At 61.2% G+C, this 55529-nt stretch carries 58 protein-coding genes and 1 tRNA gene; 30 read left to right on the forward strand and 29 right to left on the reverse strand.

Features of this window, described 5'->3' with window-relative positions:
• Window positions 1-136: 136 nt before the first annotated feature.
• From cysQ to cysD, 3 genes are read right to left on the reverse strand one after another with little or no spacing between them, the layout of a single operon-like run.
• Window positions 137-916, reverse strand: a complete 780-nt coding sequence (gene cysQ / locus M2360_RS25170; protein ID WP_280778140.1) for a 3'(2'),5'-bisphosphate nucleotidase CysQ — start codon at window positions 914-916, stop codon at window positions 137-139.
• A 2-nt stretch (window positions 917-918) separates the two neighbouring features.
• Window positions 919-2811: a sulfate adenylyltransferase subunit CysN gene (gene cysN, locus M2360_RS25175; RefSeq protein WP_280778141.1), complete on the reverse strand. Its 1893-nt coding sequence runs from the start codon at window positions 2809-2811 to the stop codon at window positions 919-921.
• On the reverse strand, window positions 2811-3779 hold the full coding sequence (gene cysD / locus M2360_RS25180; protein ID WP_280778142.1) for a sulfate adenylyltransferase subunit CysD: 969 nt from the start codon (window positions 3777-3779) through the stop codon (window positions 2811-2813). Before cysD ends, cysN begins: the two co-directional genes overlap by 1 nt.
• A 242-nt stretch (window positions 3780-4021) precedes the next feature.
• Between cysD and M2360_RS25185 the strand changes: the two genes are divergently transcribed.
• Genes M2360_RS25185 through M2360_RS25200 form a run of 4 tightly spaced genes read left to right on the forward strand, consistent with a single transcriptional unit; the run spans window position 4022 to window position 9058 of the window.
• Window positions 4022-5272 (forward strand): sarcosine oxidase subunit beta family protein, encoded by a 1251-nt coding sequence (locus tag M2360_RS25185; protein ID WP_280778143.1) that lies wholly within the window; start codon window positions 4022-4024, stop codon window positions 5270-5272.
• Between the two features lie 12 nt (window positions 5273-5284).
• Window positions 5285-5563: a sarcosine oxidase subunit delta gene (locus tag M2360_RS25190; RefSeq protein ID WP_280778144.1), complete on the forward strand. Its 279-nt coding sequence runs from the start codon at window positions 5285-5287 to the stop codon at window positions 5561-5563.
• A complete protein-coding gene (locus M2360_RS25195; protein ID WP_280778145.1) occupies window positions 5560-8520 on the forward strand; it encodes a sarcosine oxidase subunit alpha family protein in 2961 nt (986 codons plus the stop codon). Before M2360_RS25190 ends, M2360_RS25195 begins: the two co-directional genes overlap by 4 nt.
• Window positions 8521-8530: 10 nt before the next feature.
• Window positions 8531-9058 (forward strand): sarcosine oxidase subunit gamma family protein, encoded by a 528-nt coding sequence (locus M2360_RS25200; RefSeq protein ID WP_280778146.1) that lies wholly within the window; start codon window positions 8531-8533, stop codon window positions 9056-9058.
• 75 nt (window positions 9059-9133) lie between these two features.
• Here M2360_RS25200 and M2360_RS25205 read toward each other — a convergent pair whose 3' ends face one another.
• Window positions 9134-10336, reverse strand: a complete 1203-nt coding sequence (locus tag M2360_RS25205; protein WP_280778147.1) for a multidrug effflux MFS transporter — start codon at window positions 10334-10336, stop codon at window positions 9134-9136.
• Window positions 10337-10455: 119 nt separating this feature from the next.
• Between M2360_RS25205 and M2360_RS25210 the strand changes: the two genes are divergently transcribed.
• From M2360_RS25210 to M2360_RS25245, 8 genes are all read left to right on the forward strand, one after another.
• On the forward strand, window positions 10456-11088 hold the full coding sequence (locus tag M2360_RS25210; RefSeq protein WP_280778148.1) for a TetR/AcrR family transcriptional regulator: 633 nt from the start codon (window positions 10456-10458) through the stop codon (window positions 11086-11088).
• 207 nt (window positions 11089-11295) lie between these two features.
• Window positions 11296-13722: an FAD-dependent oxidoreductase gene (locus tag M2360_RS25215; protein ID WP_280778149.1), complete on the forward strand. Its 2427-nt coding sequence runs from the start codon at window positions 11296-11298 to the stop codon at window positions 13720-13722.
• Window positions 13723-14128: 406 nt separating this feature from the next.
• On the forward strand, window positions 14129-15031 hold the full coding sequence (locus M2360_RS25220) for a branched-chain amino acid ABC transporter permease LivH (RefSeq protein ID WP_280778150.1): 903 nt from the start codon (window positions 14129-14131) through the stop codon (window positions 15029-15031).
• A 5-nt stretch (window positions 15032-15036) separates the two neighbouring features.
• Window positions 15037-16593 (forward strand): high-affinity branched-chain amino acid ABC transporter permease LivM, encoded by a 1557-nt coding sequence (gene livM, locus M2360_RS25225; RefSeq protein WP_280778151.1) that lies wholly within the window; start codon window positions 15037-15039, stop codon window positions 16591-16593.
• 16 nt (window positions 16594-16609) lie between these two features.
• Window positions 16610-17446, forward strand: a complete 837-nt coding sequence (locus tag M2360_RS25230; protein WP_280778152.1) for an ABC transporter ATP-binding protein — start codon at window positions 16610-16612, stop codon at window positions 17444-17446.
• Entirely contained in the window at window positions 17446-18171 is a 726-nt protein-coding gene (locus M2360_RS25235) for an ABC transporter ATP-binding protein (protein ID WP_280778153.1), read from the forward strand. The genes M2360_RS25230 and M2360_RS25235 overlap by 1 nt, the downstream gene beginning before the upstream one ends.
• 72 nt (window positions 18172-18243) lie before the next feature.
• Window positions 18244-18597 (forward strand): DUF6867 family protein, encoded by a 354-nt coding sequence (locus tag M2360_RS25240; RefSeq protein WP_280778154.1) that lies wholly within the window; start codon window positions 18244-18246, stop codon window positions 18595-18597.
• Between the two features lie 113 nt (window positions 18598-18710).
• Window positions 18711-19829 carry a branched-chain amino acid ABC transporter substrate-binding protein gene (locus tag M2360_RS25245; protein ID WP_280778155.1) on the forward strand — a complete coding sequence of 373 codons (1119 nt, stop codon included), beginning with the start codon at window positions 18711-18713 and terminating at the stop codon, window positions 19827-19829.
• Window positions 19830-19969: 140 nt separating this feature from the next.
• Here M2360_RS25245 and M2360_RS25250 read toward each other — a convergent pair whose 3' ends face one another.
• From M2360_RS25250 to M2360_RS25270, 5 genes are read right to left on the reverse strand one after another with little or no spacing between them, the layout of a single operon-like run.
• On the reverse strand, window positions 19970-20962 hold the full coding sequence (locus M2360_RS25250; RefSeq protein WP_280778156.1) for an ABC transporter substrate-binding protein: 993 nt from the start codon (window positions 20960-20962) through the stop codon (window positions 19970-19972).
• A gap of 22 nt (window positions 20963-20984) precedes the next feature.
• A complete protein-coding gene (locus tag M2360_RS25255; RefSeq protein ID WP_280778157.1) occupies window positions 20985-21854 on the reverse strand; it encodes an ABC transporter permease in 870 nt (289 codons plus the stop codon).
• Window positions 21854-22741, reverse strand: a complete 888-nt coding sequence (locus tag M2360_RS25260) for an ABC transporter permease (protein ID WP_280778158.1) — start codon at window positions 22739-22741, stop codon at window positions 21854-21856. Before M2360_RS25260 ends, M2360_RS25255 begins: the two co-directional genes overlap by 1 nt.
• Entirely contained in the window at window positions 22738-23076 is a 339-nt protein-coding gene (locus M2360_RS25265; RefSeq protein WP_280778159.1) for a hypothetical protein, read from the reverse strand. The genes M2360_RS25260 and M2360_RS25265 overlap by 4 nt, the downstream gene beginning before the upstream one ends.
• Window positions 23077-23109: 33 nt before the next feature.
• Window positions 23110-23901, reverse strand: a complete 792-nt coding sequence (locus M2360_RS25270) for an ABC transporter ATP-binding protein (protein WP_280778160.1) — start codon at window positions 23899-23901, stop codon at window positions 23110-23112.
• Window positions 23902-23975: 74 nt separating this feature from the next.
• On the opposite strand from M2360_RS25270, the gene M2360_RS25275 reads away from it, so the two are divergent.
• On the forward strand, window positions 23976-24389 hold the full coding sequence (locus M2360_RS25275) for a cupin domain-containing protein (RefSeq protein ID WP_280778161.1): 414 nt from the start codon (window positions 23976-23978) through the stop codon (window positions 24387-24389).
• 80 nt (window positions 24390-24469) lie between these two features.
• On the opposite strand, the gene M2360_RS25280 is transcribed toward M2360_RS25275, so the two are convergent.
• From M2360_RS25280 to M2360_RS25300, 5 genes are all read right to left on the reverse strand, one after another.
• Window positions 24470-24841: a DUF559 domain-containing protein gene (locus tag M2360_RS25280; RefSeq protein ID WP_280778162.1), complete on the reverse strand. Its 372-nt coding sequence runs from the start codon at window positions 24839-24841 to the stop codon at window positions 24470-24472.
• A 111-nt stretch (window positions 24842-24952) separates the two neighbouring features.
• A complete protein-coding gene (gene hydA / locus M2360_RS25285; protein ID WP_280778163.1) occupies window positions 24953-26410 on the reverse strand; it encodes a dihydropyrimidinase in 1458 nt (485 codons plus the stop codon).
• Window positions 26407-26745 carry a hypothetical protein gene (locus tag M2360_RS25290; protein ID WP_280778164.1) on the reverse strand — a complete coding sequence of 113 codons (339 nt, stop codon included), beginning with the start codon at window positions 26743-26745 and terminating at the stop codon, window positions 26407-26409. Before M2360_RS25290 ends, hydA begins: the two co-directional genes overlap by 4 nt.
• Before the next feature lie 72 nt (window positions 26746-26817).
• Window positions 26818-27042, reverse strand: a complete 225-nt coding sequence (locus M2360_RS25295; protein WP_280778165.1) for a hypothetical protein — start codon at window positions 27040-27042, stop codon at window positions 26818-26820.
• Between the two features lie 49 nt (window positions 27043-27091).
• Complete coding sequence (locus M2360_RS25300) at window positions 27092-28342, reverse strand: Zn-dependent hydrolase (protein WP_280778166.1); 1251 nt, start codon at window positions 28340-28342, stop codon at window positions 27092-27094.
• Window positions 28343-28637: 295 nt separating this feature from the next.
• On the opposite strand from M2360_RS25300, the gene M2360_RS25305 reads away from it, so the two are divergent.
• A complete protein-coding gene (locus tag M2360_RS25305; RefSeq protein ID WP_280778167.1) occupies window positions 28638-29279 on the forward strand; it encodes a TetR family transcriptional regulator C-terminal domain-containing protein in 642 nt (213 codons plus the stop codon).
• Between the two features lie 4 nt (window positions 29280-29283).
• On the opposite strand, the gene M2360_RS25310 is transcribed toward M2360_RS25305, so the two are convergent.
• From M2360_RS25310 to M2360_RS25330, 5 genes are all read right to left on the reverse strand, one after another.
• Window positions 29284-29538, reverse strand: coding sequence for a Txe/YoeB family addiction module toxin (locus tag M2360_RS25310; protein ID WP_280778168.1), 255 nt, complete (start codon window positions 29536-29538; stop codon window positions 29284-29286).
• Window positions 29535-29789 carry a type II toxin-antitoxin system prevent-host-death family antitoxin gene (locus M2360_RS25315; RefSeq protein ID WP_137154810.1) on the reverse strand — a complete coding sequence of 85 codons (255 nt, stop codon included), beginning with the start codon at window positions 29787-29789 and terminating at the stop codon, window positions 29535-29537. Before M2360_RS25315 ends, M2360_RS25310 begins: the two co-directional genes overlap by 4 nt.
• A gap of 37 nt (window positions 29790-29826) precedes the next feature.
• Window positions 29827-30759 carry a DMT family transporter gene (locus M2360_RS25320; RefSeq protein ID WP_280778169.1) on the reverse strand — a complete coding sequence of 311 codons (933 nt, stop codon included), beginning with the start codon at window positions 30757-30759 and terminating at the stop codon, window positions 29827-29829.
• Between the two features lie 123 nt (window positions 30760-30882).
• Complete coding sequence (locus tag M2360_RS25325; protein WP_280778170.1) at window positions 30883-33174, reverse strand: methyl-accepting chemotaxis protein; 2292 nt, start codon at window positions 33172-33174, stop codon at window positions 30883-30885.
• 194 nt (window positions 33175-33368) lie between these two features.
• A complete protein-coding gene (locus tag M2360_RS25330) occupies window positions 33369-33698 on the reverse strand; it encodes an SMR family transporter (RefSeq protein WP_280778171.1) in 330 nt (109 codons plus the stop codon).
• Window positions 33699-33824: 126 nt separating this feature from the next.
• Between M2360_RS25330 and M2360_RS25335 the strand changes: the two genes are divergently transcribed.
• The 6 genes from M2360_RS25335 (at window position 33825) to M2360_RS25360 (ending at window position 39893) form a co-directional block, all read left to right on the forward strand.
• Window positions 33825-34592, forward strand: a complete 768-nt coding sequence (locus M2360_RS25335; protein WP_280778172.1) for an ion channel — start codon at window positions 33825-33827, stop codon at window positions 34590-34592.
• A gap of 326 nt (window positions 34593-34918) precedes the next feature.
• Window positions 34919-35674 carry a sulfite exporter TauE/SafE family protein gene (locus M2360_RS25340; RefSeq protein WP_280778173.1) on the forward strand — a complete coding sequence of 252 codons (756 nt, stop codon included), beginning with the start codon at window positions 34919-34921 and terminating at the stop codon, window positions 35672-35674.
• 22 nt (window positions 35675-35696) lie between these two features.
• Entirely contained in the window at window positions 35697-36485 is a 789-nt protein-coding gene (locus M2360_RS25345) for an AraC family transcriptional regulator (RefSeq protein WP_280778174.1), read from the forward strand.
• A gap of 68 nt (window positions 36486-36553) precedes the next feature.
• Window positions 36554-37165 (forward strand): LysE family transporter, encoded by a 612-nt coding sequence (locus M2360_RS25350; protein ID WP_280778175.1) that lies wholly within the window; start codon window positions 36554-36556, stop codon window positions 37163-37165.
• A gap of 98 nt (window positions 37166-37263) precedes the next feature.
• A complete protein-coding gene (locus M2360_RS25355) occupies window positions 37264-38274 on the forward strand; it encodes a ligase-associated DNA damage response exonuclease (RefSeq protein WP_280778176.1) in 1011 nt (336 codons plus the stop codon).
• Window positions 38274-39893, forward strand: a complete 1620-nt coding sequence (locus tag M2360_RS25360; RefSeq protein WP_280778177.1) for a cisplatin damage response ATP-dependent DNA ligase — start codon at window positions 38274-38276, stop codon at window positions 39891-39893. Before M2360_RS25355 ends, M2360_RS25360 begins: the two co-directional genes overlap by 1 nt.
• A gap of 3 nt (window positions 39894-39896) precedes the next feature.
• Here the strand turns inward: M2360_RS25360 and M2360_RS25365 are convergent, their stop codons facing one another.
• Window positions 39897-40499 (reverse strand): dimethylsulfonioproprionate lyase family protein, encoded by a 603-nt coding sequence (locus M2360_RS25365; RefSeq protein ID WP_280778178.1) that lies wholly within the window; start codon window positions 40497-40499, stop codon window positions 39897-39899.
• Window positions 40500-40592: 93 nt separating this feature from the next.
• Here M2360_RS25365 and M2360_RS25370 point away from each other — a divergent pair, with 93 nt between their 5' ends.
• Entirely contained in the window at window positions 40593-41414 is an 822-nt protein-coding gene (locus M2360_RS25370; protein ID WP_280778179.1) for a mechanosensitive ion channel domain-containing protein, read from the forward strand.
• 3 nt (window positions 41415-41417) lie between these two features.
• On the opposite strand, the gene M2360_RS25375 is transcribed toward M2360_RS25370, so the two are convergent.
• The 5 genes from M2360_RS25375 to M2360_RS25395 all read right to left on the reverse strand — a co-directional run bounded on the left by M2360_RS25375 (window position 41418) and on the right by M2360_RS25395 (window position 45988).
• A complete protein-coding gene (locus M2360_RS25375; RefSeq protein ID WP_280778180.1) occupies window positions 41418-41747 on the reverse strand; it encodes a type II toxin-antitoxin system RelE/ParE family toxin in 330 nt (109 codons plus the stop codon).
• The gene (locus tag M2360_RS25380; protein ID WP_263823934.1) at window positions 41734-42024 is read right to left on the reverse strand and encodes a type II toxin-antitoxin system ParD family antitoxin; all 291 of its coding nucleotides are present in this window, start codon (window positions 42022-42024) and stop codon (window positions 41734-41736) included. The genes M2360_RS25375 and M2360_RS25380 overlap by 14 nt, the downstream gene beginning before the upstream one ends.
• A 118-nt stretch (window positions 42025-42142) precedes the next feature.
• A complete protein-coding gene (preA, locus tag M2360_RS25385; protein ID WP_280778181.1) occupies window positions 42143-43456 on the reverse strand; it encodes an NAD-dependent dihydropyrimidine dehydrogenase subunit PreA in 1314 nt (437 codons plus the stop codon).
• Window positions 43457-43473: 17 nt separating this feature from the next.
• The gene (locus M2360_RS25390; protein WP_280778182.1) at window positions 43474-44805 is read right to left on the reverse strand and encodes an NAD(P)-dependent oxidoreductase; all 1332 of its coding nucleotides are present in this window, start codon (window positions 44803-44805) and stop codon (window positions 43474-43476) included.
• Window positions 44806-45082: 277 nt separating this feature from the next.
• A complete protein-coding gene (locus M2360_RS25395) occupies window positions 45083-45988 on the reverse strand; it encodes a helix-turn-helix domain-containing protein (RefSeq protein ID WP_280778183.1) in 906 nt (301 codons plus the stop codon).
• A gap of 161 nt (window positions 45989-46149) precedes the next feature.
• Between M2360_RS25395 and pobA the strand changes: the two genes are divergently transcribed.
• From pobA to M2360_RS25420, 5 genes are all read left to right on the forward strand, one after another.
• Window positions 46150-47319: a 4-hydroxybenzoate 3-monooxygenase gene (pobA, locus tag M2360_RS25400; RefSeq protein ID WP_280778184.1), complete on the forward strand. Its 1170-nt coding sequence runs from the start codon at window positions 46150-46152 to the stop codon at window positions 47317-47319.
• A gap of 193 nt (window positions 47320-47512) precedes the next feature.
• Complete coding sequence (locus M2360_RS25405; protein ID WP_280778185.1) at window positions 47513-47914, forward strand: DUF2325 domain-containing protein; 402 nt, start codon at window positions 47513-47515, stop codon at window positions 47912-47914.
• A 20-nt stretch (window positions 47915-47934) separates the two neighbouring features.
• Window positions 47935-48162, forward strand: coding sequence for a hypothetical protein (locus M2360_RS25410; RefSeq protein WP_280778186.1), 228 nt, complete (start codon window positions 47935-47937; stop codon window positions 48160-48162).
• Between the two features lies 1 nt (window position 48163).
• Window positions 48164-48484, forward strand: coding sequence for an antibiotic biosynthesis monooxygenase (locus M2360_RS25415; RefSeq protein WP_280778187.1), 321 nt, complete (start codon window positions 48164-48166; stop codon window positions 48482-48484).
• The gene (locus tag M2360_RS25420; protein WP_280778188.1) at window positions 48484-48864 is read left to right on the forward strand and encodes a VOC family protein; all 381 of its coding nucleotides are present in this window, start codon (window positions 48484-48486) and stop codon (window positions 48862-48864) included. Before M2360_RS25415 ends, M2360_RS25420 begins: the two co-directional genes overlap by 1 nt.
• Here M2360_RS25420 and M2360_RS25425 read toward each other — a convergent pair.
• The 4 genes from M2360_RS25425 to M2360_RS25440 all read right to left on the reverse strand — a co-directional run bounded on the left by M2360_RS25425 (window position 48861) and on the right by M2360_RS25440 (window position 51422).
• Window positions 48861-50129, reverse strand: a complete 1269-nt coding sequence (locus M2360_RS25425; protein WP_280778189.1) for a sigma-70 family RNA polymerase sigma factor — start codon at window positions 50127-50129, stop codon at window positions 48861-48863. The two genes, M2360_RS25420 and M2360_RS25425, sit on opposite strands and share 4 nt — an antisense overlap.
• 3 nt (window positions 50130-50132) lie before the next feature.
• The gene (locus tag M2360_RS25430) at window positions 50133-50555 is read right to left on the reverse strand and encodes a YciI family protein (RefSeq protein ID WP_280778190.1); all 423 of its coding nucleotides are present in this window, start codon (window positions 50553-50555) and stop codon (window positions 50133-50135) included.
• A gap of 97 nt (window positions 50556-50652) precedes the next feature.
• Window positions 50653-51018, reverse strand: coding sequence for a DUF423 domain-containing protein (locus M2360_RS25435; RefSeq protein ID WP_280778191.1), 366 nt, complete (start codon window positions 51016-51018; stop codon window positions 50653-50655).
• Complete coding sequence (locus M2360_RS25440; protein ID WP_280778192.1) at window positions 51015-51422, reverse strand: group II truncated hemoglobin; 408 nt, start codon at window positions 51420-51422, stop codon at window positions 51015-51017. Before M2360_RS25440 ends, M2360_RS25435 begins: the two co-directional genes overlap by 4 nt.
• Window positions 51423-51639: 217 nt before the next feature.
• Between M2360_RS25440 and M2360_RS25445 the strand changes: the two genes are divergently transcribed.
• The 4 genes from M2360_RS25445 (at window position 51640) to M2360_RS25460 (ending at window position 55334) form a co-directional block, all read left to right on the forward strand.
• On the forward strand, window positions 51640-52428 hold the full coding sequence (locus M2360_RS25445) for a ThuA domain-containing protein (RefSeq protein WP_280778193.1): 789 nt from the start codon (window positions 51640-51642) through the stop codon (window positions 52426-52428).
• A gap of 18 nt (window positions 52429-52446) precedes the next feature.
• Window positions 52447-53493, forward strand: coding sequence for a Gfo/Idh/MocA family oxidoreductase (locus M2360_RS25450; RefSeq protein ID WP_280778194.1), 1047 nt, complete (start codon window positions 52447-52449; stop codon window positions 53491-53493).
• A 142-nt stretch (window positions 53494-53635) separates the two neighbouring features.
• A tRNA-Arg gene (locus M2360_RS25455) sits at window positions 53636-53712 on the forward strand.
• Window positions 53713-53915: 203 nt separating this feature from the next.
• Window positions 53916-55334 (forward strand): site-specific integrase, encoded by a 1419-nt coding sequence (locus tag M2360_RS25460; RefSeq protein WP_280778195.1) that lies wholly within the window; start codon window positions 53916-53918, stop codon window positions 55332-55334.
• Window positions 55335-55529: the final 195 nt, after the last annotated feature.

Here is a 55529-nt window from a genome sequence, read left to right on the forward strand (position 1 = left end):
TCTCGAGAGCCGTTTGTTCGGGAGCGGGTTTCTTCAACATGTCCCAGTGAATCACAAACCCCTGGATGTGGCCAGGGGTTTGTCAGCAGTCTGAAAGCCGCCCGAGAGGGCGGCTTTTTAAATGATTTCAGTTGTTTCAGGCCTTGCGGCCCCAGGCGATGAAATGGCCGTTGGCGAAATCGCTGTCGAAAGCCTGTTTGGTTTTGCCATAGCGGAAAGGCGCGCCGTCGATATCGAGCGTGATGCCGCCAGCGGCGCGCAGCACGGCGTCGCCGGCCGCAGTGTCCCATTCCATGGTGCGACCGAAGCGCGGATAGACGTCGGCCTCGCCTTCGGCGAGCAGACAGAATTTGAGCGACGAGCCTACCGATGTCGTCGACGCCACGCCCGTTTCCGCCAGAAACGCTTCTGTTTCCGGCGAGTTGTGCGACCGGCTGGCCACAGCGGTCAAATCGCTCGAGCGGACGCGGCAGGCGATCTTCTCACGACCGGTGATCGTCACCTGCTCGGAAATGGAGAGCTTGCTCGCTTCATTGGCCGCGCCCGTATAGGCGACGCCTTTGGCCGGCGCGTAGACGATGCCCACGGTGGGACTGCCGTTTTCGATCAGCGCGATGTTCACCGTGAAATCGTCGCGGCGGTTGATGAATTCCTTCGTACCGTCGAGCGGATCGACGAGAAAGAAGCTGCGCCCTTCGACATTCGGTATCTGGCCTGCGGCCGCGGCTTCTTCCGCCACGACCGGGATATCCGGAAAAGCGTTGGCGAGACCGGCAAGGATGATGGCTTCAGCACGCTCGTCCGCTTCGGTGACAGGCGAACTGTCAGTCTTGTACGCAACACTCGGACCCGCCTTGTACACGTCGAGAATGGCGCGTCCGGCCTCCAGTGCGATTGTTTCAAGGATCTGTAGCATAGTCACCGCTTGTTCAGGAATGCTTCGATTTGCAATGCAAGTTCGGCGGGTTCGTGACCCAGCGTATGCAGATGCACTTCCGGATTCATCGGCGGCTCGTAATCAGAGGTGATGCCGGTGAAGTTGGAAATCTCGCCCGACTGAGCCTTTTTATAAAGACCCTTGGGATCGCGACGCATGCATTCTTCAAGCGGCGTGTCGATGAACACTTCGATAAATTCACCCGTGGCGAACAGATCGCGCGCCATCTGTCGTTCCGACCGGAACGGCGAGATGAAGGACACGATCACGATAAGGCCCGCATCGGTCATCAGCTTCGCCACTTCCGAGACACGGCGAATGTTTTCGACGCGGTCGTCATCGGTGAAACCGAGGTCACGGTTCAGGCCGTGGCGGATATTGTCGCCGTCCAGCATGAACGTATGTTTGCCCTGGGCATGCAGGAGCTTTTCGAGCGTGTTGGCGATGGTCGACTTGCCCGAGCCGGAATAACCGGTGAACCAGATGGCCGCCGGCTTCTGGCTCTTGATTTCCGCGCGCGCCTCCTTGTTCACGTCGGTCGCCTGCCAGTGTACATTCGAGGCGCGGCGAAGCGCGTGGTCGATCATGCCTGCGCCGACCGTGGAATTGGTGAAGCGGTCGATCAGCACGAAATTGCCGGTGACGCGGTTGGTCTTGTAGGGGTCGAACGCAATCGGCGCTTGCGTGGAGATATTGCAGGAGCCGACCTCGTTCATATTGAGATGCTTGGCGGCTTCATGCGCAAAGGTGTTGATGTTCACCTGGTGCTTGAGGGTCGTGATCGTGGCGCTAACGCTATCGACCTCGGTGCGCAGGATGTAGCTGCGGCCCGGAATCATCGGCTGGGCGTCGAACCAGATGACATGCGCTTGAAACTGGTCGGCGACCTGAGGGCGATTGGACGGGTCCACCAGCATGTCGCCACGGGAGATGTCGATCTGGTCTTCGAGAACGATCGTGACAGCCTGGCCTTCGACGGCGGTCTCCAGATTGCCGTCCTGGGTGATGATCTCCTTGATCGTCGATTCCTGGCCGGATTTGGCGACTGTGATCTTGTCTCCGGGCGCGACGCGACCCGAAGCGACCTGACCGGCAAAGCCGCGGAAGTCGAGATTCGGACGCACCACATGCTGCACCGGAAAGCGGAAAGCCTTGTTGACGCCGTCGTCTTCGATGGCGACGGTCTCAAGATGCTCAAGCAGGGCAGGGCCCTGATACCAAGGCATCTTGGCCGACTTGGTGGTGACATTGTCGCCATAACGCGCGGACATCGGGATCGGCTGGATCGACTTGAAGCCGAGATTGGCGGCGAACGACATATAGTCCGCCACGATCTTGTCGAAGACCTCCTGGGAATGATCCATCAGGTCGATCTTGTTGACGGCGAGCACGATGTTTCGGATGCCGAGCAGCGAGGCGATGAAAGAGTGACGGCGTGTCTGGCGCAGGATGCCCTGGCGCGAATCCACCAGCACGATGGCGAGATCGGCGGTCGAAGCGCCGGTGGCCATGTTGCGGGTGTATTGTTCATGGCCGGGCGTGTCGGCGACGATGAACTTGCGCTTGTCGGTGGCGAAAAAGCGATAGGCGACGTCGATGGTGATGCCCTGCTCGCGCTCGGCCTCAAGGCCGTCGACCAGCAGCGCGAAATCAATGTTGTCGCCGTCGGTGCCATGCTTGACGCTGTCGCGCTCGAGTGTGGCGAGCTGGTCTTCGAAGATCAGCTTGGTGTCGTACAGCAGACGACCGATCAGCGTGGATTTACCGTCATCCACCGAGCCGCAGGTCAGGAAGCGCAGCAGGGACTTCTTTTCCTGTTCGCGCAGATATTCGATCATGTCGCCGGAAACGTCGGCCGGGTTCACAACAGTCATCAGAAATAACCCTCGCGCTTCTTCTTTTCCATCGAGCCGGCTTCATCCTTGTCAATCAGGCGACCCTGACGTTCGGAGGTGCGCGCCGTCAGCATTTCGCGGACGATGTCCTGGAGGTTGGCGGCGTCGGAGTCGATCGCGCCGGTCAGCGGATAACAGCCGAGCGTCCGGAAGCGGACGAGGCGATCTTCCACCACGTCATCGGGGCCGATCGGCATGCGCTCGTCGTCCACCATGATCAACATGCCGTCGCGCTCCACCACCGGGCGCTTGGCCGCGTAATAAAGCGGCACGATCGGAATGTTTTCCTTCATGATATACTGCCAGATGTCGAGTTCGGTCCAGTTCGACAGCGGAAAGACGCGGATGGATTCGCCTGCGCCAACGCGGGTATTGTAGGTCTTCCACATTTCCGGGCGTTGGTTCTTCGGGTCCCAGGTGTGCTGAGCGTTGCGGAAGGAGAAGATTCGCTCCTTGGCGCGCGACTTTTCCTCGTCGCGACGCGCGCCGCCAAAGGCGGCGTCGAAGCCGTATTTGTCGAGCGCCTGGCGCAGGGCCACGGTCTTCATCAAATGCGTGTGGGTGTTGGAGCCATGCGTGAAAGGCCCGACGCCCTGATCGACGCCGTCCTGATTGACGTGAACCAGGAGATCGATGCCGAGATCCTTGGCCATCTTGTCGCGAAACGCCGTCATCTCCTTGAATTTCCAGGTCGTATCGACATGAAGGAAGGGGAAGGGCGGTTTGGCGGGATAAAAGGCCTTCATCGCCAGATGCAGCATCACCGATGAATCCTTGCCGATCGAATACAGCATCACCGGATTGGAAAAGGTGGCCGCCACCTCACGGAAGATATGGATGGATTCAGCTTCGAGACGCTGAAGATGGGTGAGTGACATGCGCTTGGTCGCTCCGCTCTTGGTCTTTTGAGTTTGAGAGCGTTTATTGACTTTGGCCGGCCAAGGCAACCGCTAATAACCGGCTTGCCCTTTCAAAACTGGAGGAGTTGCAGGGGTTGTGAATTGTTGCAACAGCATGACGCCTCTCCCCGGAGCCGATCACGGAAACGTCCGGAATGCGCCAGACGACGTCGACATGTCTTAAAACGCCGTGATTATGTCCGTCCCGGTATAGAGTTTTTCGCTGCGGCGCGGCATTGTAAGGTCACCACGGCGCAGGCTGCCTGCGCCCGCATCCAGGACGGATTTGCATGCGATTTTCTGCTCTATCGATCTTTCGCGAAGCCCTGAAGAAAAACACCGGCTGGGCGCCTGTCTGGCGTCAGCCGGAGCCCAAGCGTCATTACGATGTCATCATCGTCGGTGGCGGCGGGCACGGGCTCGCCACCGCTTTTTACCTCGCCAAGGAATTCGGCGTCACCAATGTGGCGGTGCTGGAGAAGTCCTGGCTGGGCTCGGGCAATATCGGCCGTAACACCACGATTATCCGCTCCAACTACATGTTGCCCGGCAACGAGCCGTTCTATGAGCTGTCCATGAAGCTCTGGGAAGGAATGGAGCAGGATTTCAACTATAACGCCATGGTGTCGCAGCGCGGCGTGCTCAATCTCTTCCATACCGACGGCCAGCGCGACGCCTATGCGCGACGCGGCAACGCCATGCATCTTGAAGGGGCGGGAGGCGAGCTTCTTGATCGCGAGCAGGTGCGGCAATTCGCGCCCTATCTCAATTTCGATCATCACCGTTTCCCGATCCTCGGCGGTCTATTCCAGCGTCGCGGCGGCACAGCCCGGCATGACGCCGTCGCCTGGGGCTATGCGCGCGGCGCCGACATGCGCGGCGTCGACCTGATCCAGAATTGTGAAGTCACCGGCATCACCCGCGAAAACGGCATGATCACCGGCGTCGAGACCAGTCGCGGCTTTATCGGCTGCAACAAGCTCGCGCTCGCCACCGCCGGTCATTCCACCGTCACCGCCTCGATGGCCGGTTTGCGCCTGCCGATCGAAAGCCATGTGCTGCAGGCCTTTGTCAGCGAAGGGCTCAAGCCGGTGGTCGACAGCGTCATCACCTTTGGTATGGGACACTTCTATGTGTCGCAGTCCGACAAGGGCGGGCTGGTGTTCGGCGGCGATATCGACGGCTTCAATTCCTATGCGCGGCGCGGCGGACTCGCCACCATCGAGCATGTGTTCGAGATCGGCGTCTCGATGATCCCTGGCCTCTCTCGCTCCAAGGTGCTGCGCACCTGGGGCGGGGTGATGGATATGAGCATGGATGGCTCGCCGATCATCGACAAGACGCCAGTCCCCAATCTCTATCTGAATACCGGATGGAATTACGGGGGCTTCAAGGCGACGCCGGCTTCGGGTTTCACCTTCGCCCATCTCATCGCCAAGAACGAGCCGCATGCCGTGACGCGCGAAATGCGCCTCGACCGCTTCGAGCGCGGCTATCACATCGACGAGGGCGGCAAAGGTCCTCAACCGAACCTGCATTAAGAGCGCATCTCCATGGCAAGCCTCATCACCTGCCCGCATTGCGGGGTCCGACCCAAGGAAGAATTCACCATCAAGGGCGACGCCGCCCCGGTTCGCCCGGCAGCGAGCGCGTCCGACAAGGAATGGCATGACTATGTCTATCTGCGCGACAATCCGATGGGCCGCTATCGCGAACTCTGGCACCATCTCAACGGTTGCCGCCGCTTCCTCGTCGTGGAGCGCGACACCGTGAGCCATGAGGTCTACACAGTTCAGGACGCCGCGGCGTTTCGTCAGGGAGGCGCCGAATGACCGCTTATCGTCTCTCCTCCGGGGGGCTCGTCGATCGCTCTAAATCCGTCGGCTTTCGCTTCGATGGCGTGGCCTATAAGGGCTTTGAAGGCGATACGATCGCCTCGGCCATGATGGCCAATGACCAATTGCTGCTTGCCCGCAGCTTCAAATATCACCGTCCACGCGGCGTGGTGACGGCGGGCGTGTCCGAACCGAATGCGCTGGTGACCATCGGCGAGGGCGGGCGAATGGAGCCCAATGTCCGCGCCACCGTCGCTGAGCTTTACGAAGGCCTGTCCGCTGTCAGCCAGAACCGCTGGCCGTCGCTGAAATTCGACGTGGGCAGCGTCAATTCTCTGCTCTCGCCCTTCCTGTCGGCCGGCTTCTACTACAAGACCTTCATGTGGCCGAAGAGCTTCTGGGAAAAGGTCTATGAGCCTTTTATCCGCAAGGCCGCCGGCCTCGGCAAATTGTCGATCGGAGAACGTGACCCTGATAGCTACGAGAAGAGCTGGGCCTTCTGCGACCTGTTGGTGATCGGCGCGGGACCGACGGGCCTGATGGCGGCGCTGGCCGCCGGTCGCGCCGGTCTGAAGGTTTTGATCGCTGACGAAGGCGCCCGTCTGGGCGGCTCGCTTCTCGCGTCGCGCCAATCCATCGGCGGCGAAAGCGCTGGTGATTACGCCCAGACGGTGGCGGCTGAGCTCGCCAATATGCCGAATGTGACCGTTCTGCCGCGCGCCACCGTGTTCGGCTGGTTCGACGATATGGTGTTCGGCGCGGTCGAGCGGGTGCAGAAGCACGTCGCCCAGCCGCATGCCGACCGCGCCGTCGAACGCGTCTGGCGCATTGCGGCCAAGCGCGCGGTGCTCGCCTCGGGCGCCGAAGAGCGGCCGCTGGTGTTCGGCGGCAATGATCTGCCGGGCGTCATGACGGCGTCGGCTATGCGCACTTACGCCAACCGCTACGGCGTGGCTGCCGGCCGCAAGGTCGCGGTCTTCGCCAATGGCGCTTCGGGCTATGAAACCGCGCGCGATCTGGCCGACAAGGGCGTGGAAATCGCCGCCATCATCGACAGCCGCGTCGGCGCCGCCGACATTGCCCCGGCAGGCGCCCGCGTCATCGCCGGCGCGCAGGTGGTCGACACCGAAGGCAAGCTTCGCATCAAGGGCGCGACGGTGGAGCGCTCCGGTTATGTCGAATCCATCGCCTGCGACGCGTTGGCCATGTCTGGCGGCTGGAGCCCGATCATTCATCTGATGTGCCATCGCGGCCAGCGGCCGGTCTGGTCGGAAGAGAAGGCGGCGTTTCTTGCGCCGTCGCTCGTGGAGCCCTTCTTCGCGGCTGGCGGCGCATTGGCTCTCGAAGGCCTCGGAGCCTGCCTCGCCGACGGCTGGAAAGCCGGAGCCGAAGCGGCCGCCGCATTCGGGTTGTCCGCTCCCGCCTATGCGCAGCCCGATGTCGAGGGCGAGACGGGAGAAGGCTTCACACCGCTCTGGTATGTGACCGGATCCAAGTCCAAGGCTTTCGTTGATTTCCAGAACGACGTGCATGTCGCTGATCTCGGCCTGGCGCTGCGCGAAGGCTATGGCCATGTCGAGCACGCCAAACGCTATACGACCAACGGCATGGCCACCGATCAGGGCAAGCTGTCGGGCGTCAACGCCGCCGCCATCATTGCCGGCATGCAGGGGGTGACGCCTGCCCAGACGGGCACGACGACCTTCCGGCCGTTCTACACTCCGGTGACCTTCGGGGCGCTTGCGGGCGCGGCGCGCTTCGAGCACGCCCAGCCGATCCGCACCTCGCCCTTGCATGGCTGGGCCAAGAAGAACGGCGCTAAGTTGGTCGAGGCTGGCCTCTGGTATCGCTCCGCCTGGTTCCCGCGCGAAGGTGAAACGAGCTGGCGGCAGAGCTGCGACCGCGAAGTCACGACCGTGCGCGAAAAAGCTGGCGTCTGCGACGTCTCCACCCTCGGCAAGATCGAGGTGATGGGTCCAGATGCGGCGGAATTCCTCAACCGCATCTATTCCAACGCCATGCTGAAGCTGCCGGTCGGCAAGGCGCGCTACGGCATCATGTTGCGCGAAGACGGCATGGTCTATGACGACGGCACCGTCAGCCGTTTTGGAGAGAACCACTTCTTCATCACCACCACCACCGCTTATGCCGGCGAGGTGCTGACGCATATGGAGTTCTTCCACCAGACGGTCTGGCCGGAGCTCGACGTCCGCTTCGTGACGGTCACCGACCAATGGGCGCAGATGTCTGTGGTCGGGCCGAAATCCCGCGAGATCCTGCAGGAACTGATCGTCGACGATCTGTCGGATGCAGCCTTCCCCTTCATGACCGCGCGCATGGTCAAGATGGTCGATGGCCCCGAGGCGCGGCTCTACCGCATCTCCTTTTCGGGCGAACTCGCCTATGAACTGGGCGTGCCAGCCGGTTACGGCGAGGCGGTCGCCGACGCAGTCATGGCGGCCGGCGCCAAGCACGGCATCTGCGCCTATGGCGTGGAGGCGCTCAATGTCATGCGCATCGAGAAGGGCCATGTCACCCATGCCGAACTCGATGGCCGCGTAACGGCTGATGATGTCGGCCTGGGCAAGCTCGTCTCGGCGCAGAAGCCCGATTTCGTCGGCAAGCGCCTGCTCGATCGCTACGGCATGAAGGCGGCGGACCGCCACCAGCTGGTCGGTCTCATGCCGGTCGATCCCAAGGTCGAGTTCAAGTCGGGCGCCCATATCCTGAAGGTTGGCGCAACGCCGTCGACGGTCGCCGATCAGGGCTGGGTGTCGTCGGTCTGCTATTCGCCGGCGCTCGGCCATATGATTGGGCTCGCCTTCGTCAAATCCGGACGGGAACGGATGGGCGAGAAAGTCGTGGTCTGGGACAAGCTCCGCGGTCAGGAGACCGAGGCGGTGATCAGCTCGACCGTCTTCTTCGATCCTGAAAACAAGAAACTGCACGCCTGAGGAGGATCTCATGACCTATCAATATCGTCATCCCCTGTCCGACGGCGCCGTGCATGGCATCGAGATGCCGAACGCCAATCATCTGGAGCTGGTCGAAGCCTGCGGCGTCTTCTCCGTCCTCGCCTTCAAGGGGCAGGCGGATGCGGTGGAAGCCGCATTGAATGCGCTCTCCGGCGTCAGCCTCCGCAAGGTCGGACCGGGTGAGTGGCTGGTGGTGACGGCGGAGCGTGGGACCGGTCTCGGCGACATCGCCGGCGCGATGGTTGTGGACCAGAGCCATGGCCGCTCGCTTTTCCGGCTCAAGGGCCCGCAAGCGGTGCGCATTCTGATGAAGGGCGTCGGCGTCGATCTGCCGGGCGGCTTCCCGATCGGTACATCGGCGATGATGGCGTTCCAGCACCTGACGGTCAATCTAGCCCGCACCGGCGATGACGCCTTCGAGCTGATCGTGCTGCGCAGCTTCGCCGAAAGTCTCCATCATGATCTCAGACTCGCGGGCCGGGAGTTCTCGCTGTCCTTTGCCGTCGCCGATCGCTGAAAGAACCGGTTCAAAAAGAAAGGCCAGCGGAGAAGCGCCTCCGCTGGCCTTTTTCGTGTCCGCGCTCCAATGGGGTCAAGCGCCGGCTACGGCCAGGGCGCGGCGTTCGCCGAAGCTGGTCCAGGCGACCAGCGTGGCCAGGCAGGAGGCAAAAGCGACGGTTTCATAGAGCGGCATGGCCGTGCCGTCCGCAAGCGCTCCCACCAGGAACATGCCGAGCGCGCCGGCGCCGAAACCGAGGGCTCCCATCAGCGCCGCCGCCGTGCCGGCGATTGCGCCATGCGCTTCCATCGCCATGGTGTTGGTTGACGGCATGATGCCGCCCATGGACGCCACCAGCACGAAGAACAGCGCGCAGACGACGGCGACATGATGAAGACCCATGGCCTGCGTCGCCACCAGTCCCACCGCAGCGGCCAGATTGATCAGCACAGACGCCTTGACGATGGCGCGCGGGCCGAAGCGCTTGAGCAAACGCACTGAAATCTGGCTGCCGATGCCCAGGCCGATCGCATTGGCGGCGAAGGCGATGGAATAAGCCAGGGGCGACAGGCCGTAAATATTCATGAGCACGAAGGACGAGCCGCCAATATAGGCGAAAAAGCCGCCTTGTGAGAGCGCGAGCACGCCGGCATAGGGAATGAAGGCGCGGCTTTTCAACAGCCGCAGATACCAGCTTACCGCCTGAGAGGGCTTGGACTGGGCCCGCAACTCCTTCATGCGCGTCTCCTTGAGCACGAAAATGGTCAGGACGGCCGCCAGAACCGAAAAGCCTGCAAGCACGGCGAAGATCAGTCGCCAGCTGGCCGCCTGCAAGATAAGGCTGCCGACCAGCGGCGCGAGAATGGGCGCGAGCCCCATGACCATGACGACCACGCTCATCAGTTTGGCGGCTTCATGACCGGTATAGAGATCGCGGATGATCGCCGCGCAGATCACCATGCCGATGGAGCCGCCCAGGCCCTGCACGAAACGCAGCGCGATCAGTTGCTCGTTGGTCTGTGCCAAGGCGCAGCCGATCGAGCCGATGAGGAAAATGGCCAGCGCCACGAAGATCACCGGCTTGCGTCCGACCCTGTCGGAGATGGGGCCGTAGAACATCTGGCCGATGGTGAAGCCCGAAAAAAAGCTCATCATCGTCATTTGCAGGCTGGCGGTGGTGGAGCCGAGATCCGTCGCCATGGTCGGAAGAGCGCCGAGATACATGTCGGTGCCGAGTGGACCAAGCGCGCTGAGGGCGGCCAAGGCGAAGGCTATGGGGAGGGTTGCGGATTTCATATCATTCGTCCTGCGCCTTGAAGCGCTTGCCAATCTTTCCAGGAAACACTATCGTTTCCTTATGCGGATAGGAAACGCAATCGTTTCCATTTGTCAAGCATTTTCGACGGGAGGCGAGGATGGCGACGGTATTAAAAGCGACGAAACCTCAGATGATGCCGGACGGCGAGCGGGTGCAGATGATCCTCGCCGCCGCCGAACGGGTCTTCGGCGCGTTCGGCTATGGCGACGCGACCATGGAGGAGGTGGCCCGCGACTGCGGCATGGCCAAGAAGACGGTCTATCGCTTCTTTCCCGACAAAGTCGCCTTGTTCACGGCCCTCATCGCCAGTCATGAACATCCCGACATACATGGATCCTGCGGCGAGGATGCAGGTGGAAGGGCGGCGCCGGTCGTGCTGCGCACGGCGCTTCTGGCAATCGCCCGCTTCGTGCTGCATCCGAGACAGTTGCTGATGACGCGGTTGGTCATCGCCGACGGCGGCCTGCATCCGGAACTTTCGGAGCAATTCTATCGAGACTGTATTCTCAAGACGCATGATGATCTGGCAAGGCTGCTGGCGCCCCATCTGCCGCAGGATGTCGATCCGATTGAGATCGCCGACATCCTGATCGGCATGTCTCTGGGAGGCCTGCATCTCCGAGCCTTGATGACGGGATGTCCAGCTGTCGACATGGAGGAGCGTCTTCAGGCAAGGGTTTCGCTTGCGGTGGACGCGATCCTCGCGCTGGTCGCCGGCAAAACTCGTTGAGCGTCGCGCATTTTGGCGCAAATAGACAAATTGTTTTCGCCTGAGCGACAAGAAATGCGCGTCTTGGGAAATAGAGTTTTGACTGTGAACTGAAGGCGGTTCCGGGCGGTGGCCGGCGGGCGGCGCATTTATGGAAAGCCTTTTCCAATCAATCAGTTATCTATAGCCGGGAGAGCTGTCAGCTCTTTCTGGGAGCGGAGCTATGCCATGAAGAGCCATGCCAGGGTCGTCGTAATCGGCGGCGGCGTCGTCGGATGTTCGGTCCTCTTTCACCTCACCAAATTCGGCTGGACCGATGTCGTCCTGCTGGAGCGGTCTGAACTGACCTCGGGCTCCACCTGGCACGCCGCCGGCGGCATGCACACGATCAATGGCGACCCGAATGTCGCCAAGCTGCAGAAATACACGGTCGAGCTCTATAAGGAGATCGAGGAATATTCCGGCCAGGACGTTGGCCTGCACATGACCTCGGGCCTCATGCTGGCCGCCACCAAGGACCGTTTCGACTGGCTGAAGACCATTCAGGCCAAGGGTCGCTACGGCGGGCTGGATACGGAACTGCTCACGCCGCGCGAGGCGATGGAATTCATGCCGTTGATGGATCCCGACCAGTTTGTCGGCGCGCTCTACGATCCGGTCGAAGGCCATCTTGATCCCTATGGCACCACGCATGCCTATGCCAAGTCGGCCAAGAAGAATGGCGCCGAGATCTATCTGCACACCAAGGTCGAGGATCTCGTGCAGCGCGAAGACGGTTGCTGGCGGGTGATCACCGACAAGGGCGAGATCATCGCCGAGCATGTCGTCAACGCCGCCGGTCTCTGGGCGCGCGAAGTCGGCCGCATGGTGGGGCTCGAACTGCCCGTGCTCGCCATGGAGCATATGTATCTCATCACCGAGGATATGCCCGAAGTGGCCGCGTTCAACGCCGCCACCGGCAAGGAGATCGTCCACTGCGTCGATTTCGACGGCGAGATCTATATCCGCCAGGAGCGCGGCGGCATGCTGATGGGCACCTATGAAAAGGACTGCCGTCCCTGGTCGCCGATCACCACGCCGTGGAATTTCGGCCATGAACTGCTGGGCGAAGATCTCGACCGCATCACCGGCGAGCTTGAAGTCGGCTTCCGCCACTTCCCGGCCTTCAACAATGCCGGCATCCGCAAGGTCATCAACGGTCCCTTCACCTTCTCGCCCGACGCCAATCCGCTGGTCGGCCCGATCCGCGGCCTGAGGAATTTCTGGTCGGCCTGCGCCGTCATGGCCGGCTTCAGCCAGGGCGGCGGCGTCGGCCTCGCGCTGGCCAACTGGATCATGAACGGCGATCCCGGCTTCGACGTCTTTGCGATGGACGTGTCGCGCTATGGCGACTACGCCACGATGGCCTATACCAACGTCAAGGTGCGCGAAGGCTATTCCCGCCGCTTCTCGATCCGCTTCCCCAATGAGGAGCTGCCGGCCGGTCGTCCCCTGCAGACCACGCCGATCTATGACCGGCTCAAGGGCATGGGCGCGGTATTCGGCCAGTATTACGGCTTGGAACAGCCGCTTTGGTTTGCGCCCGAAGGCGTCGAAGACACGTTCTCCTGGCGTCGCTCTACCGATTTCGAGCATGTCGCCCGCGAGGTGAAGACTGTGCGCGACGGCGTCGGCATGATGGAGACTTCAGGCTTCGCCAAATACAAGATCACCGGCAAGGGCGCGCGCGCCTATCTCGACCGTCTGCTCGCCTGCCGCATCCCGGCGCTCGGCAAGATGACGCTCGCGCCGATGCTGAAGCATGACGGCAAGCTGATCGGCGACTTTACGCTGGCGACGATGGGCGAGGACGATTTCCTGCTGATCGGCTCGGGCGTGGCCGAGAACTATCACATGCGCTGGTTCGAGAGCCATCTGCCGGAGGATGGTTCTGTGCGCTTCGAGGCGATCGGCCTTGGCCTCACGGGCCTCGCCATCGCCGGGCCGAAGTCGCGCGAGCTCATCGCCAAGCTCACCCATCTCGATATGTCCACCGACGCCTTCCCGTTCATGGCGATTCGCAAGATGGATATCGGAATGGCGCCGGCGATCGTCGGCCGCGTCTCCTATACCGGCGATCTCGGCTACGAGATCTGGATGAAGCCCGAATATCAGCGCGCCATCTTCGAGAAGATCCTCGAAGCCGGCGAAGAATTCGGTATCGGTCTCTTCGGGCTGCGCGCGCTCAATTCGCTCCGGCTTGAGAAGGCCTATGGCAGCTGGTCGCGTGAGTACCGTCCGCTCTATGGTCCCTATGAGGCCGAACTCGGACGCTTCATCGCGCTGAAAAAGGACGCCGACTTCATCGGCAAGGCCGCGGCCGCGAAAGAGAAGGAAGAGGGCGGCGCGCTGCGGCTTCGCACCTTCATCATCGAAGCCAAGGACGCCGACGTGGTTGGCGACGAGCCGATCTGGCACAAGGGCGAAGTCAAGGGCTGGGTGACCTCAGGCGGTTATGCTCATGGCCCGGGCCTGTCGGTCGCGGTCGGCTATGTGCCCAAGGAGATCGCCGAGGACGTCGAGGGATGGCAGATCGAACTGCTGGGCGACATGCTGCCGGCGAAGCTTCAACCAGCGGCGCTTTTCGATCCCGATGGCGCGATCATGCGCGGCTGAATCCTGCCCATTTCCTGTAACGATCTGTCCCATTTTCTCGCCCGGCGGTTAACCCCGCCGGGCGATTCGCGTTTTGTTTGGAATTTAGCGCTCCGGCGCAACCTTGAATTTTGTTAAATTCGGCTGACCCTTACAATTTCTTGCGCGCCAATGCCGCATTTGGCGGTGAAAGCCCGATTGGGCATCGCTTACTACGGTTGCAAAATGCGCCCAAAAAAACCGCAATATGCATAAATTGTGGTCAAATTCCGAATTTGAATGTCTGAGTTGCTGAAAACCGCACTTTGAGTCTTCACATTTCAAGCGAAAACGCTATGGGTTTTTGGAAAGGCCGTTCCACTCGCGGCCTTTCCTAAGAACAGAAGCAGCAGCGATCTAACGACTGCATGCGGGGGAAAAGAGACGGATGGAATATTTTATCCAGCAGCTCCTAAACGGGCTGACGCTTGGCTCTATCTATGGCCTGATCGCTATCGGCTACACCATGGTTTACGGCATTATCGGCATGGTCAATTTTGCCCATGGCGATATTTTCATGCTCGGCGGCTTCGTCGCGCTGATCGTTTTCCTGGTGCTGACCGGCGCGATCGCCGGCGTGCCGGTGGCGGTGGCCCTTCTCATCATGATCATCGTCGCCATGGCTGTGACCAGCCTGTGGAACTGGACGATTGAAAAGATCGCCTATCGTCCGCTGCGCGGCTCGTTCCGGCTCGCGCCGCTGATCACCGCGATCGGCATGTCGATCCTGATCTCGAACTTTGTTCAGGTCACCCAGGGCCCGCGCAACAAGGCGATCCCAGGCATGATCACCGATGTCTACACCTTCGGCGGCGTGTCGTTGTCGCTCAAGCAGATCGTCATTGTCATCCTGACGGCGGTGCTGTTGACCGGCTTCTGGTATCTGGTCAATCACACGTCTCTCGGCCGCGCCCAGCGCGCCACCGAACAGGACCGCAAGATGGCCGCGCTGCTCGGCATCAATGTCGACCGGACGATTTCCATCACCTTCGTGATGGGCGCGGCGCTCGCAGCGGTCGCCGGCGCGATGTATCTGATGTATTACGGCGTCATTTCCTTCGCCGACGGCTTCATTCCGGGCGTCAAGGCTTTCACGGCTGCAGTTCTCGGCGGCATCGGCTCGCTTCCGGGCGCCGTGCTGGGCGGGTTGTTGATCGGTCTCATCGAATCCCTGTGGTCGGCCTATTTCAGCATCGACTACAAGGACGTCGCGACCTTCTCGATCCTCGCCATCGTGCTCATCTTCAAGCCTTCTGGCCTGATGGGTCGTCCTGAAGTCGAAAAGGTCTGACATCCATGCAAAACCTCTCAACAAACAATCAGGCGGCCGGAGCATCTCTGACTGCCCGAGCCCTGCGCGAATCCATTTTCGCCGGCGTGGTGGCTTTCGGCCTCTTCCTGCTGTTCATCGGGCTCGAATCCACCCAGAACATCCACAACGAACTGATCATCGTCACCCATTGGGTGAAGCTCGCCTTCACCGTGGGTCTGGTAATGGTGGTCCGGTTCGCGATGATCATGTATGTTCGTCCGTGGCTTGAACGCCAGAAGGTGCTCAAGGATGCACCTAGCTTTGTGCCGGGCGCTGCCGCAGCAAAATTCTTCCAAGTGAAGAATGCTCTTGCAGTCGGATTTTTTGGCGGTCTGGTTCATCTCTACGGCGACCTCTTTGGTCCTCCGCTCGTCTCCTTGATCGCGATTTTGAAGGTCGTGACGGTCGTTTATATGATCGCTTGGGCCTTCAATCAGTTTCGTGGTTTCTTCGGGAAATACGGGTCGCATGTCGCGATCTTGGCTGTTGCGATCTACCCCTTGATTTCGATATCTCTGGTTGGTTTGCAGCCTTCGCTAAAATTCATCGACAACTTCGGCATCCAGATCCTGATCTATGTGATGCTCGGCTGGGGCCTCAATATCGTCGTCGGTCTCGCCGGTCTGCTCGATCTGGGCTATGTCGCCTTCTATGCTGTCGGCGCATACTCCTATGCGCTGCTGTCGCAGCATTTTGGCTTCTCCTTCTGGATCCTGCTGCCGCTGGCCGGTATTCTCGCCGCTTTCTGGGGCGTCATTCTCGGCTTCCCGGTTCTGCGTCTCAAGGGCGACTATCTCGCCATCGTCACGCTGGCCTTCGGGGAAATCATTCGCCTCGTGCTGATCAACTGGAAGGAAGTGACCAACGGATCTGCGGGCATTTCCGGCATTCCCAAGGCGTCGATCTTCGGCATCTGGTCTTTCGATGTGGGCGCGGCCAACAATTTCGCCAAGTCGTTCGAACTGCCGATGTCGTCGGTCTACTACAAGATCTTCCTGTTCTATCTCATCCTGGCGCTTTGCCTGGTCACGGCCTATGTGACCATCCGCCTGCGCCGCATGCCGATCGGTCGCGCTTGGGAAGCGCTGCGCGAAGATGAAATCGCCTGCCGCTCACTCGGCATCAACACCACCAACACCAAGCTGACGGCGTTCGCCATCGGCGCGATGTTTGGCGGCTTCGCCGGATCGTTCTTCGCGGTTCGTCAGGGCTTCGTGTCGCCCGAATCCTTCGTCTTCCTCGAATCCGCGATCATTCTCGCCATCGTGGTTCTCGGCGGCATGGGTTCGCTGGTCGGCATCGCGGTCGCTGCGGTCGCCATGGTCGGCGGCACAGAGCTTCTGCGCAACATGGAGTTCCTGAAGCTGATCTTCGGCCCTGAATTCACTCCCGAACTCTATCGCATGCTGATCTTCGGTCTGGCGATGGTGGTGATCATGGTGTGGAAGCCGCGCGGCTTCGTGGGCAGCCGCGAGCCGACCGCCTTCCTGTTCGAGCGCAAGAATGTCTCGGGCAGTTTCACCAAGGAAGGCCATGGCTGAGGCGGGAGCGATGACAATGGAAAAGACACCCCTGCTCGAAGTAGAGCACCTTTCGATGAAATTCGGCGGCCTGATGGCCATCAACGACCTGTCGTTCAACTGCTATGCAGGCGACATCACCGCGTTGATCGGTCCCAACGGCGCCGGCAAGACCACCGTGTTCAACTGCATCACCGGCTTCTACAAGCCGACGATGGGCATGATCCGGCTCAATCACGGCCAGGGCAAGACGTTCCAGCTGGAGCAGATGCCAGATTTCCGCATCACCGCGAAAGCCAAGGTTGCCCGCACTTTTCAGAATATCCGGCTCTTCTCGGGTCTGACGGTGCTGGAGAACCTGCTGGTAGCCCAGCACAACAAGCTGATGAAGGCTTCGGGCTTCACCATTCTCGGCCTGCTGGGCCTGGGTGGTTACAAGGAGGCCTCCAAGGAATCGATCGAGCTTGCCCGCTACTGGCTGGACAAGGCCGATCTCACCGAGCGGGCCGACGATCCTGCGGGCGATCTGCCCTACGGCGCCCAGCGTCGCCTGGAAATCGCCCGCGCCATGTGCACGGGTCCCAAGCTTCTCTGCCTCGACGAGCCGGCAGCCGGGCTCAACCCCAAGGAATCGCTGGCGCTGAACACGCTTCTGCGCTCCATCCGCAAGGAGAGCGAGACGTCAATCCTGCTCATCGAGCATGACATGTCAGTGGTTATGGAAATTTCCGACCATGTCGTGGTGCTTGAATATGGTCGCAAGATCTCCGACGGCACGCCTGATCACGTGAAGTCCGATCCAAAGGTCATCGCCGCATATCTGGGCGTCGATGATGAAGAAGAAGCCGCCAAGATCGCCGGAGGCGTAATTTGATGTCCCAGCCTCTGCTCCAGGTCGAGAATGTCGAGACCTATTATGGAAACATCCGCGCGCTCGGCGGCGTCACCGTCACGGTCAATCATGGTGAAATCGTGACGCTGATTGGCGCGAACGGCGCTGGCAAGTCGACGCTGATGATGACGGTCTGCGGCAGTCCGCAGGCCCGCAGCGGTCGCGTCGTCTTTGACGGTCGCGACATCACCCGCATGCAGACCCATGAAATCGCCCGGCTGCGCATCGCGCAGTCGCCGGAGGGACGGCGCATCTTCCCGCGCATGACCGTGTTCGAAAATCTGCAGATGGGCGCGTCCCTCGACAATCAGAAATATTTCGACGAGGACGTGAAGCGGATCTTTGCGCTGTTTCCGCGTCTTGAGGAGCGTCAGTATCAACGCGGCGGCACGCTTTCGGGCGGCGAGCAGCAGATGCTGTCCATCGGACGCGCGCTGATGGCGCGGCCGAAGCTCCTGCTTCTGGACGAGCCGTCGCTCGGCCTCGCGCCCTTGATCTCCAAACAGATCTTCGAGGCGATCGGCAAGCTGAACAAGACCGAAGGCCTCACCGTCTTCCTCGTCGAGCAGAACGCGTTCGCAGCGCTTCGCCTCGCCCATCGCGGCTACGTGATGGTCAACGGCCAGGTGACGATGAGCGGTTCCGGTCAAGAACTCCTCGCCAATCCTGAAGTGCGCGCCGCCTATCTCGAAGGCGGTCATCATTAAGTAGAACAGGGCGGAGGGTATCTTGCGCGCCGCGCGCAATCGGATACTCTCACGCTCGAGGGAGCTTTGAAAATGCAAGGTATTCTCTACGAGGAACCGATCGTCTGGGAGTTCTTCCTGGTGACAATCCTGCTCGGCGGCTGGACTGCCTGGCGCACGGGCAAAAGCGTGGCCGACAACTGGGGTGAAATCTGGCCGCAGGTGGTGGTTTACACACTGCTTCTCGGCGTCGCTGTTCGCTTCATCCATCACGCGCTTTATGACGGCACGATGTTCACCCTGCAATATTACGTGGTGGACACGGTCTATCTGATGGTGGTGGCCGTTCTCGGTTTTCGCCACACCCGCGCCGGCCAGATGGCGACCAAATACTATTGGCTCTATGAAAAATCCGGACCGTTCGGCTGGAAGAAAAAGAGCGTTTGACAAGTTTCCATCCGCTGTGAACAGATAGCGGAATGGGGAAAAAAACCCTTGGCGCGAAAGGCGGGCGACGAGGGCAAACAGGAACCAACCGCCTCAAATATTGGGAGTTAAAGATGAAGAAGATGCTTCTCTCCGCCGTGGCCCTGACAGCCATGGTGGCCTTCGGCGGCAACGCCTGGGCCGACCTGCTGGTCGGCGTGGCTGGCCCGCTCACCGGACCGAACGCTGCTTTCGGCGCTCAGCTCCAGAAGGGCGCTGAACAGGCGGCGGCCGACATCAATGCGGCCGGCGGCATCAATGGCGAGCAGATCAAGATCGTGCTCGGCGACGACGTTTCCGACCCGAAGCAGGGCATTTCCGTCGCCAACAAGTTCGTCGGTGACGGCGTGAAATTCGTGATCGGCCACTTCAACTCGGGCGTTTCCATCCCGGCTTCCGAAGTCTATGCCGAAAACGGCATCATGCAGATCACTCCGGCTTCCACCAACCCGAAGTTCACCGAGCGCGGCCTGTGGAACACCTTCCGCACCTGCGGCCGTGACGACCAGCAGGGCGCTGTGGCCGGCAAGTACATCTCCGACCACTTCAAGGACGCCAAGGTCGCTGTCGTTCACGACAAGACCCCGTATGGCCAGGGCCTTGCGGACGAAACCAAGAAGGCGATGAACGGCCTCGGCATCACCGAAGTGCTCTACGAAGGCATTACGCCCGGCGAAAAGGACTACTCCGCCCTCATCGCCAAGATGAAGGAAGCCGGCGTTTCCGTCGTCTACTTCGGCGGTCTGCACACCGAAGCCGGCCTCATCCTGCGTCAGATGGCTGACCAGGGCCTGAAGGCCACCATGATGTCGGGCGACGGCATCACCTCCAACGAACTGGCTTCGATCGCCGGCGACGCCGTCAACGGCACGCTGATGACCTTCCCGCCGGATCCGCGCAACAACCCGAACGCTGCTGACGCCGTCAAGAAGTTCCGCGACGCCGGCTTCGAGCCCGAAGCCTACACGCTGTACTCCTACGCCGCTCTGCAGATCATTGCCGAAGCCGCCAAGGCTGCCGGCAACAACGACCCGCAGACGGTCGCTGAAACCGCCAAGGCCAAGGGTCCGTTCAAGACCGTCATCGGCGACATCGGTTTCGACTCCAAGGGCGACATCACCCGTCCTGACTACACGATGTACACCTGGCAGAAGGGCGCCGACGGCAAGTACACCTACCTCGAAAACAAGTAAGCTTCGGCTTCACGTTTTCAGACCATCAGACCCGGGGCTTCTGCTCCGGGTTTTTTCGTTTCTGGGCATCAGCGCCTGTGCCGAGGGCAACAAAAAAGGCGCCGTCTCCGGCGCCTTTCGAGATTGATGGAATGGATCGCTTACTTCAGCGCTTCGTTGGTGATGTCGAGCGTGTAGGCGCCTTCCGGCTTCTTGGTGATCACCGGGTCGGAGCCGCCGGACAGCAGGGTGGCGACGGTGCGGTCATAGTCGGCCGGGTCGAGCGCGCCGTTCGAGCCTGCGGTCAGCTTGGCGACTTCCGACATCATGGTCTTCTGATGCTGCTCGGTCTGGGCGCCGGAGGCGTCGTTTTCGAGCACGATGCCGGCAGCTTCGTCCGGATGCTCTTCGGCGTATTTCCAGCCCTTCATCGAGGCGCGGACGAATTTGACCATCTTGGCCTTGAAAGCATCGTCCTTCAGCTTGTCTTCCAGCACATAGAGGCCGTCTTCAAGGGTGGAGACGCCCTGGTCTTCATACTTGAAGGTTACGAGGTCATCGGCCTTCACGCCTGCTTCGAGGATCTGGTGATACTCGTTATAGGTCATGGTGGAGATGCATTGGGCCTGTTTCTGCAGCAGCGGGTCGACATTGAAGCCCTGCTTCAGCACGGTGACGCCTTCCGCGCCGCCATCGGTTTTGAAGCCGAGTTTGCCCATCCAGGTGAGGAACGGATATTCGTTGCCGTAGAACCAGACGCCGATGGTCTTGCCCTTGAAGTCTTCGGGCTTGGTGATGCCGGAATCCTTGGCGCAGGTCAGCATCAGGCCGGAATGCTTGAAGGGCTGGGCGATGTTGACGAGAGCCACGCCCTTTTCGCGGGTGGCCAGCGCCGAGGGCATCCAGTCAACGACGACATCGGCGCCGCCGCCGGCGATCACCTGCGCAGGCGCGATGTCCGGGCCGCCGGGCTTGATGTCGACGTCGAGGCCTTCTTCGGTGTAGAAGCCCTTGTCCTTGGCGACGTAATAGCCGGCAAACTGGGCCTGAGTCACCCATTTCAACTGCAGCGTCACTTTGTCGGCGGCCTGAGCCGAAAGTGCGGCGAGCGTCAGCGCGCTCGCGGTCATCAGGAGTGTGATGGTCTTTTTCATGGTGTTTTGTTCCCTCTTTATATTACGCCTGCCCACCACGGACAGACGGATGCCAGAATGTGACCCGCCGCTCGAAGAAGGCGACGAGACCATAAAACAGTGAGCCGACCAGCGCGGCCACGGCGATTTCGGCCCAGACCATGTCGATATTCATGCGCCCGACTTCGGTCGAAATGCGGAAGCCCATGCCGACGATCGGCGTGCCGAAGAATTCCGCCACGATGGCGCCGATCATCGCCAGTGTCGAATTGATCTTCAGCGCATTGAAGATAAACGGCCAGGCGGCGGGCAGACGCATTTTGAGCAGCGTGTTGCGCCAGTCGGCGGCATAGGTGTGCATGAGGTCCCGCTCGATCGAGGACGACGCCTTCAACCCTGCCAGCGTGTTGATCAGCATCGGGAAGAAGGTCATGATCACCACGACAGCCGCCTTGGATTGCCAGTCGAAGCCGAACCACATCACCATGATCGGGGCGACGCCGACGATAGGCAGCGCCGAGACGAAATTGCCGAGCGGCAGGAAGCCGCGCTCCAGGAAAGGCGAGCGATCAATGAGGATCGCTGCGAGGAAGCCCAGGCCGCAGCCCATGACATAACCTGCCAGCACGGCCTTGAAGAAGGTCTGCTGCACATCGGCCCAGAGGATCGGCAGGGACGTGATCAGCCGGGCCCAGATCATCGACGGCGGCGGCAGAAGCACATGCGGCACGTTGAAGCCGCGCGTGAGGCATTCCCACAGCACCAGCAGCGTGATCCCGAACAGCGCCGGCACCGCCAGGTTGGCGGCGCGCGCCAGGGTGGTGTTGGCGAATTTCTGTTTGGTCAGCCAGGCATTGAAGGCCCAGGCGGCAATCCAGAAAATCAGCCCGAAGAATATGAGCGACGTGTTCATCAGCGCGCGCCCTCCGGTTTTGCGCCCATGGCTTTCATGGTCAGTTTTTCGATGACGCCAACCAGCGCCACCAGCCCTGCCGCGACGGCCGAGGCCATGAACAGCGCCGCCCAGATCTGCGCCGTCTGACCGTAATAGGAGCCGGACAAGAGACGCGCGCCGAGACCTTCGACCGCGCCGGTCGGCAATTCGCCGACGATGGCGCCCACGAGAGCAGCGGCGATCGCCACCTTCAACGAGGCGAAGAGATAGGGCACCGAAGCCGGCCAGCGCAGCTTGATCAGCGTCTGCGCGGTGCTGGCGTTATAGGTGTGCATCAGATCGAGCTGGATTTGTTCCGGCGAACGCAGGCCCTTCACCATGCCGACCACGACGGGGAAGAAGCTGAGATAGGTGGAGATCAGCGCCTTCGGCAGAAGTCCCGAAATGCCAATGGCATTGAGCACGACGATGATCATCGGCGCGATCGCCAGCACCGGAATGGTCTGGCTGGCGATCACCCATGGCATCAGCGAGCGATCCATGGCGCGGTTGTGAACGATGCCGATGGCCAGCGCCACGCCGAGCGCCGTTCCCATGCCGAAGCCGGCCAACGTCGCCGAAATGGTGATCCAGGCGTGATAGACGAGGCTGCGCTTGGAGGTCGGCTTCATCTCAAACGTGGTCTTCCACCATTCCGCCAAGACTTGATGCGGGGAGGGCAGAACCGGTCGTTCCTGCGTGAAAGTCTTCTTGACAAGTTCGGAGAAGCCGATCTCGGTTCCGGCGCTGGCCGCCTGGCTGCGTTCGAAAGGCGCGTTGAGCACCACCACGAAGACAAGCCAGAGCGCGATCAGCGCGGCGATGACGGTCATGACCGGAAAGGCTTTGTCGCGAAGCCAGATCATGGCGTCACCGCCTTGGTCGGCCACATCATCAGCGTCATGGCCACCAGGCCGAGCGCCAGGCCGGCGGTCTGCACGCCGGTCAGGCGTTCGTTGAACAGCAGGAAGGCGATGATATTGGCGAGGATCAGCTGTGCGATGGCCGAGATCGACACGGCCAGGCCGAGGCCGCCTTCGCGCATGAGCTTGAGCATGATCAGATTGCCGATGATATAGAGGCTCATCGACAGAAGCACCCACAGCCAGTTGGCTGTCGCGACATAGGTGCGCGAGGCGGTGGCGGCGCCGACGAAGATCACCGCGGAAATGGCGAGCCAGAGGATAAAACCCGTTTTCATCGGCTGGTCCTCCGGCCAGAGGTCGCGCAAGAACTATTCGTCATAGGAATGACCCGCACGCAGGCCTTCGCGGACGCGATGGGCGATTTCGAGAAATTCCGGCGTCTCGCGAATGCCGAGCGGCCGCTCCCGGGGAAGGGTGGATTCGATGACATCGGTGACGCGGCCGGGCCTAGGGCTCATCACCACGATCTTGGTGGAGAGATAGACGGCTTCCGGAATGGAATGGGTGACAAAGCAGATCGTCTTGTTGGTGCGGTCCCAGAGTTTCAGGAGCTGTTCGTTGAGATGGTCGCGGACAATCTCGTCGAGAGCGCCGAATGGCTCGTCCATCAACAAAAGATCGGCGTCGAAGGCGAGCGCGCGGGCGATGGAGGCGCGCTGCTGCATGCCGCCCGACAGCTGCCAGGGATATTTCTTGCCGAAGCCCGAGAGATTGACGAGATCAAGCGTGCGCTCGACGCGTTGCTTCTGCTCCGACTTGGCGTAGCCCATGATTTCGAGCGGCAGGGCGATATTCTCTTCAATCGTCCGCCAGGGATAGAGCGCCGCGGCCTGGAACACATAGCCGTAAGCCCGGCTCTTGCGGGCGTTTTCAGGCGTCATGCCATTGATGAGGATCGAGCCTGATGTCGGCTTTTCGAGATCGGCGATCACGCGCAGGAATGTCGTCTTGCCGCAGCCGGAGGGGCCGATGAAGGAAACGAAATCGCCCTTGTTGACGTCGAGATTGACGCCGGTCAGCGCCGTCACCGGCCCGTCATTGGTCGGAAAGACCAGGCCGAGGTCGCGCGCCGTCACCACTGGTGTTTTAGAAGTGGACATGTTCACCCAGTATCATGATTATTCTCCCCTGGCGGTTATTTCCGCCTTCTCTTGGTTCGATGGAGTTTCGGATTATGTCATCACCCCCTGCGTCCGATTGCAAGCTGATCCGCCCCGCCGTCCCCTATGACAGCAAGCAGGGCTTTTCCTATCTCGAGGGTATTTCCAAGGAGTCGGCGGGCGCGCAGGGCATCGCGATGATGCTCTTGACCGTGCCGCCTGGCGGCCGCGCCAAGGCCCATATGCATGAGGGGCACGAGACAGCGATCTTCGTGCTGTCGGGCGAGGTCGAATGCTTCTACGGCCCCAATCTCGAACACCGCGTCATCACCAAGGCCGGCGACATGTTCTACATCCCCGCCGGCATGCCGCATCTGCCGGTCAACCGTTCCCAGACAGAGAGTTGCTCGGCGGTCATTGCGCGAACGGATCCCAACGAGCAGGAGAGTGTGGTGTTGCTGCCGGAATTGGAGAGGCTGGCGGATTGAGAGCGCCCGCCGCCCATTCTCCCCCCTTGTGGGGGAGATGTCGCGTAGCGACAGAGGGGGGTATCTCACCGGACGCGACCTCATCTGAATTTATCCGTCCCCACTGCACGGACTATAAGTTCACAGACATCGTCTATATGCGCCAGCACGTCTGTGTTCCAAAAGCGCAGAACCGTCCAGCCGTCGCGCTCAAACCTTACGGTCCGCGCTGCATCGTAAACTTGCTGCTCTGCTTCTCCGTGTTGCGACCCATCGACTTCAATGATCAGTCGATGTTCCGGGCAAGCAAAGTCAGCGATGTACCCGGCCAAGGGAAACTGGCGACGTAATCCCAGTCCCATCAGACGATGGGCGCGGATCTGGCTCCACAGCTTCCGCTCGGCATCGGTCATCTCCCGACGCAAGCCCTTGGCGTTTCGGCGGAGTCTGGGAGCTATCGATGCATGCGGCATTCTCTCCCTCCTGGGGCCCACCCCCCTCTGTCGCTTCGCGACATCTCCCCCACAAGGGGGGAGAGTGTGCCCGGCGACGCCGATCGTCCTAAAGGCCTGCAACATTGCGTCTCACACCCCGCTCGCCGGTATCCCCGTCCGCTCCACCTTGCGCGGTGCAACCAGCTCTTTCCACGTCGAAAGCGCCTTGTTGACCGCCGTGAAGGGCTCACGCTTGACAAACTGGCCGTGGCCCTCACGGGTCTTGACGGTCGTCTCCTCGATCGCCACCTCGCCGCGGGTCAGTGTGAAGCGCGGCAGGCCGGTGACTTGCTTGCCTTCGAAGACATTGTAATCGATCGCCGATTGCTGGGTCTTGGCGGTAATCGTCTTGGAGCGCTTGGGGTCCCACACCACGATATCGGCGTCGGCGCCGACCAGGATCGCGCCTTTCTTCGGATAGATGTTGAGGATCTTGGCGATGTTGGTCGAGGTCACCGCCACAAATTCGTTCATGGTCAGACGGCCTGTGGCGACGCCATGGGTCCAGAGCATCGGCAGGCGATCTTCGAGGCCGCCGGTGCCGTTGGGGATCTTGGCGAAATTGCCGAGGCCGAAGCGCTTTTGGTCGGTGGTGAAGGCGCAGTGGTCGGTGGCGACGCAGGAGAGCGAGCCCGATTGCAGGCCGGCCCAGAGGCTGTCCTGATGCGCCTTGGAGCGGAAGGGCGGGCTCATCACGCGGCGGGCGGCGTGGTCCCAGTCCTTGTCGAAATATTCGCTCTCGTCGAGCGTCAGGTGCTGGATCAGCGGCTCGCCATAGACGCGCATGCCCTTCTGGCGGGCGCGGCGGATGGCTTCATGCGCGTGTTCGCAGGAGGTGTGCACGACATAGAGCGGCACGCCGGCCATGTCGGCCAGCATGATGGCGCGGTTGGTCGCTTCGCCTTCCACTTCGGGCGGGCGCGAATAGGCATGCGCCTCGGGGCCGTTATTACCCTCCGCGAGCAGCTTGGCGGTCATGGAGGCGACGACGTCGCCGTTTTCGGCATGCACCAGCGGCAGCGCGCCGAGTTCGGCGCAGCGCTGGAAGGAGGCGAACATTTCGTCGTCATTCACCATCAGAGCGCCCTTATAGGCCATGAAATGCTTGAAGGTGTTGATGCCCTTGTCCTGGACGATCGTCTTCATCTCGTCGAAGATGCGCTCGTTCCAGCCGGTGATCGCCATATGAAAGGAATAGTCGGCATTGGCCCGCGAGGTCTTGTTGTCCCACATCGTCAGGGCTTCGAGCAGCGACTGATCCGGCGCCGGCAGGCAAAAATCCACCACCATCGTCGTGCCGCCGGCAAGGCCCGCGCGGGTGCCGCTTTCGAAATCATCGGCGGAATAGGTGCCCATGAACGGCATTTCCAAATGCACATGCGGATCGATGCCGCCCGGCATGACATAACAGCCGGCCGCGTCGAGCACCGTGTCGCCCGACAGGTTCTGGCCGATCTCAATGATCACGCCGCCCTCGATTTTGACGTCGGCCTTGTAGGTCAGGTCGGCGGTGACAACAGTGCCGTTCTTGATAATTGTGGTGGTCATGCGTTCTCTCCCTCTGAACGTGCAATGTTATTGCTGTGATGCAGCGGATTTCGCGGCGTTGGCGCGTTGAAGTAGATCGGCACCTCGAATGAGAGTTTGCTTGAGTTTTCGCTATTGGCGCCTGCTTTGAGTTCGCCAAACGAAAGCACCTTTATGCCGCCGCCACCTTCGACTGAAACCGTTACAGAGACTTCGAACTTAACGTCGTGCGCCTGCTCAATGCGCTTGCCGTTGACGTAGCCGGGCGCAATATAAACCATTGATTGTTTTTGAGCTTCGACTACGCCGTTGGTAATATCGAGCAAGCTCTGCTTAACGAACTCGTCGAGTTTCATGCCATGCCTCCCTTGCCTTCAAATTGATGGCCCAAAAGGGAGCGCGTGAAGCGTTGCTTCACGAGACCTTGTCTAAACGTCCACCAGATCAAGCCGCTTTTCGATGCGGCCGAGACGTTCGTCCAAGCGGTCGAGACGACCGGAGAGGCCGGCGTTCTGGGCTGTAAGGCCGCCGACCTGATATTCGAGGAGACCGATGCGCGTCTTGACCTCTGACATGTCGTCTGCAAGTCGCTCCACCTTGCCGCGGATGGCGCGGAGATGCTCGAGGACCAGATTGTCGGTTGATGAGGACATGCTCGACGCTCCATCGGACCATTTACAACCCAGTATAGCGATGACGCCCTCACTCCACAATCCCCGCCGTCTCCACCACCGCGCGCAGCAGCACATCGGCGCCGGCGGCGGCCCAGTCCTTGGAGATTTCCTCGGCTTCGTTATGGCTGAGGCCGTCGACGCAGGGGCAGAAGATCATCGTGGCGGGCGCGACCTTGGCGGCCCAGCAGGCGTCGTGGCCGGCGCCGGAGATGATGTTCATATGGCTGTAGCCGAGATCTTCGGCCGCCTTGCGCACCGAGGCGACAAGGGTCGGATCAAAGGTGACCGGATCGAAATGGCCGACAGCCTCGACCGAATAGCCGACGCCGAGGGCTGAGCAGATCTCCGCGGCTTCCTTTTCGATGCGGGCGCGCATGCCGTCGAGCTTGGTCTGGTCAGGCGAGCGGATGTCGACGGTGAAGATCACCGTGCCCGGCAGCACATTGCGGGAATTGGGCGAGAACTTCACCTGACCGACACCGCCCACGCAGCCCGGCTGGTTGTCCATGGCCACCGTCTGGACCATTTCTATGATCCTGGCCATGGCGAGCCCGGCATTGACGCGATGGCTCATCGGGGTCGAGCCGGTATGGGCTTCCTTGCCGGTGAGCGTGAATTCCAGCCACCACAGACCCTGGCAATGGGTGACGACGCCGATCTGCTTGTTCTCGGCCTCAAGAAGCGGTCCCTGTTCAATATGATACTCGAAATAGGCGTGCATCTTACGCGCGCCGACCTCTTCCTCGCCGAGCCAGCCGATACGCTTGAGCTCGTCGCCATAGGTCAGGCCGTCCGGGTCCTTGCGGCCATAGGCATGCTCCAGCGTATGGATGCCGGCGAACACGCCGGAGGCGAGCATGGCGGGCGCAAAGCGGGCGCCTTCCTCATTGGCCCAGTTGGTCACGACGATGGGATGCTTCGTCTTGATGCCGAGATCGTTCATCGACCTGACGACTTCCAGACCCGCCAGCACGCCGAGCACGCCGTCATATTTGCCGCCGGTCGGCTGGGTGTCGAGATGGCTGCCGACATAGACGGGGAGGGCGTCGGGATCCGTTCCCCGCCGCGTCATGAACATGGTGCCCATCTTGTCGACGCCCATGGTCAGGCCGGCCTCGTCGCACCAGCGCTTGAACAGATGGCGGCCTTCGCCGTCTTCATCCGTCAAGGTCTGGCGATTGTTGCCGCCTGCCACGCCGGGGCCGATCTTGGCCATGTCCATCAGCGAATCCCACAGACGGTCGCTGTTGATGCGCATGTTTTCGCCGGGTGCTGTCACGATTATCTCCCTTGCGGCCCTCAGGCCTCATTCTTTCGGGCGGTGTTCCGCTCCGCATGGTTCCCGTGGTCTGGTGAGGCGTTGTTTTTCTTGTTCGCCTTTATTGAACAGTTGCGTGGACTTGCCTTTTGTTCAATAATTTGACCGTTTGGTAAACATTACAACTTCCAGCGCCTTGCTCAAGACGAAAAACGCGATTTTGCCTAAAAATTTTTCGGTTGAAAACTTGGCGTAAAAATTCATCAATAGCACATCGCCCCGGCCGGTTTTGGCCGGAAAAGCGGGAGCAGACTCAATGCCGATACCCAGAGCCGCCCAGACACAGCGACGGACGCGCATTCAGGAGGAGAAAGAAGAGCAGATCCTCGAAGCGGCGCTCGACGTGTTTTCTCAAAACGGTTTCAAGGGCGCGACCATCGATCAGATCGCCGAGGTGGCCGGCATGTCCAAGCCCAATCTTCTCTATTATTTCCGCACCAAGGAGGCCATGCATCGGGCGTTGATCGAGCGCGTGCTCGACACCTGGCTCGATCCGCTCAGGGCGTTCGACGCGGAGGGCAATCCCGAAAGCGAGATCCGATCCTATATTCGGCGCAAGCTGGAAATGGCGCGCGATTTTCCGCGCGAGAGCCGGCTGTTCGCCAATGAAGTGCTGCGCGGCGCGCCCCTGATCGAGGATGCGTTGAAAGGCCCGCTAAAGGAACTCGTGGATGAGAAGGCCGAGGTCATCAGGGCCTGGGCCAAGGCCGGCAAGATCGCTAAATGCGATCCCTATCACCTCATTTTCTCGATCTGGTCGACCACCCAGCATTACGCCGACTTCGACGTGCAGGTCCGCGCTGTGCTCGGCCAGGAAAAAGACGGCGACGGTCGTTTCGAGGACGCCGCCCGTTTTCTTGAGCAATTGTTCATGGGTGGGCTGAGCATCCGCAATTGATGCATCAATAATGATGCCGACACTGTGCGATGAGTAGGCCCTGTTCGCTGGGGCGGTAGACGATGCGATGCTCTGCGTCAATGCGCCGTGACCACCAGCCCTTCAACTCGCCGCGCAACGGCTCCGGCTTGCCGATCCCATGAAAGGGCTGACGGCTGGCGTCCTTGATCAGGGGATTGATCCGCGCCAGCATCTTTCCATCTGTCGCCTGCCAGTAGAGGTAGTCTTCCCAGGCGCGTTCGTGGAAGATCAGCTTCACTCGGAGAGTTCTCGCGCCTCGCCCTTGCCGTCGTCGAGATCCCGCACGGCTTCAAGAAGCCGTTCTGCGTTACGTGGATTCTTGAGGAGATGGGCCGTTTCCTCATAAGAAGCGAAGTCTTCCACTGACATCAACACCGCAGCCGGTTTGCCCCTGTCCCGCGTAATGAGCACGGGCGCGCGGTCGTCGGTCACGCTGTCGAGGACGGCGGCAAGGTTTTTCCGGAGGTCGCTGTAGGATGTGGATCGCATGATGTTATTGTACTCGAATGAGTACAAAATGCAAGCTTCAATCCGGCAATAATCCCATGATCAGCAGGCCGCAGGCGGTGGCGAGCGCGCCGGCCAAAACCGAAACGCTCACCCAGCCATGGCCAAGCAGGCCTTGTTGGAGAATGATGAAACTCGGCGTCAGATAGCCGTAGCCCAGCACTTTGGACGAGGGCAGCCTGAGCGAGGCGTATTGTAGCAGCAAAAAGGTGATGATGGTGGTGACCACCGCGAGATAGGCGATCGCGATCCAGGCGATGGCCGGAACCGTCGCGAAATCCAACTCTACAAGCGAGGGCGCGCCGACCGGCAGCAGCCAGAGGCAGGTGGCGGCCACCGCCCAGAAGGCGAATTGATAGGCGGCTTCGCCGCGATTGAATTTTCTGAGCAACGGCGCATAGGCCGCGTGGCAGATCACGCCGACGAAATAGATCAGCTCGCCCTGGCCGATATCGAAGGCGAGAAGTGCTCCGAGATCGCCGCGAAACACCACCCAGACCGCGCCGGCGGCGGCCACGATGAGACTGATCAGCACGCCGGGCTTTGTTGCCTGTCTCAGGAACAGCCAGGAAAAACCGGCGCTCATCAGCGGCATCATGGTGAAGACGGCGCCGGTCGAAACGGCGGAAGTAAACTCCAGCGCCTTGAACATGGTGCTCATATAGATGGCCATCAGCAGGCCAAGGATGAGAAAGCGCCAGGGGCGGCCGGGATAGGCAAGCGGCGCCCTGAGAAGAAACAGTCCGGCTCCCGCCATCACCGCCACGGCCAGCACATAGCGCAGGCTGTTGATCGCGTAGCCGGGCATCACGGCCGTCGCAGCCTTGCCGAGTGTGAAGGAGCCGGCGATGAGCACGGCGAACAGCAGCATGGCGAGATGGGCGGTGAGCTTTTCCCTGCCCACGGCATGGATGTTGCCCGCGAGTCGCGGCGGTTTCGACGCGTCCTGCATCATCTCTCCTCACGGTCAACGGCTCTATGCCGCCGCTTCTGCCCGATGCCGGATCCGGGCGCAAGCCGCGTGACGCGGAAGCTGATATGAAAAAGGGCGCCGTGGGCGCCCTTTCGTCGTTTGTTAGAATTCTTCCCAGTCGTCCTTGACCGCGCCGCCGCCGCTGGCGGCTCTTTTCGGCGCCATCGCGGCTGGAGCCGGTCGGGCAGGGCGTTGTGGCGCGGCGCGCTGCGGCGCGGACGTCCGCATCGCCTGTGCCGTCTGGCGCAGCATTGCCGCCTGGTCGCCGAGACGGAAGCGGGCCAGCAGATCGTGCAATTGACGGCTTTCGTCGGCGAGAGAGACGCCGGCGGCGTTCATTTCCTCGACCATGCCGGCATTCTGTTGCGTTGCATGGTCCATCAGATTGACGGCGCTGTTGACTTCGGCCAGCCCGGTGGACTGTTCCTGGGCGGCCGTGGCGATGGCGTCCATATGCGCGTTGATCGATTGCACGAGCTGCTCGATCTGGGAGAGGCCGACGCCGGTTTCATTGACCAGTTTCACGCCTTCGCCGACCGCGACCGCCGAATTCGCGATCAACGCCTTGATTTCCTTGGCGGCGTTGGCCGAACGCTGGGCGAGTTCGCGGACTTCCTGCGCCACGACGGCGAAACCTTTGCCAGCTTCGCCGGCGCGCGCCGCCTCGACGCCCGCATTCAGGGCGAGAAGATTGGTCTGGAAGGCGATTTCGTCGATGACGCCGATGATCTGGCCGATTTGATGGGAGGATTTCTCGATCCGCTCCATCGCCGAGACGGCGTCGCGCACCACGGCTCCCGATTGCCCCGCAGTCGAGCGCGCAGTCTGGGCGACGTCGCGAGCCTCCTGGGTGCGCTTCGAGGTTGCCGTGACATTCGAGGTGATTTGCTCGAGCGCGGCGGCGGTTTCCTCCAGAGAGGCGGCTTGCTGTTCGGTGCGCTTGGACAGATCGGAGGATGCGTTGGAAACTTCCGCGCTGCCGGCGCTGACGGAGGACGCGGAACGGCCAACCGCGCCGAGCGCGTCGCGCAATTGCCGGACAGAAGCGTTGAAATCCTCGCGCAACGGCTCGAACTGCTCGGCAAAGCGATCATTGATTTCGCAAACCAGGTCGCCCTCCGCCAGTCGCTTGAGGCCTGCGGCGAGCGAGCCTGTTGCCTGGCGAAGCCGGGTGTCCGCCTCTGCTTCTGCGCGGCGTTGCATTTCCACCCGTTCGCGCTCTGCCCGCTCGCGGTTCTCCTCCGCCTCGCGCTCAAGGTCGCGCGCCCTGAGCGTGCGTTCGCGGAAAATGGCGACGGCATTGGCCATTTCGCCGATGACATCCTTGCGGCCTGCGCCCGGAATGGCAGTGTCGGTGTCGCCGTCGGCGAGCGTGGTCATGCGCCGGGCGCTGTCCTTGATGAAGGAGGACAGCGTGCGGGCCACGAAAACCGACAAAAGCACCATGCTGAGCGTCAGCGCGCCCTGGATCAGGAGCATGCGGATCAGCGCGCTGCGGTCACGGGCGATTTTTTCGGCCATGGCTGTATTCATGCCGGCCCGATATTGGCTCAGGAGATCGGCGACGAGGACCCGCCGGGCGCCAATTGCCGCCTGCCACTGGTCGACATCCTGAGGTCCGGCTTCAAATTTCTCGTTTTTCGTCATCAACTCGCGAAACTTGTCGATCAATTTGCCTTCGGCGGTTTGCCAGAAGGCGTCATAGGGTTCCCGGATAGATGCGGGAGCCGCTTCGTGGAATGTGGTCAGATGCAACGGGATCAGGGTGTTGGCCCGCGCAAATGTGGCGAAATTCCCGGTGTTCAGCGGTCCATCCTTGATGAAGCTGTTCCCCAGTCGCCGGAGCATCTGATAGGCGCTGTGCAGCTGGATCAACGAATAGTAGCCGGCCGTGGAGCGTGAGAGCTCGCGGTCCGCCGTTTCAAAGCTCACCTGTCGGGCGATCTCCGAGCTGAACCGCGCCACCGGCTCGAGATAGCGAAGGCCGGCCATGGGATCGGCGGTGTTGGAATCCACCATCGGGCGGAATTCGTTTTGCATTTGCCTGTAACGGGTTTCAATCTCCGCAACCGTCCGGCCGAGAGCGGCGTCCGCCAAACCGTGACGGTCGGCGTTGTCATAGCGGGTCTTGAGATCGTTGAAGGTCGTATCCGCCTCCCTGCGGATGTCGACGAGCTGCTGACCTTTGGCGGAGCCTTCTTCCGCCGCGAGGATGGCGAGGCTGCCGGCGCTGTCGACCAAAAGCTGCAGCTTTTCCGTGTTGATGTCGACTTGATAGGCCTCATAATTCGCCATTGTCATCAGGCCGCCAAGCGATGTCACTGCGATCAGCGGCACAACTGCGAGTCCGGTCAGTAACTGGCCGAATGATAATTTCTTGAATCCAGACAACATGATTTCCTCGGATCGATGCGCCCTTTTTTGAAAAAGGGATAAACAGCGCACTTGATGGTCGCGGAAGTAACTATTGAGTTTTTCATTTAAATACGCGTTAATATGAGGCCGTAATTTTTCGGATGATTGGCGGATAAATCCGATATATCTGTGGCTAACCTGATCGTTGCCAGTTTTTTGGCGCCTTATACGATTTAGTGGCTGACCGTTTTCGACAAGAGGTTTATAGTCAGCACACCCGCGATGATGAGCGCGAGACCAATGAGGGCGGGCAGGTCCATCTTCTGGCCGAAAATCAGCCAGCCCGCCAACGCCACGAGCACAATGCCGGCGCCTGACCAGACCGCGTAGACGATGCCGACAGGCACGGTCTTGGTGACCAGCGACAAAAGATAGAAGGCGAAGGCATAGCCGAGCGCCGACACCAGGCTCGGAACGAGTATGGTGAAGCCGTTCGATTTGGCGAGGGCGGACGTGGCGATCACTTCCGCGACGATGGCGATCAGCAGCAGGGCGTAGGTCATGGATATCTTGTAGACCGTCGACTTCGGACGCGCCAGTCCCGGCCGCGCCGACACGGGTCTTCAAGACGACGCGGTCTGGCGGATTCCGCCGGAGCCGCTATATGTCCTGATCGAAGAGGAGATCTCATGCGGCTCAAGGTCAGGATCCAGGCGCTCTACGAGGCCAAATCGCGCGATGCGCATCGCTTCCGGTATATGCTGCTCGGCATCGACGTGATCACCATGATCCTGCTCGTCGTCACGACATTCTTCCATGGCGAGGTCTGGGTGATCTGGGTCGATGTCGCGATCGGCTTTTATGTCGCGCTCGATTATGTCGCGCGCTACTGGATTGCGGGCAACAAACGGCAATTCCTGTTGTCGCCGCTCAACATCCTCGACGTGATCGTCATTTTCTCGCTGTTTGCGCCGCTGTTTGGCGCAGCCTTCGCCTTTCTACGCAGCCTTCGCATACTCCGCCTGTTGCGGTCCTATCGCCTGCAGGCCAAGCTCCGGGCGGATTTCCCGCTTTTCCGTCGCCATGAGGATGTTATCCTCAGCGCCGTCAACCTGTTCGTCTTTCTGTTCATCATGACGGAACTGGTCTTCGTGACCCAGGCGCAGGTCAATCCGGCGATCGGCGATTTTCTCGACGCGCTCTATTTCACCGTGACGACGCTGACGACCACGGGCTTCGGCGACGTGACGCTGGTGGGCGATATGGGCCGCATCCTCGCCATCATCATCATGGTGTTCGGCGTGTCGCTGTTCCTCCGGCTGATCCAGACGATCTTCCGGCCCTCCAAGGTGCGCTTCGACTGTCCGCAATGCGGCCTCTTCCTGCATGAGGCGGATGCGGTGCATTGCAAGCATTGCGGCACGGTGCTCAACATTCCCTCGGATGGCTCGGTCTGATCCAGTTTTGTTATCGGGCGAAATAATTCGTGCATTGGGCCCTCTTGCAAACTTCGTGAATCGGCATACCTTTTCCTTATCGGCAACAAACAGAAAGGATGGTGATCCAATGTCTAATGAGTATTCGGCGCTCGTATATGGCTTGGAAGTGAGCGTGACGTCTGCGAGGCAGCCCTCGCTCTGATCCTTTCTTCCAGGGCCTTCTAGGCCCGGCCAGATACAGGCCAATCTCATGGGGGTCGTCCGTCGGGCGACCCTTTTGATTTTTAGAGGCAATGGCCGCAGGCGTTTTTCGCGGCGCAATTTTACGATCGCATTCGCGCAAGATGAATTTCAGTCTTTATCCCGTTTCCACCCTTGTTCCACTGCTGCTGGCGGCCTTCATCGCGGGGCTTGCGCGTGGGTTTTCCGGTTTCGGCGCAGCGCTGATATTCGTGCCGCTTGCCAGCGCGGTGGTCGGACCCCGAATGGCGGGACCGATCTTGCTGGTGATCGATATCGTCGCGAGTTTTCCGCTGATCCCCGATGCCTTGCGCAAGGCCGACAAACAGGCCGTCGGCCTGATGTCGATTGGCGCCCTGGTCGCTGTGCCTCTCGGCGTGATGGCGCTTATGCATTTCGATCCGCTGGCGACGCGCTGGGGCATCTCGCTCACGGCGGTCGGCTTCCTGCTTCTGCTGCTGTCGGGCTGGCGCTATCGTTCCAAACCCGTGGCGGCGGCTACGCTTGGCGTCGGCGCGATCGCCGGCTTCTTCAGCGGCGCGGCGCAGCTCGGGGGGCCGCCTGTCGTCACTTATTGGCTCGGCGGACAGCACAAGGCCGCGCAAGTGCGCGCCAATATCGTTCTCTATTTCGCGATTTCCTCGGTCTTTTCGGCCATCAGCTATTGGTGGGCCGAGCTTCTGGTGTTGCAGGTGTTTGCTCTGGCGATCATGACGGGTCCGGTCTACGGGTTTGGCCTCTATCTCGGCGCCCGCAGCTTCGGCTATGCGCGCGAGGATATATTCCGCCGAATCTGCTTTTCGCTCATCGCGGTGTCTGCGATCATCAGTCTACCGGTCTGGGATGGCGTCAGGAACTGAGCGTTGAAAGGAGCATTGGGACATGCGCGGCGATTTTTCTGTCCGACGGACAGCCATGCCTGGCGTGATCGCCGTCGCCGCGACGAGTGGCATGACCTTCTCGTGCCACTCTCATGACGACTATGGCATCGGCGTGGTGATCTCCGGCGCCCAGACATCGGCGAGCGGGCGAGGCCAGGTCGAGGCCGAAGCGGGTGATCTCATCACTGTCAATCCCGGCGAAATCCATGACGGCGCGCCTGTAGGCGACGCACGCAGCTGGCGGATGCTGTATTTCAGTCCCGATGTCGTCAATGATCTCATTGCCGGCGAACCGTTGCGCGGCTGGACCCCGAAAGAACTCAAATTCCCGGTGTTGCGGGCTCGCGCCGCCGCTCGGCGCTTTCTCTCGCTCTACCGGTCGATGACCGGGCCGCCTGGCGCAGATCCGCTGGCGCGCGAGGAGGATTTCGCCGACCTTCTCTCCACGCTTCTGGAGGACCGAACGCCCGCGCCGGCTGCTGCTCCCGATATCGGCAAGGCCTTGGCGATGATCGCGGATGATCCGTCGCGGAACCGGTCGCTGGCCGAAATCGGCGCGGTGCTCGGCCTGAGCCGGTTTCAGGCGCTGCGCGCCTTCCGGAAAGCCTGCGGTTTCACCCCGAGCGCTTATCAGGCGCAGAAGCGTTGCGATGTCGCCCGTCGCCTGATCCGGAGCGGCGCGGCGTTGGGCGAAGCGGCTTATGCCTGCGGCTTTTCCGACCAGAGCCATATGACGCGCGCTTTCGTGCAACGCTATGGCTTCACGCCCGGCGCGCTCGCCGCAGCCTGAACTGCAATCCGGTTCAAGACCATCCTCATCACCGCCGATAGGCTCGGGCCATCCATTGGAGAACCCTCATGAGCCCGGAATTCCTGATCACCACCTTTCTCGTCGTCGCCTCGCCCGGCACGGGCGCCATCTATACGCTGGCGGTCGGCCTGTCGCAGGGCGGCCGCAAAAGCCTTGCCGCCGCCTTCGGCTGCACGCTCGGCATCCTGCCGCATCTCGCGGCAGCCAGTCTCGGCCTGACCGCGCTTCTGCACGCCAGCGCGCTTCTGTTCGACCTGTTCAAATATGCCGGCGCCGCCTATCTCATTTTCCTGGCATGGCAGGTCTGGCGCGACAAAGGCAGTCTGTCCCTGACGGCCGAGGTTGGCGAACGCTCTTCGCTGGGTCTCGTGGTCAAGGCGGTGCTGATCAATCTGCTCAATCCGAAACTGTCGATCTTCTTCGTGGCCTTCCTGCCGCAATTCATTGCGCCGCAATCGACGACGCCGATGGCGGACATGCTGATGCTCAGCGCCGTGTTCATGGCCATGACCTTCGTCGTCTTCGCTCTCTATGGCGTGCTGGCTTCTGCGATCGGCCACAGGATCGCAGCGAGGCCGGGCCTGATGATCGGGTTCAACAGGGTCTTCGCGCTCGCCTTTTTCGCCCTCGGCGCCAAACTGGCCTTCGCTCGGGCGTAACCGGCGACTGAACCGGAACGGGCGCCACGTCGTTTCATCCTCGGCCTCTTTTCCCTGTCTTGCGTATAGAGGCCAAACACAGGATGCTTCGTCTCACCATGCGCCCGTCAGACCTGCTTTGCTCGACGCCAAAGGGTCTCTATTGCCCGCCCGGCGATTTCTATATCGATCCTGTCGCGCCCGTGCCGCGTGCGCTGATCACCCATGGCCATTCCGATCATGCCCGCTCGGGACACGCCGCCGTGCTCGCCACGCAGGAAACGCTCGATATCATGGGCATCCGCTATGGCGACAATTTCGCCGGCGAGAGCCAGGCGGCGGAGCTGGGGCGCGAGATGAAAATCGGCGACGTCACCGTGCGCTTCGCCCCTGCCGGCCATGTGCTGGGCTCGGCCCAGATCGTGGTGGAGAAAGATGGGCTCCGGATCGTCGCCTCGGGCGATTACAAGCGTCGCGCCGACGCCACCTGCCGGGCCTTCGAGCCGGTCGCCTGCGACGTCTTCATCACCGAAGCGACTTTTGCGCTGCCGGTGTTCCGTCATCCCGACGATCGCGACGAGATTGCGCGCCTGCTTCATTCGGTGGCGCAGTTCCCCGAGCGCAGCCATCTCGTGGGCGCCTATGCGCTGGGAAAGGCGCAGCGGGTGATCAGCCTCATCCGTCAGGCGGGCTATGACAAGACCATCTATCTGCACGGCGCGCTGGAGCGTCTGTCGGCCTATTACCAGAGCCAGGGCGTCGATCTCGGCCCACTCGCGCCGGCGACCATCGAGAAGGGCTCGAAGGAGAAATTCGCCGGCGAGATCATTCTCTGCCCGCCCTCGGCTTTTTCCGATCGCTGGGCGCGGCGGTTTGCCGATCCGGTCACCTGCTTCGCCTCGGGCTGGATGCGCATCCGCCAGCGCGTCAAGCAGCGCGGCGTCGAACTGCCGTTGATCCTGTCGGATCATTCCGACTGGGACGAGTTGACCCAGACGATCCGCGACACCGGCGCGGGCGAAGTCTGGGTCACGCATGGCCGCGAGGAGGCGCTGGTGCGCTGGTGCGAACTGCACCAGATTGCCGCACGCCCCCTGCATCTCGTGGGCTATGAGGACGAGAACGACTGATGCGCGGCTTTTCCGAACTCATCGACCGACTGGTGCTGACGCCGTCGCGCAACGGCAAGCTGACGCTCTTGCGCGATTATTTCCGCGATACGCCCGATCCAGACCGGGGCTATGCGCTGGCGGCGCTGACCGACGGGCTCGACATTCCCGCGATCAAACCCGCCATCCTGCGCCAACTCGCCGCCGAGCGCATGGACGAGGTGCTGCTCGCCTATAGCTATGACTATGTCGGCGACCTCGCCGAGACCATCTCGCTGATCTGGCCTGAGACAGGCGAGGCGAAAGCGCATGACATGCGGCTCTCCGATATGGTGGACACGCTGATGAAGGCGTCGCGCTCGGATGCGCCGAAACTCTTCGCCTCCATGCTCGACCGGATGGATGCCTCAGGTCGCTACGCCGCCATCAAGCTCGCCACCGGCGGCTTGCGCATCGGCGTCTCCTCCGGCCTCACCAAACAAGCGCTGGCCGATCTCGGCTCCCGCGACGTGGTCGAAATCGAGGAAATGTGGCATGGGCTTAAATCTCCTTACGTCGAGCTCTTCGCCTGGCTGACCGGCAAGGCGGAGAAGCCCGAACAAGCGGCCCGGGCGATGTTTCGTCCGGTCATGCTGGCGACCGCCGTGGAAGATGGCGATCTCGATACGCTGTCGATCGATGATTACAATGCCGAATGGAAATGGGATGGCATCCGCGTGCAGGTCAGCTCCGAAGGCGGCGTGCGCCGGCTTTATTCCCGCAGCGGCGACGAGATCTCTGGCGCCTTTCCCGATCTTCTCGGCGCCATCGATTTCGAGGCCGTCATCGATGGGGAATTGCTGGTTGGGCGGCTGCCCGAGTTTGTCGGCACCTTCTCCGACCTGCAGCAGCGACTGAACCGCAAGACCGTGTCCGCCAAGGTCGAGAAGGAGTTTCCGGTCTTCGTCCGCGCCTATGACCTGTTGATGGAGGATGGCGAGGATCTTCGGCCACTGCCGCTCATCGAGCGCCGGGCGCGGCTGGAGCGGCTGATCGGCCGGATCGATCCCTCACGCTTTGATCTTTCGCCGCTGGTGGCTTTTGACAGCTGGGATCATCTCGACGCGCTCAGGCGCGCGCCGATCCATCCGATCATCGAAGGGGTGATGCTGAAGCGCAAAGATTCTCCCTATCTGCCGGGTCGTCGCAAGGGGCCATGGTTCAAGTGGAAGCGCGACCCCTATGTGGTCGATGCGGTGCTGATGTATGCCCAGCGCGGCCATGGCAAGCGTTCCAGCTTCTATTCCGACTATACATTCGGGGTCTGGCAGGAGGCGGAGGGTATTCGCCAGCTCGTGCCGGTGGGCAAAGCCTATTTCGGCTTTTCGGACGAAGAACTGATGCAGATCGACAAATTCGTGCGCGACAATACGATCGACCGCTTCGGGCCGGTGCGTTCGGTCAAGGCGACGGAGGAGTATGGGCTGGTGTTCGAAGTGGCCTTCGAGGGACTTGCCCGCTCCAGCCGCCACAAATCCGGCGTCGCCATGCGTTTTCCCCGCATCTCCCGCCTGCGCTGGGACAAGCCATCAGGCGAGGCCGATACGATCGAAACGCTGGAGGCCATGCTGGAGACGATGGAGACCGGCCGCCGCAGCTGACGCTCAGGGCAGCGGCAGGCTCCAGATTGCGAACAGCGGCTTGTCTCCGGAGCGCATGGCGTGGGTGATGCCGAACGGATTATAGATAAGCCCGCCCTTGCCGGGCGTCACCCAGGGATCGGCATTCTGCCGCCAGTCGCCTTCGGAGAGAGCGATGTAAAGCTCCTCCGGCGGATGTCGATGATTGGGATAATCCGTATTCGGCGCCAGGATGGACAGGCCGATCTCGACGGCTTTGCTTTCGGCAAGGCCGCCAGCGCCGACAATCATGGCTTCCGCATAGGTCTCTTTCAGAAACGACGGCTGGCCAGGCGCGATGGCGTCGCTCCAACGCAAGGATGGCTCGATCGCCTTGATCGCTTGGGCGAGACGCGTCAAGAGCGGGCCTGCGCCGTCAAGCGCTGCGTAACTGTCCGCAAGATGCCGGCAGGCTGGCGCCGATTGGGGCGGTCGATCGGAGATCAGCGCGCGATCGAGCATATTTCTATCAAGGCGCTCAAAGCCTGCCCGTGGCGGGCCCGCATCGGGCAGGGCGGCCAGAAGGCTCTCCCGGAGCGCATCGAGAAACTCTTGAAGGTCGGATTCCAGGGCGGCGGTCTTGCTCATGAGACAAGCCTAGCACCCCTGGCTGCGGAGACAAGATGGAACCTGCGCGGGAATGTTCGCGTTCCCGATCATTGTTTTGGATAGGACGGCTTTATGAACCCTCAGACAACGGATTTCCTCGTCGCCAGCCGCGCGGCCATCACCCAGCTTACAGGGCTGGCCGTGCATTATTCGCTGTCGCTGGTCGGCGCGATCCTGCTGTTTCTCGTCGGCTGGATGCTGTCGCGCCTGCTGCATCGCTGGACATTGAACGGCCTCAGCCGTATCAGGCATTTCGACGTCACGCTCGCCCATTTCCTCGCCAATGTCGTGCGCTATGCCGTGCTCATCCTTGTGGCGGTCATGGCGCTCGGGCAGTTTGGCGTCCAGACGACATCAATCATCGCCACGCTCGGCGCCGCCGGCCTCGCCATCGGTCTGGCGCTGCAGGGCACGCTGCAGAACATCGCCGCCGGCATCATGCTCCTGATCCTTCGGCCTTTCCGGGTCGGAGAAACGATCGAGACGCCGCAGGTGGCAGGCACCGTCACCGAAATCGGCCTGTTTGCAACAGAGTTGCGCACCTCGGATGGGCTTTTCCAACTCGCGCCGAATTCGGCGCTGTGGAATGTGCCGGTCAAGAACTATTCCCGCCTGCCGACCCGCCGTTACGAAGTGGCCGTCACCGTGCCGGCGAGCGAGGATCTCGCCCGCACGGAGGATCGTCTCCTCGAACTCGCCCGTCGCGATGACCGCATTCTCGACGCGCCCGCGCCGGTCGTCTCGATCAAGGAATTTTCCACTGAGACCGTCACGCTGGCGCTGTCGGCCTGGGTAAAGACGGGGGACTATAGCGCTGCGACCCGCGATCTGACCCGGCGGGTGAAGCTCGAGTTTGATGTGAAGCCCGACACGGCGCCGGTACCTGCGCCCTAACAGTCAGAGAAGTTCGTCTTTCGATTGGGCGCGATAGAGCGCTTCATAATCGCGTCGGCTGAAGAAAATGTTCGAAATCTCCACCCGACCTTCAGTGACAGTATAGGTTATGATCGCGGAGCGCTCGAATGGCACACTTCGAAGTCCGACAACGAGATCGTCGCGCTTTCGCCCGCCATGTGGAGCGTCGCCGATCTTGCGACATCGCGCCATGATGCGGTTCACGAAGCGGTCGGCGACAGCATTGCTCTGGCTGGCTTCAGCGATCGCAAAATGGATGGCTTTCAGATCATTGATCGCTTGTGGTCGATAGGCGACGTCAAGACGCTGCATCGGAGAACTTGCGCTCTTGCTCCGCCATGAAGCGGGTCATTTCCGCCTCTGCTTCTTCCTGGGTCAGGCTTGGCCTGGGGTCATCCAGTGACTGGCGAATTCTCAAGACGATGTCCTGCAGATGTCGGGCGTCTTCTTCCCGGCGTTCTGCCCATTGGCGAACGGCTTCATCGACGACATCATTCTCGCTGGCGAAGTCACCGGAAGACACAGCCTCGCGAACCACGTCCAGCGTTTCATCGTCAAGAATTATCCGGATGCTCTGACTTGTCTTCATTGGCGCCGTCTCCGCGTACGAAACCAATGATATCAGAATTTGGGCATGGCTCCAATGCGCCGCGGCAGCCCTCGCGCCTTGTAAAATGGCCGGCGGTCGCCCGCCGGCCAAGCCTGTCTTACTCCGCCGCTTGCTTCGCCATCGGATTGTTTGGATGGGTCGTCCAGTTGGCGTAGTCGTTGCTCACGGTCTTGCCGGTGCGCGTGTCGGTCTGGCCGGCGGCCAGCGGGACCATGGTGATGCAGTTCTCGACCGGGCAGACGTCAACGCAGAGATTGCAGGCGACGCATTCGTCCTCGATCACCTCGAAATGCCTGACGCCGTTGACCATCGCCGTGATCGCCTGGTGGGACGTGTCCTCGCATGCGATGTGGCAGCGGCCGCATTTGATGCAGAGATCCTGGTCGATCTGGGCCTTGGCGATGTAGTTGAGATTGAGATACTGCCAATCGGTGACATTGGGCACCGCGCGGCCGCGGAAATCCTCGAGCGTGGCGTAGCCCTTGGAATCCATCCAGTCCGACAGGCCTGATATCATCTCCTCGACGATCTTGAAGCCATAGGTCATGGCGGCGGTGCAGACCTGCACATTGCCGGCGCCGAGCATCATGAATTCGGCCGCGTCGCGCCAGGTGGTCACGCCGCCGATGCCGGAGATCGGCAGGCCGCGGGTAGCGGGATCGCGGGCGATTTCCGCCACCATGTTGAGCGCGATCGGCTTCACCGCCGGGCCGCAATAGCCGCCATGCGTGCCCTTGCCGTCGATCGAGGGCGTGGGCGAGCAGGTGTCGAGATCGACGCCGGTGATCGAGTTGATCGTGTTGATCAGCGACACGGCGTCGGTGCCGCCGGCATGCGCCGCGCGCGCGGGCTTGCGGATATCGGCGATATTCGGCGTCAGCTTGGTGATCACGGGCATGCGGGTATATTGCTTGCACCAGCGCGCGACCATCTCGACATATTCCGGCACCTGGCCGACGGCGGCGCCCATGCCGCGCTCGCTCATGCCGTGCGGACAGCCGAAATTGAGCTCGATGCCATCTGCGCCCGTCTCCTCGACGAGCGGCAGGATGGCCTTCCACTCTTCCTCGACGCAAGGGACCATGATCGAGGCGATCAGCGCCCGGTCCGGCCAGTTCATCTTCACCTGCTTCATTTCCTGCAGATTGACCTGCAGGGGACGATCGGTGATCAGCTCGATATTGTTCAGGCCGAGCAGGCGCCGGTCGGCGCCCCAGATCGCGCCATAGCGCGGGCCGTTGACATTGACCACGGGCGGGCCTTCCGAGCCCAGCGTCTTCCAGACCACGCCGCCCCAGCCGGCCTTGAAGGCGCGCTCGACATTGTAGGCCTTGTCGGTCGGCGGCGCCGACGCCAGCCAGAAGGGGTTGGGGGATTTGATGCCAACGAAATTATTGCGAAGATCAGCCATGTCTCTTCTCCTCGCGCTCAGCTGAGCGACTGGTGAATGGATTCGGCGGCGTCGCGACCCATCGCGGCGGCCGATACGGTCAGGTCGTCGCCGCCTGCGGCGCAATCGCCGCCGGCCCAGACGCCCGCGATGGAGGTGCGACAGTGCTCATCGATGGCGATCTTGCCGCCGTCGAGTCGGATGGTTTCCACACCCGCGACATCCAGCTTCTGGCCGATCGCGGTCAGCACCTGATCGCAGGCGATGGTCAGCTTGTGACCGTTGCCCTTGAGCTGGCCGTCCTCGATATGGGTGTATTCGAGCTCGATTCCCGAGACATGGCCATCCTTGTGGTGGATTTCGGCGGGCTTCAGCCAGTGGCGGATCAGCACGCCCTTCTGGGCGGCGAGATCCTGCTCGAATTCCGAGGCGTTCATGTTCTCCTTGCCGCGGCGATAGCAGATCGTCACGTCTTCGGCGCCAAGCAGCTTGGACTGGACGGCGGCGTCGATGGCCGTCATGCCGCCGCCGATGACCACCACGCGGCGGCCGACCGGCACATCCGCCTTGCTGTCGGCGGAGCGGAGATTGGCGATGAATTCGACCGCGTCGATGACGCCGTTGATATGGTCGCCGGGAGCATTGAGCGCGTTGACGCCGCCCAGACCCATGCCGAGGAAGACGGCGTCATGCTTCTGGCGGAGGTCCTCAAGCGTGAAATCGCGACCCAGCATCTGGCCGTCAAAAATGTCGATGCCGCCGATGCCGAGGATATAGTCGACCTCGCGCTGGGCGAAATCGCCGGGCGCCTTATAGGCGGCGATGCCGTATTCGTTGAGGCCGCCGGCCTTGGGGCGGGCGTCATAGATTGTGACCGCGTGTCCCTTCATCGCCAGGCGATGGGCGCAGGCAAGGCCCGCCGGGCCCGCGCCGACGATGCCGATGGTTTTGCCGGTTGCGGGCGCGCGGGTGTAGAATTGCCTGTCCTGCTCCATGGCCGCGTCGGTGGCGTAACGCTGGAGCCGGCCGATCTCCACCGGCTTGCTTTCTGCGGTGTTGCGCACGCAGGCCTGCTCGCACAGCGTTTCGGTGGGACAGACGCGGGCGCACATGCCGCCGATGATGTTCTGGTCGAAGATCGTTTTCGCGGCGCCGATGGCGTTGCCGGTCGAGATCTGCCGGATGAACAGCGGAATGTCGATCGAGGTGGGACAGGCCGTCATGCAGGGCGCGTCGTAGCAGAAATAGCAGCGGTCGGAGGCGACCAGCGCTTCGTGCTTGTTATAGGCCGGATGGAGATCGGAAAAGTTTTCCTCATAGCTTTTTGGGTCGAGCCGGCCGCTATGAAGGCCGGGCGCAAGATTGACCATGGTTGCATTCCCCTTGTTGTTTATGGGGAAAGGCTAGCAAAGGCCGAAATTTTTATCAAACGGTAAAATTTTTGCAGAGCAATAATTCTTCAGTCTATCTTTGACGAAGATCAAGAAATATTAGGTCGCAAGCGCTTAGCTGGCCGGACATCCGTCCGGTTTTAAAGTTGATTGCAAATGTATAGTAATTTTTGAGCCGAATCATCTTGCGATGCGGCGGATTTTCTTCGCGTCTGCGAAGGTCGCGACGCCGGCCGGAGGTCCGGCCGGCGCGCGTTCATTCCGCCGCGAGACTGTGGTTCTGCTGGCGGGCGCGCTCCTGTTCGCGGAACTGTCGCGGCGTTTCTCCCGTCTCCCGCGCAAAGAAGCGGGTGAAGTAGGCCGGGTCGGCAAATCCCAGCCCATAGGCGATTTCCTGGGCGGTCATCACCGTGAACACGAGGTCGCGCTTGGCCTGCGAGATGATTTTCTCCGACAGGAGATCGTTCATGGTCTTGCCGGTCTGCGCTTTGGTGATGCGGTTGAGATGCGTCACGGAGATGCCGAGTTCTCGGGCGTAGAACTCCACCGGCAGATGTTCACGGAAATGACCGGCGATCAATTCGTTCAATCTGGAGATCCGGAGACCGTCGCGGTCGGACACGCTGTCGCGGCTTTCCGCTTCCATCACCATGTCCGAGGCGAGCGCCAGAACGATGCCGAGATAGGCTTCAATCAGACCGAAACGCGGTCCGAAACTGGCGTTGATCTCCTGGCCGAGTCGCCCGAGCGTTGCCAGCAGATAGGCGGCGTCGGGATGTTCCGGATCGAGCCTGAGCACGCGCGGTTCGCGCAGGAATGCCGTCACGCGCGATGCGTGGCCCGCCTGCACCGGCAGCCGCCGCGTGATTGCCGTCAGCACCTGACCGTCGACATCCTGCGAGAAACGAAAGCCGTGGCTCACCTTTTCCGGCACGAAGACGAGACAGCCAGCCGACAACCGATGCAGCGCCTTGCCGATCAGCGCATCGCCCGTTCCGGCGCGAATGTGCAAGATCTGAAAAAGAAAGTCGTGTTTGTGTTCCTTGATTTCCCATTTGTAGAGACTGCTGCGCTCGGTAATGGATTCGGCGTGAATCCAGAAATCGGGCAAAGCTTCGCTCGCCTCACCGTAGAGGCCGTATGTGGGTACCGTCTGTTTCATGCCTCCTCCTGGCGTCCGACCCGAGCCTCTCCTCCAAGCTCATGTTCGGAATGTGCAATTCCATGCGTGGAAACTGCATTCAAAGAGTGTGACCGCCCATTTATCATTTTGCAAGAGAGAAGGGCGGTCATTCGCTAAAATTGTCAGCATGGGAGGAAAAAATGCGCACACAGGTTGCGATTATCGGCTCGGGTCCGTCCGGACTTCTATTGAGCGCGCTGCTGGACCAGATCGGCGTCGACACCGTGGTGATCGACCGGGTGGATCGAGATTACATTCTCGGCCGCATTCGCGCCGGCGTTCTGGAAAGCGGCATGACGGCGCTGCTCGACCAGGCCGGCGTTGGCGACCGCATGCATCGCGAGGGCCTCGTGCATGACGGTTTCGAGCTTTCCTTCGGAGGCCGGTTGTGCCGGATCGACCTGAAGGCGCTAACCGGCAGGAACGTCATGGTCTATGGCCAGACGGAACTCACCCGCGACCTGATGGACGACCGCGAGGCGCGCGGCGGCAAGACCATCTACAACGCCAAGAATGTCACGCCGCATGATTTCGACGGGGTCAAGCCCTATGTGACCTTTGAGCTCGATGGCGTTGAACACCGCCTCGATTGCGATTTCATCGCGGGCTGCGACGGGTATCACGGCGCTTCCCGCGCTGCCGTCGAGGGCAAGGGACTCCGGCACTACGAGAAGATCTACCCGTTCGGCTGGCTCGGCGTACTGGCCGATGTGCCGCCGGCGCATGACGAACTGATCTATGCCAATCACACGCGCGGCTTCGCGCTCTGCTCGCAGCGCTCCAAGATCCGTAGTCGCTATTACGTCCAGGTTCCGCTCGACGACAAGGTCGAGGCCTGGTCCGACGACGCCTTCTGGGACGAATTGCGCCGGCGCTTGCCGGAGGATGTGGCCGACAAGGTCATCACGGGCCCCTCGATCGAGAAGTCGATTGCGCCGCTTCGCTCCTATGTTGCCGAACCCTTGCGTTTCGGCCGCATGTTCCTGGTCGGAGACGCCGGCCATATCGTGCCGCCGACGGGCGCGAAGGGGCTCAATCTTGCGGCGTCCGACGTGCATTACCTGTTCGAGGGTCTGCGCGACTTTTACGCCGATGGCGCGATGTCGGGCGTCGACGCCTATTCGGGCCGGGCGCTCGCGCGAATCTGGAAGGCGGAACGGTTCTCCTGGCTCATGACCACGCTTCTGCATCGCTTCCCGACCTCGGGCGAGTTCGACCTGCGCATCCAGGAGGCGGAACTCGATTACATCGCCACATCGGAAACGGCGCGCCGGTCCATTGCCGAAAACTATATCGGCCTGCCTTACTAATCCCTTTGCCGCGTGTCTCCCAAGCGCTGCGACCCCGGCCGTGAATGGCCGGGGTTTTTTGTATGTTGGCCAAGCCACAACGGGATCGGATTTAACATGACAAAAATCATCATGTTTAATCTTTACTTTGAAACTCATGTTATGTATCCCTTGCGTCGAAGCGGCGGTCGCCGCGCGATGTCGAGAGGGATCCATGGCGAAGAAGAATGGCAAGGCGAAGGGCGGTCAGGCGTCGGCTCGCGAGCGCGTTGAGGCCGGCGGCGAGAGCAACACCGGGCTGAAAGGCCGCTCCATTCTCTATGTCGGCGGACGTGATTGCCAGGTCGCCCATCTTCGCCAGATCGCCGAGAATTTCGGCGCCGAGCTTATTCATCACGATGGCGGCCTGCGCGAGGCCGTGTCCCGCATCGACACCGTGCTGCCGTCGGTCGAATGCGTCTTCTGCCCGATCGACTGTATCAGCCACGACGCCTGCTTGCGCGTGAAGACCGGCTGCAAGAAGACCGGCACGTCCTTCGTGCCGCTTCGAAACGGCTCCAAGTCGAGTTTCGAACGCGCGTTGCAGGAAATTCATGAAAGGACGGCGCGGGGGTGAATGACAGAGATCCATTCTTGATGATCGGGTTGCACAAGCTGGCGGCCGAACGCGGCGACGGCTTCGCCCCGGAACTGCTCAGCCTGCTGCTCGAGCGTGGTCGCCGCGACCTTTTGGCCGCCCGGCCAGATCGGCTTGATGCCGACCTAGATTCGGCGCACCATCACGCCGAGAGCGCGGCCTGCATAAATGGCAACGACAATGTCGTGCCGTTTCCCGGCCGTCAGAAATGCAATCCAGGGAGATGACATGTCCGGCTTTATCGCGATGAACCGCTTCAAGGTGGCCCTCGGCAAGGAAGGCGAATTCGAAGACGTCTGGAAAAACCGCGATTCGAGCCTGGATGCCGTTCCCGGTTTCGTCGAATTTCGCCTGTTGCGCGGCAAGAGCTTTGCCGAGGATGGCTATACGCTGTTTTCGTCGCATACGCTCTGGGCGTCCGAAGAGGATTTCCTCGGTTGGACCAAGTCCGAGAATTTTCGCCAGGCGCATAAAAACGCCGGCGGCCACCGCGATCTCTATGTCGGTCCGCCACAATTCGAAGGCTTCAGCGTGGTTGAGGGCGCCTGATGCCCGAGGTAATCGAGGACGCCGACGTCATCGACGTTCTGCCGGTCCTGCCGTCGCTGTCGATTGCCGAAAGCCGCGGTTTTTACCGCGATAAGCTCGGCTTCGATGAGATCGTCCATGAGGCGGACGACTATTTGATCGTCCGGCGCGTATTCGCCGGACGGCGGATGGAGCTGCATTTCTGGCTTACCGATGACCCGCGCCTGCCGGAAAACAGTTCCGTCTATTTGCGTGGCGGCGGTATAGACCGGCTGCATGCCGAGTTTTCGACCCGCGCCTTGCCGGATCTGTCGCCGCTCGAAATCCGACCCTGGGGCATGCAGGAATTTTACGTGCGCGATCCGCATGGCAATCTCCTGCGTTTTGGGCGGGTGGTTTAGGACGTCCCTGCCTGTTTCCGGCATTGCGCCTGCCGCGCTGCGAGAAAATCGCGCTCGCGGTTGTTGCTTGCCAGCCGCCCGGCGATTTCGAAGGCGCGCTCGGCCTCGCGCCAGCGCTCCAGGTGAAACAGCGCGTCGCCGCGCGCGGCATGCAGCGGGGCATAGGCTTCGAGGTCTTTCAGGCCGTCCATGCCGTCGATGAGTTCAAGCGCGACGGCCGGCCCGCGCGCCATTCCGGCTGAGATGGCGTGGTTGAGCGCCACGACCGGCGAGGGATTGAACGCCAACAGCGCAGCATAGGTCGTTTCGATCTTCGGCCAGTCCGTGTCTTCCCAACGCCGCGCGCGGGCATGGCAGGCGGCGATCTCGGCCTGCAGCCGGTAGAAGCCCGGCTTGGACGCAAGAGCCTGGGCTCGTTCGAGCGACGTCAGCCCCTGGTGGATCAAGAGCCGATCCCAGCGACTGCGATCCTGCTCGGGCAGAGCGACCAGATTGCCGTCTGCATCGACGCGTGCTGCGAAGCGCGAGGCTTGCAGATCCATCAGCGCCAACAGTGACAGCGCCTCCACGTCGTTCGGGAGACGGGCGGCGAGCATGCGGCCGAGCCTTCGCGCCTCGCCGGCGAGATCGGCGCGTAGCACCGCATTGCCGCCGGTCGGCGCATAGCCCTCGTTGAAGATCAGATAGACCACCTCAAGCACCGAGCCCAGTCGCCTTTCGAGCTCCGCGCCGCGCGGGATCTCATAGTCGGCGCCGGATCGGGAAAGCGCCGCCTTGGCCCTGACGATGCGTTGCGCCATGGTCGGTTCCGCGACGAGAAAGGCGCGGGCGATTTCCGCACTGGTCAATCCACAGACCAGTTTCAGCGTCAGCGCCGCCCGGGCGTCGGGGGTGAGCGCCGGATGGCAGGCGGTGAAGATCAGCGACAACACCTCGTCGCCGACATCATCGTCGATCGAAGCCTCCAACGCCGCAATCGCCGCCCCGCCGTCATCCTCGGCCCCTGCCAGTTTCAGATGTTTTTTCTCCGCCATTTTGACATGGCGGAGATGATCGATCGCCCGGCGCTTGGCCGTCGCCATGAGCCAGGCCTGCGGCGAGGCCGGCGGGCCGCGCTTTGGCCAGTCGATCAGCGCCTGGGTCATCGCATCCTGGGCGATGTCCTCGGCAAGCGACGCGTCGCGTAGCATCCGGGCGAGCGTCGCGATCAATCGCGGACGCTCGATGCGGAACACGGTGTCGATCAGGCGAGGGATGTCCTGCACGGATCAGCCTTTCTGAGAGGCCTCCTGCAGCCGGTCATGCAGGGCTGCTGTTTCTGCCGACATAGCCTCAGCGAAATCCGCCATTTCATAGAGCGGGCGGATTTCGATCTCGCTCGGGCCCAACATCGGGTTCGGGCAACGTTTCACCCATTCCACCGCCTCATCGAGATCGCGGACTTCCCACAGCCAATAGCCGGCAACCAGTTCGCGGGTTTCGGCGAAGGGGCCGTCGATCACCCGACGGTCCGCCCCGTCGAAGGCGATGCGTTTGCCTGCTTTCGACGGCTTCAGCCCGTCGCCGGTCAACATCACCCCGGCCTGGATGAGTTCTTCGTTGAACTTGCCCATGGCCTGCATCAATTCATCGGACGGCAGAATGCCGTTTTCGCTGTCTTCGGTGGCTTTCACCAGCACCATCACGCGCATCGTCTCTCTCCTCTGATCCGGAAGGTCCACGCCTTCCACTCCCCAGACGAGCGACTATGGCGATATTCGACAGGCCGCGAAACTTTTTTTGAAGATCTTACTGACCGCGGGCGGGGGCGAAAGCGCCGGCCGCCACCGCGATCCAGCCCAGGATCATCATCATCCCGCCTGTGGGCGCCGACATCGGGAAGAGGCCATGCCCCATCCTAGTGCGAAACAGGAGATCACCCGCAAACAACAGGCAACCCAGGCCGATGAGCAGGCTGGCGACAAAGGCGGTGCGGATGCGCTGATAGCCGAGATAGAGGCCGAGAAGCGCCGGCGCCTGCGCCATGCAGGCTGTGGCGGCCGCGCCGATCAACCGGGGATCGCCGCCATGGGCGGCCATGGCCGACAGCGCCACGCCGGTCGCGCCGAGGCTGCCTGCCAAAAACAGCACGATGCGGGGATAGATCTCTTTCATGCCGGGCCTCCCGCCTCGTCTCGGTTCTGCATATGGAAGGCCAGCCGTTCGATCGGCGCCCAGATGATCTCGCGCAGCTTGGGATGGCTGATGGTGTCCTCCATCGCCTGCTTGAAGCACAGCATCCATTCGTCGCGTTCGGCCGGGCCGATCGGCGCGACGAAATGCCGGGCGCGCAGGCGGGGATGGCCGTATTTGTCGGTGTAGAGCGGCGGGCCGCCGAGATAGCCGGTCAGATATTCGTAAAGCTTCTCTTCGGCGCGGGAGAGATCCGGCGCATGGATCGCCCGGCAGCGCGCCGCCTCAGGCAGCGTGTCCATGAGGTCATAGAACCTGCGGGTCAGCGCTCTTATGGTCGCATCGCCGCCGATGGCTTCGTAAAGGGTGATTGTCTCTTCGCTCATGAGGCTTCTTTGAGCCTGATGGCGCGAGGCGTCAATGCGGCAAATCAATCCTGTTTCCGGGGCGTAGCAGACCTTCAAAAATAATTTGCGCCGGAGACAGGAATTTGAAGGCGAGGGGCCTTGCAAGCCTGAAAGCGACTGCGTAACGTCAGGAAAAATTGAAAGCGGTTTCAATTCCTGCCGTCATTCCCGATCAGCCGTTCCAATGGAGGAAACCATGGCCGTCCGCACCATCGTCTGGGGCGAAAACATTCATGAGCAGACCAATGAGGTCGTGCGCTCGATCTATCCCGAAGGCATGCACAACACGATCGCCAAGGCGCTGAACGTCGATCCCGCGATTTCCGCGACGACCGCGACCCTTCAGGAGCCCGAGCACGGCCTCAGCCAGGCCCGTCTCGACGAGACCGACGTGCTGGTCTGGTGGGGCCACAAGGACCATGGCGCGGTGGCCGACGAGATCGTCGAGCGCGTGGCGCATCGGGTCTGGGAAGGCATGGGCCTGATCGTGCTGCATTCAGGCCATTTCTCGAAGATTTTCAAGCGGCTGATGGGCACGCCCTGCGCGCTGAAATGGCGCGAGGCCGGCGAGCGCGAGCGCGTCTGGAACGTCAATCCCGGCCATCCGATCACCGAGGGCATCGGCGAACATTTCGTCATCGAAAACGAGGAAATGTATGGCGAGCACTTCTCGGTGCCCGAGCCGCTCGAAACCGTGTTCGTGTCCTGGTTCCAGGGCGGTGAAGTGTTCCGCTCCGGCCTGACCTGGCGGCGCGGCCTGGGCAACATCTTCTATTTCCGCCCGGGACACGAGACCTATCCGACCTATCACCAGGCCGAAGTGCAACAGGTGATCCGCAATGCGGTGAAATGGGCGAAGCCAACCCGGACAACGCCCTACAAGGCCATCCATGACGCGCCGAACGTGCCGGTGGGCCAGACGCTGGAGCCGGTCGAGGAACGTGGGCCTACTCTGCACCAGGCCGGCGAAGCCGGTTATCGCTGAGATCAGGGGATCGTTTCAATGCGACTTTTGATTCTCGGCACCGGCGGCATGGCGAAGAACCACGCCATGTCTTTCAAAGCGATCGACGGCGTCGAGGTGACGGCGGCGGTGGATGTGGACGCCGCCCGCGTGGAAGCTTTCGCGCTGACTCATGGCATTGCCAACACCTTCACCTCGCTCGAAGACGCCATCGCCTGGGGCGAATTCGACGCGGTGGCCAATGTCACCCCCGACCGCGCTCATCACCCCACCACCATGCGGCTGATTAAGGCGGGCAAGCACCAGTTCTGCGAAAAACCGCTGGCGGAAAACTATGATCTCGCCATGGAGATGACCGAGGCGGCCGAAAAGGCCGGTCTCATCAACATGGTCAATCTCAGCTACCGCAATGTCGCGGCGCTGCAGACGGCGCGGGCCATGGTGCGATCAGGCGAGATCGGCTTCGTCAAACATGTCGAAGCCTCTTATCTGCAGAGTTGGCTGATCTCGAAAGCCTGGGGCGACTGGCGCACTGAAAGCCAGTGGCTGTGGCGGCTCTCCACCGCGCATGGCTCCAACGGCGTGCTCGGCGATATCGGCATCCATATCCTCGATTTCGCCTCCTACGGCTCCGGTCTCGACATCGCCCATATCTTCGGCCGGCTCAAAACCTTCGACAAGGCCGAAGGCGGCAAGATGGGCGACTATGTGCTCGACGCCAATGACAGCTTCACCATGTCGGTGGATTTCTCCAACGGCGCGCTGGGCGTCATCCACGCCACCCGCTGGGCGGCCGGCCATTACAACGATCTCAAGCTGCGCATCTATGGCGACAAGGGCGGCATCGAGATCGACCACAAGCTGACCGGCACCAAGATGCGGGCCTGCTATGGCGACAATGCCGAAACCGCCGAATGGATCGACATCGAGCCCGAGGCGACGCCCACCAACTATCAGCGCTTTGCGGACGCGGTGAAGACGGGCGTCAACGGCGAACCCGACTTCCGCCACGCCGCCAGCCTGCAAAAAGCGCTGGACCTCGCCTTCATCACCGAAAAGGAGCGCGCCGAACAGGCGCTCCTCTGACCCGATCCTCCCGGGGCCGCCCGCCGGCCCCGGCTTCCCCCACGCCCATTCTATGCCGACAATCCGCATTTTCACCATTGAAGACCGGGCGGGACTGGGCTAAGACGAGTTCCATCGGACGCGGAGATTCTCCGCAAGGCATGCACCCGTAGCTCAGCTGGATAGAGTGTTGGATTCCGATTCCAAAGGTCACAGGTTCGAATCCTGTCGGGTGCGCCAGCCTACTAAGTGATTTCATTGACATATCAGTCTTTTCTTGTTTTCTCTAGCGCAGAAAATAAGCTAGCTCAGTCCTAGCCCAGTCGCGTTTGCGCTTGGGAATTTCTCAATGTTTTCAGTGTAGCGTGTGAGGGCTGGGATGCGCATCTAGCGCAGTTCCAGCGCAGTTGCGGACCATAGCAACTCGAAGGATGCCCCACGTTATGCTGCATGATCCGAACCCGACGAGGAAAACGCCGTTCACTCTTTTCCAGCGGGAGGGAACGCAAAACTGGTCGATGCGATATTCGCTCGGCGGCAAGCAATACAAAAAGACGCTCGGCACAGCCGATGAGCAAGAAGCATTGCAGCGGGCCTATGAGATCTGGCACGAGCAAAGCTTTCGCGCGAAGCAGGGGCTGTCGCTGGATAGCCATGCCTTCTCATCGGTTGCCGAAGAGTTCATCGAAAAGATCATTGCCGAAGCCGAGCGCGACGAGCGCAGCAAGTACCATCCGATTTATTGGCCGCCGATCATTCGCCGTTTTCCGGTTGGATATTTCGGCGAGCGCGGCATCGAGACGATCACGACTGCTGATATCGAGCGCTATATCGAATGGCGCAAGACGTATTGGACGACAGGCCCTGGCATCGAAATTCAGAAAATCCGCGTCGAACGAGAGGATGGACGTGTTTTCGTTCGGCCCGCGCCCCGCAAAGTCGCGGCTCTCTCGACGATGAAAGGCGAGATGGTCATTATCCGCGAGATATTCGATCGCGCGGCAAAATGGGGCTATTGCAAGCCAATCGTGGTTCCCGCCGTCAAAACGCGGAAAAAGCCCGACACACGCCGCCCAGGGTTTTCGCCTGAGGAATATGAAAAGCTTCTGCAAAAGAGCCTTGAACGGATCAGCGAGCCGCAGCAATCGGTCAAGCTGGTCAAGGCGAAGGATGGGCGTATCTGGTCACAAAGCACCCTGACTGACCGTGTCCGCTCTGACCGCATCCGTCTTCATGCCTATGTCGAACTCATGGCCAATACCGGCCTGCGTCCGACTGAAGCGAAAAACCTCATCTGGCGTGACATCCTGCGATACCGGGAAACACGAAAGTTGCCGCAATATCAACAAGACGCCCGCCTTCAGGTTCACGGCAAGGGCAAGCATGGGAATGCCGTGCCGTTGCATGGCGCGATCCAAGCGCTTCACATGCTCTGGATTGTTTTTGAAGGTGAAGTTGGACGCGAACCCCAGGATGAAGATCCAGTCTTTGCCGATGCCAAGGGCAAGGCAATCCTGTCGTTCTCGCGTGGGCTGAATTCTCTGCTGAAGTCGGCCGGTTTGGAGCGCGACAACAGGGGTGCAAAACGGACGGCCTATTCCCTTCGGCATTATTACATTTCGATGATGTTGGCGCAGAATGTGTCAGTCCACCATATCGCCCGAAACACCCGGACATCGATCGCGATGATCGATAAGCATTATGCGCAGGTGAATACCGAGCAGATCCGGGATTATCTGCGGCCCGGCGAGGAGGAGCTACGGAAGGAGCCTGTCCTGCTGGATAGTGCGACATTCGACGAGATTCGCCAACTCGAGAAATGGTTGGCCGAATTGAGGGCCGGGAAATCCATGTCGCAATAGGGATCGATCTCGCCGTGACTTTCGTCACGTTGAAGCATCGGCGGTTGAGGCCGATTTGGCGCCGCGAGTGGACTGTCCGGTTTTAGAGAGCGTTGGGCGGTAAGCTGCTCTTCAACAAATTTCTCATCGAGCAAAATTTTTCCGGTCAAGCTACAGCCCTGCTTCATCGTTCAACTGGGCCAAAGCTCAACGCAG

The organism is Rhizobium sp. SG_E_25_P2 (genome assembly GCF_029892285.1).
Classification (GTDB): Bacteria; Pseudomonadota; Alphaproteobacteria; order Rhizobiales; family Rhizobiaceae; genus Rhizobium_E.

Bases quoted from the DNA above. Each gene is read 5' to 3' on its own strand.
- M2360_RS25395 (WP_280778183.1), bottom strand. From the start codon at position 45,988: ATGAAACAGACGGTACCCACATACGGCCTCTACGGTGAGGCGAGCGAA.
- M2360_RS25390 (WP_280778182.1), bottom strand. From the start codon at position 44,805: ATGGTCAATCTTGCGCCCGGCCTTCATAGCGGCCGGCTCGACCCAAAA.
- M2360_RS25220 (WP_280778150.1), top strand. From the start codon at position 14,129: ATGGAATATTTTATCCAGCAGCTCCTAAACGGGCTGACGCTTGGCTCT.
- M2360_RS25250 (WP_280778156.1), bottom strand. From the start codon at position 20,962: ATGAAAAAGACCATCACACTCCTGATGACCGCGAGCGCGCTGACGCTC.
- M2360_RS25335 (WP_280778172.1), top strand. From the start codon at position 33,825: ATGCGGCTCAAGGTCAGGATCCAGGCGCTCTACGAGGCCAAATCGCGC.
- M2360_RS25420 (WP_280778188.1), top strand. From the start codon at position 48,484: ATGCCCGAGGTAATCGAGGACGCCGACGTCATCGACGTTCTGCCGGTC.
- M2360_RS25185 (WP_280778143.1), top strand. From the start codon at position 4,022: ATGCGATTTTCTGCTCTATCGATCTTTCGCGAAGCCCTGAAGAAAAAC.
- hydA (WP_280778163.1), bottom strand. From the start codon at position 26,410: ATGACCACCACAATTATCAAGAACGGCACTGTTGTCACCGCCGACCTG.
- M2360_RS25230 (WP_280778152.1), top strand. From the start codon at position 16,610: ATGGAAAAGACACCCCTGCTCGAAGTAGAGCACCTTTCGATGAAATTC.
- M2360_RS25320 (WP_280778169.1), bottom strand. From the start codon at position 30,759: ATGCAGGACGCGTCGAAACCGCCGCGACTCGCGGGCAACATCCATGCC.
- livM (WP_280778151.1), top strand. From the start codon at position 15,037: ATGCAAAACCTCTCAACAAACAATCAGGCGGCCGGAGCATCTCTGACT.
- M2360_RS25380 (WP_263823934.1), bottom strand. From the start codon at position 42,024: ATGAAGACAAGTCAGAGCATCCGGATAATTCTTGACGATGAAACGCTG.
- M2360_RS25435 (WP_280778191.1), bottom strand. From the start codon at position 51,018: ATGAAAGAGATCTATCCCCGCATCGTGCTGTTTTTGGCAGGCAGCCTC.
- M2360_RS25350 (WP_280778175.1), top strand. From the start codon at position 36,554: ATGAGCCCGGAATTCCTGATCACCACCTTTCTCGTCGTCGCCTCGCCC.
- M2360_RS25330 (WP_280778171.1), bottom strand. From the start codon at position 33,698: ATGACCTACGCCCTGCTGCTGATCGCCATCGTCGCGGAAGTGATCGCC.
- M2360_RS25265 (WP_280778159.1), bottom strand. From the start codon at position 23,076: ATGAAAACGGGTTTTATCCTCTGGCTCGCCATTTCCGCGGTGATCTTC.
- cysQ (WP_280778140.1), bottom strand. From the start codon at position 916: ATGCTACAGATCCTTGAAACAATCGCACTGGAGGCCGGACGCGCCATT.
- M2360_RS25415 (WP_280778187.1), top strand. From the start codon at position 48,164: ATGTCCGGCTTTATCGCGATGAACCGCTTCAAGGTGGCCCTCGGCAAG.
- M2360_RS25370 (WP_280778179.1), top strand. From the start codon at position 40,593: ATGAACCCTCAGACAACGGATTTCCTCGTCGCCAGCCGCGCGGCCATC.
- M2360_RS25270 (WP_280778160.1), bottom strand. From the start codon at position 23,901: ATGTCCACTTCTAAAACACCAGTGGTGACGGCGCGCGACCTCGGCCTG.
- M2360_RS25405 (WP_280778185.1), top strand. From the start codon at position 47,513: ATGGCGAAGAAGAATGGCAAGGCGAAGGGCGGTCAGGCGTCGGCTCGC.
- M2360_RS25430 (WP_280778190.1), bottom strand. From the start codon at position 50,555: ATGCGCGTGATGGTGCTGGTGAAAGCCACCGAAGACAGCGAAAACGGC.
- M2360_RS25460 (WP_280778195.1), top strand. From the start codon at position 53,916: ATGCTGCATGATCCGAACCCGACGAGGAAAACGCCGTTCACTCTTTTC.
- M2360_RS25295 (WP_280778165.1), bottom strand. From the start codon at position 27,042: ATGTCCTCATCAACCGACAATCTGGTCCTCGAGCATCTCCGCGCCATC.
- M2360_RS25260 (WP_280778158.1), bottom strand. From the start codon at position 22,741: ATGATCTGGCTTCGCGACAAAGCCTTTCCGGTCATGACCGTCATCGCC.
- M2360_RS25275 (WP_280778161.1), top strand. From the start codon at position 23,976: ATGTCATCACCCCCTGCGTCCGATTGCAAGCTGATCCGCCCCGCCGTC.
- M2360_RS25355 (WP_280778176.1), top strand. From the start codon at position 37,264: ATGCGCCCGTCAGACCTGCTTTGCTCGACGCCAAAGGGTCTCTATTGC.
- M2360_RS25345 (WP_280778174.1), top strand. From the start codon at position 35,697: ATGCGCGGCGATTTTTCTGTCCGACGGACAGCCATGCCTGGCGTGATC.
- M2360_RS25200 (WP_280778146.1), top strand. From the start codon at position 8,531: ATGACCTATCAATATCGTCATCCCCTGTCCGACGGCGCCGTGCATGGC.
- pobA (WP_280778184.1), top strand. From the start codon at position 46,150: ATGCGCACACAGGTTGCGATTATCGGCTCGGGTCCGTCCGGACTTCTA.
- M2360_RS25215 (WP_280778149.1), top strand. From the start codon at position 11,296: ATGAAGAGCCATGCCAGGGTCGTCGTAATCGGCGGCGGCGTCGTCGGA.
- M2360_RS25240 (WP_280778154.1), top strand. From the start codon at position 18,244: ATGCAAGGTATTCTCTACGAGGAACCGATCGTCTGGGAGTTCTTCCTG.
- M2360_RS25450 (WP_280778194.1), top strand. From the start codon at position 52,447: ATGCGACTTTTGATTCTCGGCACCGGCGGCATGGCGAAGAACCACGCC.
- M2360_RS25245 (WP_280778155.1), top strand. From the start codon at position 18,711: ATGAAGAAGATGCTTCTCTCCGCCGTGGCCCTGACAGCCATGGTGGCC.
- preA (WP_280778181.1), bottom strand. From the start codon at position 43,456: ATGGCTGATCTTCGCAATAATTTCGTTGGCATCAAATCCCCCAACCCC.
- M2360_RS25280 (WP_280778162.1), bottom strand. From the start codon at position 24,841: ATGCCGCATGCATCGATAGCTCCCAGACTCCGCCGAAACGCCAAGGGC.
- M2360_RS25210 (WP_280778148.1), top strand. From the start codon at position 10,456: ATGGCGACGGTATTAAAAGCGACGAAACCTCAGATGATGCCGGACGGC.
- M2360_RS25445 (WP_280778193.1), top strand. From the start codon at position 51,640: ATGGCCGTCCGCACCATCGTCTGGGGCGAAAACATTCATGAGCAGACC.
- M2360_RS25205 (WP_280778147.1), bottom strand. From the start codon at position 10,336: ATGAAATCCGCAACCCTCCCCATAGCCTTCGCCTTGGCCGCCCTCAGC.
- M2360_RS25255 (WP_280778157.1), bottom strand. From the start codon at position 21,854: ATGAACACGTCGCTCATATTCTTCGGGCTGATTTTCTGGATTGCCGCC.
- M2360_RS25235 (WP_280778153.1), top strand. From the start codon at position 17,446: ATGTCCCAGCCTCTGCTCCAGGTCGAGAATGTCGAGACCTATTATGGA.
- M2360_RS25305 (WP_280778167.1), top strand. From the start codon at position 28,638: ATGCCGATACCCAGAGCCGCCCAGACACAGCGACGGACGCGCATTCAG.
- M2360_RS25440 (WP_280778192.1), bottom strand. From the start codon at position 51,422: ATGAGCGAAGAGACAATCACCCTTTACGAAGCCATCGGCGGCGATGCG.
- M2360_RS25195 (WP_280778145.1), top strand. From the start codon at position 5,560: ATGACCGCTTATCGTCTCTCCTCCGGGGGGCTCGTCGATCGCTCTAAA.
- M2360_RS25325 (WP_280778170.1), bottom strand. From the start codon at position 33,174: ATGTTGTCTGGATTCAAGAAATTATCATTCGGCCAGTTACTGACCGGA.
- M2360_RS25340 (WP_280778173.1), top strand. From the start codon at position 34,919: ATGAATTTCAGTCTTTATCCCGTTTCCACCCTTGTTCCACTGCTGCTG.
- M2360_RS25410 (WP_280778186.1), top strand. From the start codon at position 47,935: ATGATCGGGTTGCACAAGCTGGCGGCCGAACGCGGCGACGGCTTCGCC.
- M2360_RS25365 (WP_280778178.1), bottom strand. From the start codon at position 40,499: ATGAGCAAGACCGCCGCCCTGGAATCCGACCTTCAAGAGTTTCTCGAT.
- M2360_RS25375 (WP_280778180.1), bottom strand. From the start codon at position 41,747: ATGCAGCGTCTTGACGTCGCCTATCGACCACAAGCGATCAATGATCTG.
- M2360_RS25190 (WP_280778144.1), top strand. From the start codon at position 5,285: ATGGCAAGCCTCATCACCTGCCCGCATTGCGGGGTCCGACCCAAGGAA.
- M2360_RS25315 (WP_137154810.1), bottom strand. From the start codon at position 29,789: ATGCGATCCACATCCTACAGCGACCTCCGGAAAAACCTTGCCGCCGTC.
- M2360_RS25360 (WP_280778177.1), top strand. From the start codon at position 38,274: ATGCGCGGCTTTTCCGAACTCATCGACCGACTGGTGCTGACGCCGTCG.
- cysN (WP_280778141.1), bottom strand. From the start codon at position 2,811: ATGACTGTTGTGAACCCGGCCGACGTTTCCGGCGACATGATCGAATAT.
- M2360_RS25290 (WP_280778164.1), bottom strand. From the start codon at position 26,745: ATGAAACTCGACGAGTTCGTTAAGCAGAGCTTGCTCGATATTACCAAC.